This window comes from Polaromonas sp. YR568 (assembly GCF_943369675.1).
In the GTDB taxonomy this organism is placed as follows: domain Bacteria; phylum Pseudomonadota; class Gammaproteobacteria; order Burkholderiales; family Burkholderiaceae_C; genus Polaromonas.
Window position 1 is genome coordinate 1 of the sequence record NZ_CALROB020000017.1, and the last position, 53920, is coordinate 53920.

General features: G+C 64.4%; 57 protein-coding genes and 1 other RNA gene (1 of these 58 cut by a window edge). 31 read left to right on the forward strand and 27 right to left on the reverse strand.

Annotation, left to right across the window (positions count from 1 at the left end; translation table 11 throughout):
* Positions 1-359: 359 nt before the first annotated feature.
* The 4 genes from ssrA to ompA form a co-directional block, all read right to left on the reverse strand.
* Positions 360-746: a transfer-messenger RNA gene (gene ssrA / locus ACLV8F_RS11020) on the reverse strand.
* Positions 747-758: 12 nt separating this feature from the next.
* Positions 759-1424: a phosphoglycolate phosphatase gene (gph, locus tag ACLV8F_RS11025; RefSeq protein WP_411884267.1), complete on the reverse strand. Its 666-nt coding sequence runs from the start codon at positions 1422-1424 to the stop codon at positions 759-761.
* A gap of 36 nt (positions 1425-1460) precedes the next feature.
* On the reverse strand, positions 1461-2168 hold the full coding sequence (gene ubiG / locus ACLV8F_RS11030) for a bifunctional 2-polyprenyl-6-hydroxyphenol methylase/3-demethylubiquinol 3-O-methyltransferase UbiG (protein ID WP_411884268.1): 708 nt from the start codon (positions 2166-2168) through the stop codon (positions 1461-1463).
* Positions 2169-2233: 65 nt separating this feature from the next.
* Positions 2234-2869 (reverse strand): outer membrane protein OmpA, encoded by a 636-nt coding sequence (gene ompA, locus ACLV8F_RS11035; protein WP_411878855.1) that lies wholly within the window; start codon positions 2867-2869, stop codon positions 2234-2236.
* Positions 2870-3123: 254 nt separating this feature from the next.
* Between ompA and gyrA the strand changes: the two genes are divergently transcribed.
* The 13 genes from gyrA (at position 3124) to ACLV8F_RS11100 (ending at position 17886) form a co-directional block, all read left to right on the forward strand.
* Positions 3124-5772, forward strand: a complete 2649-nt coding sequence (gyrA, locus tag ACLV8F_RS11040) for a DNA gyrase subunit A (protein ID WP_411884269.1) — start codon at positions 3124-3126, stop codon at positions 5770-5772.
* On the forward strand, positions 5772-6341 hold the full coding sequence (locus tag ACLV8F_RS11045; RefSeq protein WP_411884270.1) for a DUF2059 domain-containing protein: 570 nt from the start codon (positions 5772-5774) through the stop codon (positions 6339-6341). Before gyrA ends, ACLV8F_RS11045 begins: the two co-directional genes overlap by 1 nt.
* Positions 6338-7444, forward strand: coding sequence for a 3-phosphoserine/phosphohydroxythreonine transaminase (gene serC, locus ACLV8F_RS11050; protein WP_411884271.1), 1107 nt, complete (start codon positions 6338-6340; stop codon positions 7442-7444). Before ACLV8F_RS11045 ends, serC begins: the two co-directional genes overlap by 4 nt.
* Positions 7445-7526: 82 nt before the next feature.
* A complete protein-coding gene (pheA, locus tag ACLV8F_RS11055; RefSeq protein ID WP_411884272.1) occupies positions 7527-8609 on the forward strand; it encodes a prephenate dehydratase in 1083 nt (360 codons plus the stop codon).
* A gap of 33 nt (positions 8610-8642) precedes the next feature.
* Positions 8643-9521: a prephenate dehydrogenase gene (locus ACLV8F_RS11060; protein WP_411884273.1), complete on the forward strand. Its 879-nt coding sequence runs from the start codon at positions 8643-8645 to the stop codon at positions 9519-9521.
* A gap of 10 nt (positions 9522-9531) precedes the next feature.
* Positions 9532-11514, forward strand: coding sequence for a bifunctional 3-phosphoshikimate 1-carboxyvinyltransferase/cytidylate kinase (locus ACLV8F_RS11065; RefSeq protein ID WP_411884274.1), 1983 nt, complete (start codon positions 9532-9534; stop codon positions 11512-11514).
* 151 nt (positions 11515-11665) lie between these two features.
* Entirely contained in the window at positions 11666-13351 is a 1686-nt protein-coding gene (rpsA, locus tag ACLV8F_RS11070) for a 30S ribosomal protein S1 (RefSeq protein WP_411884275.1), read from the forward strand.
* A 63-nt stretch (positions 13352-13414) separates the two neighbouring features.
* On the forward strand, positions 13415-13729 hold the full coding sequence (locus ACLV8F_RS11075) for an integration host factor subunit beta (protein WP_007869491.1): 315 nt from the start codon (positions 13415-13417) through the stop codon (positions 13727-13729).
* Positions 13730-13792: 63 nt separating this feature from the next.
* Complete coding sequence (locus ACLV8F_RS11080) at positions 13793-14074, forward strand: lipopolysaccharide assembly LapA domain-containing protein (protein WP_411884276.1); 282 nt, start codon at positions 13793-13795, stop codon at positions 14072-14074.
* A complete protein-coding gene (lapB, locus tag ACLV8F_RS11085; RefSeq protein WP_411884277.1) occupies positions 14064-15209 on the forward strand; it encodes a lipopolysaccharide assembly protein LapB in 1146 nt (381 codons plus the stop codon). The genes ACLV8F_RS11080 and lapB overlap by 11 nt, the downstream gene beginning before the upstream one ends.
* Before the next feature lie 21 nt (positions 15210-15230).
* Positions 15231-16166, forward strand: a complete 936-nt coding sequence (gene rfaE1, locus ACLV8F_RS11090; protein ID WP_411884278.1) for a D-glycero-beta-D-manno-heptose-7-phosphate kinase — start codon at positions 15231-15233, stop codon at positions 16164-16166.
* A gap of 36 nt (positions 16167-16202) precedes the next feature.
* Entirely contained in the window at positions 16203-17207 is a 1005-nt protein-coding gene (gene rfaD, locus ACLV8F_RS11095; RefSeq protein WP_411884279.1) for an ADP-glyceromanno-heptose 6-epimerase, read from the forward strand.
* A 142-nt stretch (positions 17208-17349) separates the two neighbouring features.
* Positions 17350-17886 (forward strand): ComEA family DNA-binding protein, encoded by a 537-nt coding sequence (locus ACLV8F_RS11100; protein WP_411884280.1) that lies wholly within the window; start codon positions 17350-17352, stop codon positions 17884-17886.
* Between the two features lie 49 nt (positions 17887-17935).
* On the opposite strand, the gene ACLV8F_RS11105 is transcribed toward ACLV8F_RS11100, so the two are convergent.
* The 3 genes from ACLV8F_RS11105 to ACLV8F_RS11115 form a co-directional block, all read right to left on the reverse strand.
* Positions 17936-18481: a DinB family protein gene (locus ACLV8F_RS11105; RefSeq protein WP_411884281.1), complete on the reverse strand. Its 546-nt coding sequence runs from the start codon at positions 18479-18481 to the stop codon at positions 17936-17938.
* A 108-nt stretch (positions 18482-18589) separates the two neighbouring features.
* Positions 18590-22201, reverse strand: a complete 3612-nt coding sequence (locus ACLV8F_RS11110; protein ID WP_411884282.1) for a hydantoinase B/oxoprolinase family protein — start codon at positions 22199-22201, stop codon at positions 18590-18592.
* 18 nt (positions 22202-22219) lie between these two features.
* Entirely contained in the window at positions 22220-22768 is a 549-nt protein-coding gene (locus ACLV8F_RS11115) for a winged helix DNA-binding protein (RefSeq protein WP_411884352.1), read from the reverse strand.
* Between the two features lie 195 nt (positions 22769-22963).
* Here ACLV8F_RS11115 and ACLV8F_RS11120 point away from each other — a divergent pair, with 195 nt between their 5' ends.
* From ACLV8F_RS11120 to ACLV8F_RS11130, 3 genes are read left to right on the forward strand one after another with little or no spacing between them, the layout of a single operon-like run.
* Positions 22964-23959 carry a TRAP transporter substrate-binding protein gene (locus tag ACLV8F_RS11120; protein WP_411884283.1) on the forward strand — a complete coding sequence of 332 codons (996 nt, stop codon included), beginning with the start codon at positions 22964-22966 and terminating at the stop codon, positions 23957-23959.
* 2 nt (positions 23960-23961) lie between these two features.
* Positions 23962-24471 (forward strand): TRAP transporter small permease, encoded by a 510-nt coding sequence (locus ACLV8F_RS11125; RefSeq protein ID WP_411884284.1) that lies wholly within the window; start codon positions 23962-23964, stop codon positions 24469-24471.
* 19 nt (positions 24472-24490) lie between these two features.
* Positions 24491-25786, forward strand: a complete 1296-nt coding sequence (locus ACLV8F_RS11130; RefSeq protein ID WP_411884285.1) for a TRAP transporter large permease — start codon at positions 24491-24493, stop codon at positions 25784-25786.
* A gap of 18 nt (positions 25787-25804) precedes the next feature.
* Here ACLV8F_RS11130 and ACLV8F_RS11135 read toward each other — a convergent pair whose 3' ends face one another.
* The gene (locus tag ACLV8F_RS11135) at positions 25805-26521 is read right to left on the reverse strand and encodes an aspartate/glutamate racemase family protein (RefSeq protein ID WP_411884286.1); all 717 of its coding nucleotides are present in this window, start codon (positions 26519-26521) and stop codon (positions 25805-25807) included.
* A gap of 47 nt (positions 26522-26568) precedes the next feature.
* Here ACLV8F_RS11135 and crcB point away from each other — a divergent pair, with 47 nt between their 5' ends.
* Together crcB and ACLV8F_RS11145 are read left to right on the forward strand one after the other, a co-directional pair.
* Complete coding sequence (crcB, locus tag ACLV8F_RS11140; protein ID WP_411884287.1) at positions 26569-26955, forward strand: fluoride efflux transporter CrcB; 387 nt, start codon at positions 26569-26571, stop codon at positions 26953-26955.
* A gap of 70 nt (positions 26956-27025) precedes the next feature.
* The gene (locus ACLV8F_RS11145) at positions 27026-28186 is read left to right on the forward strand and encodes a helix-turn-helix domain-containing protein (protein ID WP_411884288.1); all 1161 of its coding nucleotides are present in this window, start codon (positions 27026-27028) and stop codon (positions 28184-28186) included.
* Here the strand turns inward: ACLV8F_RS11145 and ACLV8F_RS11150 are convergent.
* The 5 genes from ACLV8F_RS11150 to ACLV8F_RS11170 form a co-directional block, all read right to left on the reverse strand.
* Positions 28183-28686, reverse strand: a complete 504-nt coding sequence (locus tag ACLV8F_RS11150) for a copper chaperone PCu(A)C (protein ID WP_411884289.1) — start codon at positions 28684-28686, stop codon at positions 28183-28185. The genes ACLV8F_RS11145 and ACLV8F_RS11150 overlap by 4 nt on opposite strands.
* Positions 28687-28744: 58 nt before the next feature.
* Entirely contained in the window at positions 28745-29320 is a 576-nt protein-coding gene (locus ACLV8F_RS11155) for a YcnI family protein (protein ID WP_411884290.1), read from the reverse strand.
* Between the two features lie 47 nt (positions 29321-29367).
* Positions 29368-31704, reverse strand: coding sequence for a TonB-dependent receptor (locus ACLV8F_RS11160; protein ID WP_411884291.1), 2337 nt, complete (start codon positions 31702-31704; stop codon positions 29368-29370).
* 82 nt (positions 31705-31786) lie between these two features.
* Positions 31787-32167: a DUF2946 family protein gene (locus ACLV8F_RS11165; protein WP_411884292.1), complete on the reverse strand. Its 381-nt coding sequence runs from the start codon at positions 32165-32167 to the stop codon at positions 31787-31789.
* Between the two features lie 34 nt (positions 32168-32201).
* Entirely contained in the window at positions 32202-32723 is a 522-nt protein-coding gene (locus ACLV8F_RS11170; RefSeq protein ID WP_411884293.1) for an N-acetyltransferase family protein, read from the reverse strand.
* Positions 32724-32979: 256 nt separating this feature from the next.
* Between ACLV8F_RS11170 and ACLV8F_RS11175 the strand changes: the two genes are divergently transcribed.
* Positions 32980-33237, forward strand: a complete 258-nt coding sequence (locus tag ACLV8F_RS11175; RefSeq protein ID WP_411884353.1) for a 2Fe-2S iron-sulfur cluster-binding protein — start codon at positions 32980-32982, stop codon at positions 33235-33237.
* On the opposite strand, the gene ACLV8F_RS11180 is transcribed toward ACLV8F_RS11175, so the two are convergent.
* A complete protein-coding gene (locus ACLV8F_RS11180; RefSeq protein ID WP_411884294.1) occupies positions 33234-33827 on the reverse strand; it encodes an N-acetyltransferase family protein in 594 nt (197 codons plus the stop codon). The genes ACLV8F_RS11175 and ACLV8F_RS11180 overlap by 4 nt on opposite strands.
* A 73-nt stretch (positions 33828-33900) precedes the next feature.
* Here ACLV8F_RS11180 and ACLV8F_RS11185 point away from each other — a divergent pair, with 73 nt between their 5' ends.
* The 4 genes from ACLV8F_RS11185 (at position 33901) to ACLV8F_RS11200 (ending at position 37274) form a co-directional block, all read left to right on the forward strand.
* The gene (locus ACLV8F_RS11185) at positions 33901-34785 is read left to right on the forward strand and encodes a LysR family transcriptional regulator (protein WP_411884295.1); all 885 of its coding nucleotides are present in this window, start codon (positions 33901-33903) and stop codon (positions 34783-34785) included.
* Between the two features lie 107 nt (positions 34786-34892).
* A complete protein-coding gene (locus ACLV8F_RS11190) occupies positions 34893-35993 on the forward strand; it encodes a M14 family zinc carboxypeptidase (protein ID WP_411884296.1) in 1101 nt (366 codons plus the stop codon).
* Positions 35990-36760 (forward strand): alpha/beta fold hydrolase, encoded by a 771-nt coding sequence (locus ACLV8F_RS11195; RefSeq protein ID WP_411884297.1) that lies wholly within the window; start codon positions 35990-35992, stop codon positions 36758-36760. Before ACLV8F_RS11190 ends, ACLV8F_RS11195 begins: the two co-directional genes overlap by 4 nt.
* 115 nt (positions 36761-36875) lie before the next feature.
* Entirely contained in the window at positions 36876-37274 is a 399-nt protein-coding gene (locus ACLV8F_RS11200; RefSeq protein ID WP_411884298.1) for a hypothetical protein, read from the forward strand.
* A 16-nt stretch (positions 37275-37290) separates the two neighbouring features.
* Here the strand turns inward: ACLV8F_RS11200 and ACLV8F_RS11205 are convergent, their stop codons facing one another.
* On the reverse strand, positions 37291-38754 hold the full coding sequence (locus ACLV8F_RS11205) for a PLP-dependent aminotransferase family protein (protein WP_411884299.1): 1464 nt from the start codon (positions 38752-38754) through the stop codon (positions 37291-37293).
* A gap of 142 nt (positions 38755-38896) precedes the next feature.
* Here ACLV8F_RS11205 and ACLV8F_RS11210 point away from each other — a divergent pair, with 142 nt between their 5' ends.
* Together ACLV8F_RS11210 and ACLV8F_RS11215 are read left to right on the forward strand one after the other, a co-directional pair.
* Positions 38897-39685 (forward strand): c-type cytochrome, encoded by a 789-nt coding sequence (locus ACLV8F_RS11210; protein WP_411884300.1) that lies wholly within the window; start codon positions 38897-38899, stop codon positions 39683-39685.
* The gene (locus tag ACLV8F_RS11215; protein WP_411884301.1) at positions 39682-40965 is read left to right on the forward strand and encodes a c-type cytochrome; all 1284 of its coding nucleotides are present in this window, start codon (positions 39682-39684) and stop codon (positions 40963-40965) included. The genes ACLV8F_RS11210 and ACLV8F_RS11215 overlap by 4 nt, the downstream gene beginning before the upstream one ends.
* Before the next feature lie 24 nt (positions 40966-40989).
* On the opposite strand, the gene ACLV8F_RS11220 is transcribed toward ACLV8F_RS11215, so the two are convergent.
* Positions 40990-42225 (reverse strand): MFS transporter, encoded by a 1236-nt coding sequence (locus ACLV8F_RS11220; protein ID WP_411884302.1) that lies wholly within the window; start codon positions 42223-42225, stop codon positions 40990-40992.
* A 122-nt stretch (positions 42226-42347) separates the two neighbouring features.
* On the opposite strand from ACLV8F_RS11220, the gene ACLV8F_RS11225 reads away from it, so the two are divergent.
* Genes ACLV8F_RS11225 through ACLV8F_RS11235 form a run of 3 tightly spaced genes read left to right on the forward strand, consistent with a single transcriptional unit; the run spans position 42348 to position 44184 of the window.
* Positions 42348-43670, forward strand: coding sequence for an NAD(P)/FAD-dependent oxidoreductase (locus tag ACLV8F_RS11225; RefSeq protein WP_411884303.1), 1323 nt, complete (start codon positions 42348-42350; stop codon positions 43668-43670).
* Positions 43671-43719: 49 nt separating this feature from the next.
* Entirely contained in the window at positions 43720-43863 is a 144-nt protein-coding gene (locus ACLV8F_RS11230; RefSeq protein ID WP_348047090.1) for a hypothetical protein, read from the forward strand.
* A 6-nt stretch (positions 43864-43869) separates the two neighbouring features.
* Positions 43870-44184 carry a VF530 family DNA-binding protein gene (locus tag ACLV8F_RS11235; RefSeq protein WP_411884354.1) on the forward strand — a complete coding sequence of 105 codons (315 nt, stop codon included), beginning with the start codon at positions 43870-43872 and terminating at the stop codon, positions 44182-44184.
* A 6-nt stretch (positions 44185-44190) separates the two neighbouring features.
* Here ACLV8F_RS11235 and atpE read toward each other — a convergent pair whose 3' ends face one another.
* Positions 44191-44427, reverse strand: a complete 237-nt coding sequence (gene atpE / locus ACLV8F_RS11240) for a F0F1 ATP synthase subunit C (RefSeq protein WP_007868318.1) — start codon at positions 44425-44427, stop codon at positions 44191-44193.
* Positions 44428-44469: 42 nt separating this feature from the next.
* On the opposite strand from atpE, the gene ACLV8F_RS11245 reads away from it, so the two are divergent.
* Together ACLV8F_RS11245 and ACLV8F_RS11250 are read left to right on the forward strand one after the other, a co-directional pair.
* Positions 44470-45168 (forward strand): RluA family pseudouridine synthase, encoded by a 699-nt coding sequence (locus ACLV8F_RS11245; protein WP_411884304.1) that lies wholly within the window; start codon positions 44470-44472, stop codon positions 45166-45168.
* 41 nt (positions 45169-45209) lie between these two features.
* The gene (locus ACLV8F_RS11250; protein ID WP_411884305.1) at positions 45210-45965 is read left to right on the forward strand and encodes an SDR family NAD(P)-dependent oxidoreductase; all 756 of its coding nucleotides are present in this window, start codon (positions 45210-45212) and stop codon (positions 45963-45965) included.
* Between the two features lie 111 nt (positions 45966-46076).
* Here ACLV8F_RS11250 and ppk2 read toward each other — a convergent pair whose 3' ends face one another.
* From ppk2 to ACLV8F_RS11295, 9 genes are all read right to left on the reverse strand, one after another.
* Positions 46077-46979 carry a polyphosphate kinase 2 gene (gene ppk2 / locus ACLV8F_RS11255; RefSeq protein ID WP_411884355.1) on the reverse strand — a complete coding sequence of 301 codons (903 nt, stop codon included), beginning with the start codon at positions 46977-46979 and terminating at the stop codon, positions 46077-46079.
* A gap of 137 nt (positions 46980-47116) precedes the next feature.
* On the reverse strand, positions 47117-47356 hold the full coding sequence (locus tag ACLV8F_RS11260) for a YdcH family protein (protein ID WP_411884306.1): 240 nt from the start codon (positions 47354-47356) through the stop codon (positions 47117-47119).
* A 47-nt stretch (positions 47357-47403) separates the two neighbouring features.
* The gene (locus ACLV8F_RS11265; RefSeq protein WP_411884307.1) at positions 47404-47841 is read right to left on the reverse strand and encodes a universal stress protein; all 438 of its coding nucleotides are present in this window, start codon (positions 47839-47841) and stop codon (positions 47404-47406) included.
* A 204-nt stretch (positions 47842-48045) separates the two neighbouring features.
* Complete coding sequence (locus ACLV8F_RS11270; RefSeq protein ID WP_411884308.1) at positions 48046-49020, reverse strand: Bug family tripartite tricarboxylate transporter substrate binding protein; 975 nt, start codon at positions 49018-49020, stop codon at positions 48046-48048.
* 34 nt (positions 49021-49054) lie between these two features.
* On the reverse strand, positions 49055-49771 hold the full coding sequence (locus tag ACLV8F_RS11275) for a class II aldolase/adducin family protein (protein ID WP_411878766.1): 717 nt from the start codon (positions 49769-49771) through the stop codon (positions 49055-49057).
* A 159-nt stretch (positions 49772-49930) separates the two neighbouring features.
* Positions 49931-50212, reverse strand: a complete 282-nt coding sequence (locus tag ACLV8F_RS11280) for a DUF427 domain-containing protein (RefSeq protein ID WP_348047097.1) — start codon at positions 50210-50212, stop codon at positions 49931-49933.
* A 285-nt stretch (positions 50213-50497) separates the two neighbouring features.
* Positions 50498-51154, reverse strand: coding sequence for a glycine zipper 2TM domain-containing protein (locus ACLV8F_RS11285; RefSeq protein ID WP_411884309.1), 657 nt, complete (start codon positions 51152-51154; stop codon positions 50498-50500).
* 166 nt (positions 51155-51320) lie between these two features.
* A complete protein-coding gene (locus ACLV8F_RS11290) occupies positions 51321-51857 on the reverse strand; it encodes a cupin domain-containing protein (protein WP_411884310.1) in 537 nt (178 codons plus the stop codon).
* A gap of 28 nt (positions 51858-51885) precedes the next feature.
* Positions 51886-52989, reverse strand: coding sequence for a DUF2855 family protein (locus tag ACLV8F_RS11295; protein WP_411884311.1), 1104 nt, complete (start codon positions 52987-52989; stop codon positions 51886-51888).
* 37 nt (positions 52990-53026) lie between these two features.
* Here ACLV8F_RS11295 and ACLV8F_RS11300 point away from each other — a divergent pair, with 37 nt between their 5' ends.
* Entirely contained in the window at positions 53027-53674 is a 648-nt protein-coding gene (locus tag ACLV8F_RS11300) for a TetR/AcrR family transcriptional regulator (protein WP_411884312.1), read from the forward strand.
* Between the two features lie 3 nt (positions 53675-53677).
* On the opposite strand, the gene ACLV8F_RS11305 is transcribed toward ACLV8F_RS11300, so the two are convergent.
* Positions 53678-53920 carry the end of a methionine synthase gene (locus tag ACLV8F_RS11305; RefSeq protein ID WP_411884313.1) on the reverse strand. It continues 801 nt past the right edge of the window, so only the last 243 of its 1044 coding nucleotides appear in the window; its start codon lies beyond the right edge, outside the window — the gene reads right to left on this strand; its stop codon occupies positions 53678-53680.

Below are 53920 nucleotides of genomic sequence, written 5' to 3' on the forward strand. Positions count from 1 at the left end.
CGAGCCGTTGCTCATACTCCCGGTACCAGCCCTTCAAGGCATTCTTCGTTGGGTAACCCAGCTGACGCAGGGTTGGCCTGACGCGTTTGCCGAGCTTGATGTAGAGCTCGACCGCTCGAATCCTGTCTTCGTACGAATACATGAACTACTTCCTGGTAGTCCAAGTTTTTGTCCGCATCCCCAGGGGATTAGATTTCGACGGAATTCAACAGCATTTTCCAGTTCTGTTCCCCGGTTTGTTCCCCGGTCTTATGTTGGCTGCCCTTAAATTTCATTGAATCGCATTGGACAGAAAAATGGCGATTTACCAATGAAAAAGGCCGCTTGCTGAATTCAGCAAGCGGCCTTGGTCGTGATGGTGGTGGAGCTGGGGGGATTTGAACCCCCGTCCGCAAGCCTTGTTCGGGCAGATCTACATGTTTAGCGGTCTGATTTGAGTCTCGCCACCTGTGTCGCGCAGTCGCACGCTACACAGGACGCCAGCACCCTATTTTCTTGCCCCGGGTTAAGGTACCCAGCCCGGAGCCAGCCGATGAAATTATCTTTACAGCCGGGAGCGTTTAACTTGCGCTAAACACCCCTTGCCCAGCCCATCGGCCTGCTGTTGTAAAGCTCACTGGCAATTAAGCAGCGAGTGCGAAACGTTCGTCGTTTGCAGTTAGTTTGTTTGAATCTGTTTTACGAGCGCACTCAGCTCGACATGCACCACACCGCGTCCGAACCCACGTCGAAACCAATGCAGCCCCAGGAGGAGTAGTTTACGCCATTCGCAGCAAATTCAAGAGTGCGCCGGGCACGGCGATGGTCGCATCGGCTTTCCAGCCTCCGGTATCTGCGGTTTTGCCGAGGTAACCGTAAGCGGCGGCCACTGTGGGCATGCCGGCGGCGCGGCCCGCGACGATGTCGCGTTCATCGTCACCCACATAGATACAGCGTTCGGGCGCCACGTTGAGCTGGCGTGCTGCCTCCAGTAAAGGGGCAGGATGAGGCTTGGAATGCGGGGTGGTGTCGCCGCTGATGATGGTCTGGGCCGTGTCGAACAGCGGCATGGCTTTGGTCAACGGCAAGGTGAAACGAGCGGATTTGTTGGTCACCACGCCCCATTTAAAGCCGGCCCGGCCGATTTGGCCGATCAATTCAGTCACTCCGTCGAACACGGTGGTGTTTTCGGTCATGCGCGACTCGTAATTGCGGAAAAATTCTTCCTTGAGGTCGGCAAAACGGGCGTCGTCCGGCGTCAGGCCGAAGGCCACGGCGATCATGCCGCGCGCGCCGGCACCGGCCATGGGGCGGTAAAGCGCCAAAGGGAGCGATTCCAGCCCCCGGTCGGTACGCATTTTGTCGGCTGCGGCGCCCAGGTCGGGGGCGCTGTCTATCAGGGTGCCGTCCAGGTCGAACAGCACGGCGGCTATATCTTTAAACATGTCAGGAATATGAATTGGGGGTGAAGCCGCCGGAATTCAGCTTTTTTGGGTGGCCAGCAGGTAATTGACGCTGGTATCGGCGCTGAGCCAGTAATGGCGTGTCAACGGGTTGTATTCCATACCGCGGGTCTGTTGCAACGACAGGCCGGAAGCGCGGCAATAGGCGGCCAATTCACTGGGTTTGACCAGTTTGGCGTATTCATGGGTGCCGCGCGGCAGCATGTTGAGCACGTATTCCGCACCCACGATGGCGAACAGAAAGGCCTTGGCATTGCGATTGATGGTGGAGAAAAACACATATCCACCTGGTTTGACCAGCGTGGCACAGGCCTGGACGATGGAAGACGGGTCGGGTACGTGCTCGAGCATTTCCATGCAAGTGACGACGTCAAAACTGCCGGGCTGCTCGGCCGCCAGCGCTTCCGCGCTGATTTCACGGTACTGCACGCCCTCGGTCTGGGCTTCCAGCGCATGGAGCTGGGCAACTTTCAGGGCTTTGGTAGCCAAATCTATACCCAAAACATCGGCGCCTTTGCGAGCCATGGAGTCCGCCAGGATGCCACCGCCGCAGCCCACGTCCAGAACGCGGCGCCCTTTGAGCGGAATCTGGCTTTCAATCCAGCCCAGGCGCAGCGGGTTGATCTGGTGCAAGGGGCGGAATTCGCTTTCGGTGTCCCACCAGCGGTGAGCCAGGTCGGAGAATTTGGCGAGCTCGGCGGGATCGAAGTTATCGCTTGTAGACATGAGGCATTATCGTTGAGGCATAAAAAAACCGCGCCTGAGCGCGGTTTTTTAGTGATTCCGAAGAATTACTTGGTGGCGCGGGTACCGACCACTTCGATTTCCACGCGACGGTTCTTGGCGCGGCCTTCGGCGGTCTTGTTGTCAGCAACTGGCTGTTTCTCGCCCTTGCCTTCAGTGTAGACGCGGTTTTTCTCGATGCCCTTGGACACGAGATATGCCTTGACAGCTTCAGAACGGCGAACCGACAGCTTCTGGTTGTAAGCATCGCTACCAACGGAGTCGGTGTGACCCACGGCGATAATGACTTCCAGGTTAATGTCCTTGATCTTGCCGACCAGGTCATCCAGCTTGGCTTTGCCTTCTGGCTTCAGCACGGACTTGTCGAAGTCAAAGAACGCGTCAGCGGCGTAGGTGACTTTCGATGCCGTCACTTGAGGCTGGGGAGCCGCAGGAGCAACAGCTGCGGGTGCAGCAGGAGTAGCGGCAGGAGCAGGAGCCATCGCAGGGGCAATTGCGCCATCGCAACCAGGCGCTGCGGTAGCAGGCGTCCAGTTAGCATCACGCCAGCACAGTTCGTTGGTGCCGTTTTTCCAGACCAGTTCGTTGTTGCCGTTTTTCCAGTTGTCGATAGTTTGTGCACCAGCGGCGGTAACAAGCGCTGCGGAAGCAAACAACATTGCCACTTTGTTGAGTTTCTTCATGGTTCTCCTCTAGAGAAAAGCCGCAGACTTGCTGCGATTAGTAATATTACACGCCGTAAGTGACCATCACTCAAAGCGTTACATCGATTGTGCCACACCTGTTCGAACCTTCAAGCACGCTATCGGCTTCGTCTGACACAGACATGAGATTCTTGAGCATTTGTTGCTGGCCCGCCACAAGTGCCCGCTATAAACTCAAGCCTTAAAATTGCAGGCTTTCCCTCAAGAATCCCGAAATCCCAACCAGGCCGCTCATGACCCAGTTCGCTAAAGAAACCCTGCCCATCAGTCTTGAAGAGGAAATGCGGCGCAGCTATCTCGACTACGCCATGAGCGTGATCGTGGGCCGGGCGCTCCCCGATGCGCGGGACGGCCTGAAACCGGTGCACCGGCGCGTGCTGTTCGCGATGCACGAGCTGAACAACGACTGGAACCGCCCTTACAAGAAGTCAGCCCGTATCGTCGGTGACGTTATCGGCAAATACCACCCGCACGGCGACCAGTCGGTGTACGACACCATCGTGCGCATGGCGCAGGATTTTTCCCTGCGCCACCTGCTGGTCGACGGCCAGGGCAACTTCGGCTCGGTCGACGGCGACAACGCCGCGGCCATGCGGTACACCGAGATCCGGCTGGCGAAAATCGCCCACGAATTGCTGGCGGACCTTGACAAGGAAACCGTCGATTTCGGCCCCAACTACGACGGCAGCGAACAGGAGCCGCTGGTCATGCCGACCCGGCTGCCCAACCTGCTGGTCAATGGATCGGGCGGCATCGCAGTGGGCATGGCGACCAACATCCCACCCCATAACCTCAATGAAGTGGTCGACGCCTGCCTGCACATGCTAAAGAACCCGGAGGCTTCCATCGACGAGCTGATGGAAATCGTCCCGGCGCCGGACTTCCCCACGGGCGGCATCATTTACGGCATCAACGGCGTCAAGGATGGATACCGCACCGGCCGCGGCAAGGTGGTGATGCGCGCCAAGTGCCACTTCGAGGACATCGACAAGGGCCAGCGCCAGTCCATCATCGTCGACGAGCTGCCCTACCAGGTCAACAAAAAGACGCTGCAGGAGCGCATGGCCGAACTGGTGCACGAGAAAAAAATCGAAGGCATCAGCCATATCCAGGACGAGAGCGACAAGTCCGGCATGCGCCTGGTCATCGAGCTCAAGCGCGGCGAAGTGCCTGAAGTGGTGCTCAACAACCTGTACAAACAAACCCAGTTGCAGGACACCTTCGGCATAAACATGGTGGCACTGGTCAACGGCCAGCCCAAGCTGTGCAACCTGAAGGACCTGGTCCAGGTCTTCCTCTCGCACCGCCGCGAAGTGGTGACGCGCCGCACGGTGTTCACGCTGCGCAAGGCGCGCGAGCGCGGCCATGTGCTTGAAGGCCTGGCAGTGGCCCTGGCCAACATCGACGACTTCATCGCCATCATCCGCAACGCTCCCACACCGCCTGTAGCCAAGGCAGAACTGATGCTGCGCCCCTGGGACAGCAGCCTGGTGCGCGAAATGCTCACCCGCACGCGCGCCGACGGCGGTATTGTCAACGCCGACGATTACCGTCCCGACGGCCTTGAGAAGGATTTCGGCATGGGGAACGACGGCCTGTACCGGTTGTCGGAAACGCAGGCCCAGGAAATCCTGCAGATGCGCCTGCAACGCCTGACCGGCCTGGAGCAGGACAAGATCGTGGCCGAGTACAAGGAAGTCATGGCCGAGATCGACGACCTGCTCGACATCCTGGCCAAGCCCGAGCGCGTCTCCATCATCATTGGCGAAGAACTCTCCGCGATCAAGCTCGAGTTCGGCCAGACCAAGCTGGGCGCGCGCCGCAGCCTGATCGAGCACAGCTCCTTCGACCTCAGCACCGAAGACCTGATCACCCCCACCGACATGGTGGTGACGCTCTCGCACACCGGCTACATCAAGAGCCAGCCGCTGTCGGAATACCGGGCGCAAAAACGCGGCGGCCGCGGCAAGCAGGCCACCGCCACCAAGGAAGACGACTGGGTCGACCAGCTCTTCATCGCCAACACGCACGACTACATCCTGTGCTTCTCCAATCGCGGCCGGCTGTACTGGCTCAAGGTCTGGGAGGTCCCCGCAGGCTCGCGTGGCTCCCGTGGCCGGCCGATCGTGAACATGTTCCCGCTGCAGGAAGGCGAAAAAATCACCGTGGTCCTGCCGTTGACCGGCGAAAAGCGCAGCTTCCCGGCCGACCAGTATGTCTTCATGGCCACCTCCATGGGTACCGTGAAGAAGACCGCCCTGGACGACTTCAACAACCCGCGCAAGGCCGGCATCATCGCCGTGGATCTGGATCCGGGCGACTACCTGATTGGCGCGTCGCTGACGGACGGCAAGCACGACGTGATGCTGTTCAGCGACGGCGGCAAGGCCGTGCGATTCGACGAAAACGACGTACGCCCCATGGGCCGCCTTGCACGCGGCGTGCGCGGCATGATGCTTGAGGACGGCCAGGGCGTGATCGCCATGCTGGTGGCCGAGGACGAACAGCAAAGCGTGCTGACGGCCACCCAGAACGGCTTCGGCAAACGCACCTCCATCACCGAATACACGCGCCACGGCCGCGGCACCAAGGGCATGATCGCCATCCAGCAAAGCGAACGCAACGGCAAGGTCGTGGCGGCGACGCTGGTCCACGTCGACGATGAGATCATGCTCATCACCGACAAGGGCGTTCTGGTGCGCACGCGCGTCAGTGAAATCCGCGAGATGGGAAGGGCTACACAGGGTGTTACGCTGATCGGCCTGGATGAAGGCTCACAATTGAGCGGCCTGCAGCGCATCGTCGAAAACGACGCCACGCTGGACGATATCGACACCGAAACCGACACCGGCACAGACGCCTCCAACACGGAAAGTAATTGATGAAAAAACTGATCACCGCCCTCGCGATCGCCGGCATGGCCTGTGCCACCGCCGTCCACGCCCAGGCGGACGCGAAGACAGAACTGGCCAAAAAAGTGGTCGCCTTGCAGCAGGGTCCCGAGCTCGACCGGCTGGTGAGCCAGCTGGCCGGCAGCACAGCCCAGGACCTGATCAACAAATGGGGTCCGCAACTGCAAGCCAATGTGCCCAAAGCCAAACAGGCAAAGGCTTCCGAAGACCTCAACGCCGAACTCAAGAAGTACGCCGATGACACCAGCCAGCTGATCGGCAAGCAGGTCGCCACAGTCAGCGCCGACTCGCTGGTGCCCGCCTACGCGGAGCGTTTTACCCAGGAAGAACTCCAGCAGCTCGCCGCGTTCTTCGAGTCTCCCGCCATCAAGAAATACCAGGCCGCGGCGCCTGAACTCGGCAATCTTTTCGTGCAGAAACTGGTGGAGGCCTCGCGCGCCGACGTGGTTGCCCGCATGAAGCAATTCGACGACACCGCAGTGAAAATCGTCGGCGCCAGCCCCGCCCCGGGAGCAGCCAAGCCACCTGCGAAGAAATGACCCGTCCCTTCAATTTTTCCGCCGGCCCGGCAAACCTGCCCGAGGAGGTTTTGCAGCAGGCGGCGGGTGAAATGCTGGACTGGCACGGCAGCGGCATGAGCGTGATGGAGATGAGCCATCGCGGCAAGGAATTCATCTCTATCTATGAAGCCGCCGAAGCCGATTTTCGCGAACTCATGGCCATTCCGCCGCAGTTCAAGATCCTGTTCATGCAAGGCGGTGGGCTGGCTGAAAACGCCATCGTTCCACTAAACCTTTCGCGCGGACGTTCCGCCGATTTTGTGGTGACCGGGAGCTGGAGCGACAAGTCGCAAAAAGAAGCCCGCAAGTACTGCGACGTGCAGGTCGCCGCCAGCAATGTGGACAACGGTCACACCCTGTTGCCCTCACCCTCGGGCTGGAAACTGCGGCCCGACGCGGCCTATGTGCATCTGTGCACCAATGAAACCATCAACGGCGTGGAATTCCACAGCCTGCCCGACCTCAAGGCGCTGGGAAGCGACGCACCCTTGGTGATCGATTTTTCGTCCCACGTGGCCTCCAGGCCGGTCGACTGGTCCCGCGTGGGCCTGGCGTTCGGCGGTGCGCAGAAAAACCTCGGCCCCGCCGGAATGACGCTGGTGGTCGTCCGTGAGGATTTGTTGGGCCATGCACTGCCGGTATGCCCCAGTGCCTTCGACTACAAGACGGTGGCGGACAACCAGTCGATGTACAACACGCCGCCCACCTACGCCATCTACATCGCGGGCCTGACCTTCCAATGGCTCAAGCGCCAGAAAGAAGGCGCAGCCACCGGCGTAGCCGCGATGGAGAGCCGCAACCTCGCCAAGGCGCAACTGCTGTATGACGCCATCGATGGCTCCCAGCTTTACGTGAACAAGGTCGGCAAGGATTGCCGCTCGCGCATGAACGTACCCTTTTTCCTGCGCGACGAATCGCGCAACGACGCTTTCCTGGCCGGCGCCAAGGCCAAGGGCCTGTTGCAGCTCAAGGGACACAAGTCGGTGGGTGGCATGCGCGCCAGCATCTACAACGCCATGCCGCTGGCCGGCGTGCAGGCGCTGGTGGCGTACATGCGAGAATTCGAACAAAAACACGCCTAGGAAGAAATGCCTGCATGCCCGCCGCGTTCACTGCCCCTGAAGGGGTGCCCAGTGCTACCGGCGCAGCCGAACGGCCTCTGATATGACTGCCAACCTTGCTGATTTACGCGTCCAGATCGATGCCCTGGACAAGGAGTTGCTTGCCCTTTTGAACCGCCGTGCCCACGTCGCAGAGCAGGTCGGAGAGGTCAAGAAGCGCGAAGGCACGCCGTTTTTCCGCCCGGACCGGGTGGCCCAGGTGATCGAGCAGATCCAGAAAGCCAATCAGGGACCGCTCAAAAACGAGCATGTCGCCGCGGTCTGGCGCGAAATCATGTCGGCCTGCCTGGCACTGGAGTCCCCGGTGCGCGTCGCCTACCTCGGCCCCGCCGGCACTTTCAGCGAACAGGCGGCATTGCAGTTTTTCGGCGCCAGCATCGAACATGTGCCCTGCGTCAGCATTGACGAGGTCTTTCGCGCGACGGCGGCCGGCAGTGCCAGCTACGGCGTCGTGCCGGTGGAAAACTCCACCGAAGGCGTGGTCTCACGTTCGCTCGACCTGTTCCTGAACTCTCCCCTGCACATCGTCGGCGAAATCAGCCTGATGGTGCGCCACAACCTGCTGCGGCTTTCGGAATCCCTGGAAGGCATCGAGGCCGTCTACGCGCACCCGCAGGCACTCGCCCAGTGCCAGGGCTGGCTGACCACGCACCTGCCCAATGCTGAACGCCGCACGGCATCCAGCAATGCCGAAGGCGCGCGCCTGGCCACCACCAACCCGGCGTGGGCCGGCATTGCCGGCGAGCGTGCCGCGACCCAATTCGGCCTCTACACGGCGGCCCATGCCATCCAGGACGACGCCTTCAACCGCACGCGTTTTGCCGTGGTGTGCCTGCCGCAGACGCTTCCCTCCCCGCCGGCTTCCGGCAAGGATTGCATCAGCCTGGTGGTGTCCGTGCCGAACCGTCCCGGCGCGGTCCACGACATCCTGATGCCGCTGAAAGCCCACGGCGTCTCCATGACCCGCTTTGAATCGCGCCCGGCGCGCTCCGGCCAGTGGGAATACTACTTTTACATTGACCTGCAAGGTCACCCGTCCCAGGATCACGTCAAAGCCGCGCTGGCCGACCTTCAGCGGCTATGCGCCTTTTACAAGGTCCTGGGAACCTATCCCATTGGCGATTAATGCAACGACTTACAACCTTCCTGGTGCCACGACATGTTTGAACAATTGGGTCTCATTGGATGCGGCCTGATGGGTGGCTCTTTCGCGCTGGCGCTCAAACGCGCCGGCCTGGTCAAGCGTGTCGTCGGTTACAGCAAATCTCCCTCCACCACGGAACGGGCGCGCCAGATGGGCGTGATCGACGTGGAAGCGCCGTCGGCGCTGCTGGCGGTTTCCGGCGCCGACATCGTGCTGCTGGCCGTGCCGGTGTCCGCCACGGAAGCCACCTTCAAAGCCATCCGCCATCTGGTAGGACCGAACACGCTGATCATGGACGTCGGCTCGACCAAGCGCGACGTGGTGGATGCAGCCCGGCGCGTGCTGCGCGACAACGTCGGCTCCTTCGTGCCCTGTCACCCGATCACGGGCAAGGAAGTCTCGGGTGTCGAGCATGCCGACGTGGACCTTTACGCCGGCAAGCAGGTCATCCTGACGCCCATTGAGCGCACCTTCACGGTCCAGCTCCAGAAGGCCGTCGACGTCTGGACGGCCCTGGGCTGCAACGTCATCAAGATGTCGCCCCAGGCCCATGACGCCGCCTATGCCGCCGTCAGCCACCTGCCCCACCTGATCGCCTTTGCCCTGATCAACGGCATCACCGGGCAGGACCACGGCAAGGACTACATGTCGCTGGCCGGCCCGGGCTTTCGCGACTTCACGCGTATCGCCGCCAGCGACCCGAAAATGTGGCGCGACATACTGATCGCCAACCGCGAGGAACTGCTGGCCCAGTCCAGAATTTTCCAGGAAACCCTGCAGTCGCTCGAGCAGCTGATTTCCACCGGCAGCGGCGACGTGCTGGAAGTGCTGATCGAGCAAGCCAGCGAGACCCGCGCCAACTGGCGCATCTCCTCGCCAAAATCGCACAAATAAACCGCGTTCCATGTTCGATACCGAGTTCCTGGACATTCCGCCCTTGAGCAGCGCGGGGGGCACAGTCCGCCTGCCCGGCTCCAAAAGCATTTCCAACCGCGTGCTGCTGCTGGCCGCCCTGAGCCACGGCGACACCACGGTCCACGACCTCCTCGCCTCCGACGACACCGCCGTGATGCTGGCCGCGCTCAGGCAACTGGGCTGTAGCGTCAGACAGGACGGCAACACCGCCGTCATCAGCGGGCTAGGCGGCCGGCCCGTGCAGACCCCGGCCAAACTCTTCATGGGCAATGCAGGCACAGCCATGCGGCCGCTGACGGCCGCGCTGGCGTTGCTGGGCGGTGAGTTCGAGCTGTCCGGCGTGCCGCGCATGCACGAACGGCCCATAGGCGACCTGGTTGACGCGCTGCGACAACTGGGCTGCGCCATCGACTACCTCGGCAACGAAGGCTTTCCGCCGCTGCGCCTGCGCCCCGGGCAACTGAAGCTGCAGGAACCGATACGGGTGCGCGGAGATGTTTCCAGCCAGTTCCTGACAGCCCTGCTGATGGCCCTGCCCCTGGTCGCCGAGCGGGATATCCACATCGACGTGGTCGGCGAACTGATATCCCGGCCTTACATCGAGATCACGCTCAAGCTGCTCCAGCGCTTCGGCATAGATGTTCGGCGCGACGGCTGGGAACGCTTCACCATCCCGGCAGGCAGCCGCTACCAGTCGCCCGGTGAAATCCACGTCGAGGGCGACGCCTCTTCGGCCAGCTATTTCATCGGGCTGGGCGCCATCGCGGCGGCCTCCCCCGGCCATGCCGGCATTGAAATCCTGGGTGTGGGCGCAGCCTCCATCCAGGGCGACATCCGCTTCATCGAAGCCGCGCAAATGATGGGTGCGCGCATCGACAGCGCGCCCAACTCGCTGCGCATCTCGCGAGGCGCCTGGCCGCTCAAGGCCATAGACCTGGATTGCAACCACATCCCTGACGCCGCCATGACATTGGCCGTGATGGCCCTGTATGCCGACGGCACGACCACCCTGCGCAACATCGCCAGCTGGCGCGTCAAGGAAACCGACCGCATCGCCGCCATGGCCTGTGAGCTGCAGAAGTTCGGCGCCGTGGTCGAAGAAGGCGCGGATTACCTCAAGATCACCCCGCCCGTCCAGTGGAAGACCGGCGCGATCCATACCTACGACGACCATCGCGTGGCCATGTGTTTTTCGCTCGCGGCGTTCAACCCGGCGCAGTTGCCGGTACGCATCCTGGACCCCAAATGCGTCGCCAAGACCTTCCCCGACTATTTCGAAGCCCTGTTCGAGGTGGCCCGGGCGGGCACTGCCGGAATTCCCGTCATCTGCATCGATGGCCCGACCGCCTCCGGCAAGGGCACGCTGGCGGCCCTGACGGCCCACCGGCTGGGTTACCACTACCTGGATTCCGGCGCGCTGTACCGCCTGAGCGCCCATGCCGCGGCCCTGGCCGGTGTCTCGCTGGACGACGGCGCGGGCGTAGCCCATGTGGCACGCACCATGCCGGTGCGCTTCCGGCATGACCGAATCTTCCTCGGCCCCGAGGACGTCTCCGACGTTATCCGTACCGAAGCCGCCGGCATGGCCGCCTCCAGGGTGTCGGCGCATCCCGAGGTTCGCGCCGCCCTGCTGGAACTCCAGCACAGCTTTCGCAAGCTGCCCGGGCTGGTCGCCGACGGCCGGGACATGGGAACCGTCATCTTCCCCGACGCACCGCTCAAGATCTTCCTCACGGCGAGCGCCTTGCACAGGGCGGAACGCCGGTATAAGCAGTTGATTTCAAAGGGAAATTCGGCTACAATCGCCGGGATTCAGCAAGATTTAGAGGCACGTGATGCGCGCGATTCGTCGCGAAAAGCCGCACCTTTGAAACCTGCTGATGACGCCCGCCTCCTGGACAACTCCTACCTCTCGATTGAAAAATCGGTGAGCCAGGTGATTGACTGGTGGCAAGGCACCCGGCCCTTCTGACCCCCGACGCGCAAACTGCGCTTGGGTCAGCAGGTTCACTAACGTAACCCGCGGCCACGCTAGACGTCCGGCCGCACAAAACCGCCGCAAGCAGCTATAAAAACAATAGCAATCCCGCTATTGGAATCCTGTTGTGTGGACTAGGAAAATCATGTCTGAATCTTTTGCCGACCTATTTAACGAATCGCTGCAACGCTCTGAAATGCGTACCGGTGAAGTCATCACCGCTGAAGTAGTGCGTATCGATCACAACCACGTCGTTGTGAACGCCGGACTCAAATCCGAGGCTTATGTCCCCCTCGAAGAATTCAAGAACGACCAGGGCGAACTCGAAGTCCAGGTCGGCGATTTTGTTTCCGTGGCCATCGACTCCGTCGAAAACGGCTATGGCGACACCCTGCTTTCCCGCGACAAAGCCAAGCGCCTGGCTTCGTGGATGAGCCTGGAAAAAGCCCTGGAATCCGGCGAGTTCGTTACCGGCCAGACCAGCGGCAAAGTCAAGGGCGGCCTCACCGTCCTCGTCAACGGCATCCGCGCCTTCCTGCCCGGCTCGCTCATCGACACCCGCCCCATCAAGGACTTGTCTCCGTACGAGAACAAGACCATGGAATTCAAGGTCATCAAGCTCGATCGCAAGCGCAACAACGTGGTGCTGAGCCGCCGCGCCGTGGTCGAAGCCAGCATGGGCGAAGAACGCGCCAAGCTGATGGAAACCCTCAAGGAAGGCACTGCCGTCAAGGGCATCGTCAAGAACATCACCGAATACGGTGCGTTCGTTGACCTGGGCGGCATCGACGGCCTGCTGCACATCACCGACATGGCATGGCGCCGCGTGCGTCACCCAAGCGAAGTGGTGACGGCTGGCCAGGAAATTGTTGCCAAGATCCTGAAGTTCGACACCGAAAAGAACCGTGTCTCGCTGGGCCTCAAGCAGATGGGCGACGACCCTTGGATGGGCGTGAACCGCCGCTACCCGCAAGGCACGCGCCTGTTCGGCAAGATCACCAACATCGCCGACTACGGCGCGTTTGTGGAACTCGAACCCGGCATCGAAGGCCTGGTCCACGTGTCCGAAATGGACTGGACCAACAAGAACGTGGCCCCGAGCAAGCTCGTGGCCCTGGGCGACGAAGTCGAAGTCATGGTCCTCGAGATCGACGAAGACAAGCGCCGCATCAGCCTGGGCATGAAGCAGTGCAAGGCCAATCCATGGCAAGAGTTCGCGCAGGAAACCAAGCGCGGCGACCGCGTCAAGGGCCCGATCAAGTCGATCACCGACTTCGGCGTCTTCGTGGGCCTGGCTGCCGGCATCGACGGCCTGGTGCACCTGTCCGACCTCTCGTGGAACGAACCCGGCGAAGCCGCCGTTCGCAACTACAAAAAGGGCCAGGAAGTGGAAGCCATCGTGCTGGCAGTCGACGTCGACCGCGAGCGCATCTCCCTGGGCATCAAGCAGCTGGATTCCGATCCGTTCACCACGTTCGTGTCGATCAACGACAAGGGCGCGATCGTGACCGGCAAGGTCAAGACCGTTGACGCCAAGGGCGCCGAGATCGACCTGGGCGAAGACATCATCGGTTACCTGCGCGCCAGCGAAATCAGCCGTGACCGCGTCGAAGACGCGCGCAACGTGCTGAAAGAAGGCGACGAAGTTTCCGCAGTCGTGGTGAACGTGGATCGCAAGACCCGCAACATCCAGCTGTCAGTCAAAGCCAAGGACAACGCCGACCAGCAGGAAGCCATGGCCAACCTGAGCCAGCAGTCCTCGCGCGAAAACGCCGGCACGACCAGCTTGGGCGCACTGCTGCGCGCCAAGCTGGACAACAACGAAAAGTAAGGCAACCGTGCAGCGGTGTGACGCGCCCCGGGCGGGTCGCATCGCTGTGCAGCTACTTTATCCATGACCCGAAGCGACCTCGTCGAAGAACTGGCGGCCCGATTCAGCCAGCTGACGCACCGCGACGCCGAATATGCCGTCAAGACGATTCTTGACGCCATGAGCGACGCGCTGGTGCGCGGCCATCGCATTGAAATCCGTGGTTTCGGCAGTTTTTCCATCAACCGGCGCCCGCCTCGCATGGGGCGCAACCCGCGTTCCGGCGAAAGCGTGGCGATCCCGGAAAAGCGGGTGCCGCACTTCAAACCCGGGAAGGCATTGCGCGAAGCCGTCGATGCCCGCACCCAGGAATTGCTGGCGGTCACGGAACCCAAGTAAGGACTTCCTGTTGATCCCTCGGTGGGCTGGCTACAATCGCCAGACCACCCGGGGGATTACCAAGTGAAATACCTCATGTGGCTGCTTAAAGCAGCCATTTTTTTTACGCTCTTCGCTTTTGCACTGAATAACCAGCAAACGGTTTCGGTGTTTTTCTTTTTTGGCACCATGTGGCAAGCGCCCCTGGTGCTGGTCGTCCTGGCGGCCTTCGCCTGCGGGCTGGCGCTCGGCATTTTTGTCATGATGCCGCGCTGGTGGAAGAAGAAACGCAGATCCGCCAGGCACGCCTCGGGCGCCCCACATACCGTGACAGACGACCCCTCCACGCTCCACCATGGAATTTGACTTCACCTGGGTTTTGCTCGGGTTCCCGATCGCCTTCACCCTCGGCTGGCTGGCCTCCCGGCTGGACTTGCGGCAACTTCGCATCGAAAACCGACAGGCGCCCAAGGCCTATTTCAAGGGCCTGAACTTCCTGCTCAACGAGCAGCAGGACCAGGCCATCGACGCCTTCATCGAGGCGGTGCAGAACGACCCCGACACCTCCGAGCTGCATTTCGCCCTGGGCAACCTGTTTCGCCGCCGCGGCGAGTACGAGCGCGCCGTGCGCGTGCACGAACACTTGATGTCGCGCGGCGACCTGACGCAGCCCGAGCGCGACCGCGCCCAGCATGCGCTGGCGCTCGACTTCCTGAAGGCCGGCCTGCTGGACCGCGCCGAAGCCGCCCTGCGCAAGCTTGAAGGCACGCCCTTTGAAGAAGAGGCGCGGCTGGCCTTGCTGTCGATTTACGAACGCTCGCGCGACTGGGCCAATGCCACCGAAATCGCGGCCCGCCTGGGCAGCTCCAGCCACGGCAGCTTCAGCGCCCGGCAGGCGCACTACCTGTGCGAGCAGGCCGGCGCATCCGCGGCCGCCGGCGACACCGCACAGGCGCTGGGCGCATTGCAGGAAGCCATTGCCATGGCACCGGCGCTGGCACGCCCGCTGATTGACCTCGCCAAGCTGCAGAACCAGCTCGGCCGACACCAGGACGCCCTGCAAACCCTGCTCAAACTCGAGAAAACCGCGCCGCAAGGCCTGCCATTGGCCGCCGGCCTGCTGGCCAATGTCGCGCAAGCCAGCGGCCAGGAAGCCACTGCATTGGATTTGCTCAAGGCCAGCTACGCCGACATACCGTCCATCGACGTGATCGAGGCCATCGTCAAGCTCGAGAAAGACCCGGCCTCGGCGCGGCAATGGTATGTAAAGCACCTGGAGCGCCAGGCCTCGCTGGTCGCGGCGGGCAAATGGATCGCCGGCGAAAAGCTGCAGGACGAGCAGCACCACGCGCTGGTTCAGCGCGCGCTCGACCAGGCCACCAAACCCCTGATGCGCTACCGCTGCGCCGCCTGCGGTTTCGAGGCCACCCAACACTTCTGGCACTGCCCCGGCTGCCAGGCCTGGGACAGCTACCCAACGCGTCGAATAGAAGAGCTGTAGAAAAAGACAAGATAGATGAGCATGCAATTGACGCCTGAAAAGATTTCCAAAGCCCGCGTCCTCGTCGTCGGTGATGCCATGCTGGACCGTTACTGGTACGGCGCGGTGGACCGCATCTCGCCCGAGGCGCCCGTGCCGGTGGTGCGCGTCACGCGCACCGAAGAGCGCATAGGCGCCGCCGCCAACGTGGCCTACAACATCGTCACGCTGGGCGCACAGTCCTCACTGTTGAGCGTCGTGGGTGACGACGAAGCCAGCCACCAGCTCGAAGCGCTGGTCGCCAAGACCGGCATCACGCCCTACTTCGGCCGCGACGCGCAGCTCAAGACCACCGTCAAGCTGCGCGTCATCGGCCGCCAGCAGCAGCTCATACGCCTGGATTTTGAGAACACGCCCGAAAACGAAGTGCTGGCCTCGCAGTCCGCCACCTTTGAAAAACTCTACCCACAGCACGACGCCGTGCTGTTCTCCGACTACGGCAAGGGCGGCCTCGCGCACATCGTCCTGATGATCTCCCAGGCCCGCGCCGCCGGCAAGATGGTGCTGGTCGATCCCAAGGGTGCGGACTACGCGCGCTACAAAAACGCCAGCGTCATCACACCCAACCGTGCCGAGCTTGAGCATGTGATCGGCACCTGGAGCAGCGAAGCCGACCTGCGCGCCAAGGCCCACAACCTGCGCGCGGCACTTAACCTGGAAGCCCTGCTGCTGACACGCAGCGAAGAGGGCATGACCCTGTTCGACGCCGAGGGCGAGCTCAACGTTCCCGCCGTCGCGCGCGAAGTGTTCGACGTGACCGGCGCCGGCGACACCGTGATCGCCACGCTGGCCGCCATGACCGCCACCGGCATGCGCCTGCGCGACGCCGTGCCGATTGCCAACCGCGCGGGCGGCATCGTGGTCGGCAAGTTCGGCACCGCCACCGTCAATTACAGCGAGCTGTTCGCCGCGCACTGAGCCATCGCGCATCACAGCGCACGTCAAGGATTCATCATGAAAATCGTAGTCACCGGCGCCGCCGGCTTCATCGGCAGCAACATCATCAAGGGCCTCAACGCCCGCGGCATCGACGACATCATCGCCGTCGACGACCTGACGCATGGCGACAAGTTCCGCAACCTGGCCTGCCTGAAGATCGCCGACTACGTCGACGCCGACGACTTTTACGAGTTGTTCGCCGAAGGCGCTTACGGCGAGGTCGAGGCGGTGTTCCATGAAGGCGCCTGCAGCGACACCATGGAAGCCGACGGCAAGTACATGATGGACAACAACTACACGCTGTCCTGCGAGTTGTTCCATGCCTGCCAGGACCAGGGCACTCGCCTGCTCTACGCCTCGTCGGCCGCCACCTACGGCGGCTCGGACACCTTCACCGAGTCGCCCGAGTTCGAGCGCCCGCTCAACGTCTACGGCTACTCCAAGCTGCTGTTCGACCAGCGCCTGCGGCGCGAGCTCGGCGCCCGGTTCGAGAACGCCACCACCCAGGTCGCGGGCTTTCGCTATTTCAACGTGTATGGGCCGCACGAGCAGCACAAGGGCCGCATGGCCAGCGTCGCCTTCCACCAGTTCAACCAGTTCCAGGCCGAGGGCAAGGTCAAGCTCTTCGGCGAATACGGCGGTTACGGCGCCGGCGGCCAGATGCGCGACTTCATCTTCATCGACGACGTGGTGGCCGTGAACCTCTGGTTTTTCGACAATCCCGGCAAGTCCGGCATCTTCAACCTCGGCACCGGCAAGGCGCAGCCTTTCAACGATGTGGCCATCGCCGTCGTGAACACCCTGCGCAAGGGGCAGAATGCCGCGCCCTTGAGCCTTGAAGAAGCCGTGCGCGGCGGCATGATCGACTACATTGCCTTCCCGCCCGCGCTCGTCGGCAAATACCAGAGCTACACCCAGGCCGACCCACGCGCGCTGCGCGCGGCCGGTTGCGACCATGCTTTCGCCGACGTGCAAACGGGTGTCACTGCTTACATGCAGTGGCTGGCGGCAAATAACTGAGACCCAGGCCCCTAGGGTTTCCCCATCTCAAAGCGCTCCGGGGACAGTCAACCCCGGGTGAGTCCAGGCCGTTGTCAAAGCAGCATCCCTGTTTACCGGGATGCATCACGCGCCGTCTCATCCAACCTTGAGGAGCTTTCCCATGTTCAAAAAAGTCCTGGCGTTTTTCGCCGCCATGTCGCTCGCCGCGGCCTTCGCCGCCGTCGATGTCAACAAAGCCAGCGAGGCCGAACTCGACAGCGTTAAACACATCGGCCCCGCCACCTCCAAGCTGATCATTTCCGAACGCAAGAAGAGCGAATTCAAAAACTGGGAAGACTTCATTACCCGCGTCAAAGGCGTTGGCCCAAAACGCGCGGCCGAATTTTCCGCCGCGGGCCTGACCGTCGGCGGCGCCGCCTACACCGGCGCGGGTGCCGCGGATGCCAAGGCAAAAGCCAAGGTGGAGGCCAAGGCCGACGCCAAAGCAGACAAGAAAACCGACAAGCCCGTGACGGAAAAAGCCAAGGACGCCGCAGTGGCCACCAAGGACGCCGTCAAGGGCGCGGCCGTCGCCACCAAAGACGCCGTGAAAGAAACGGCCAAGGATGCCAAGGCAGCCGTGACGTCCAAGAAGGAAACCAAAACCGAAGTCAAGGTGGAGGCCGCCAAGCCCGCCGCAAGCGCCGCCAAAAAGTAAACGGCCCGCTCCACAAAAAAACCGCCTTGCGCGGGTTTTTTCATGCCCGCTACAGCAGTGCGATCAGGTCGGTCACGCCCACCGTGCCGCCCGCCTGCGTGATCAGCGTAGTCGCCTGGCCCCTGTGGTGCGTCTGGTGGTTGAAGAAGTGTGTGATCGCCTTCCAGGCCGCATGCTCGCGCTGCACGCCTTTTGAATTGGCGTAGCGCATGGTGAATTGCGGATAGGCGTCCGGCATGTCGGCGGCCCACTGCTCAATGGCGGCGTCAAGTTGCGCGCGTTTGGCCTTCAGGTCCGCCCAATCTTCGAACAACACCATGTCCAGCGTGTAGGCCTCGGGCATGTCCAGCACGTCCGGGCCCAGCGACGCGAAGACGATGGCGTTGTCAACGCCACACTGCGCAAAGCGCCTGAGCCAGACCTGGTCGGCCACCACCAGGTGGCCCAGCGTGCGGTGAATCGAGCCGAAAAAAGCACCGCGCTCCTGCTTGCGCGCTTCATCCGTCAAAGCCTCGCAGGCCGCGTACAGGCGCTCGTTGATCCAGCGGTTGTAGCGGGCCAGAAAGCGGTAGTTGTCGCAAAACGCATCGGCCATAAAAGAGGCTCCAAAAAAATGGCGGTTGAGATCCGTTGATCACCTTGCAGCCGCATTTTGCCTCTGCCTTCAGCGCTTGCTACACGCAGTAAGCCTGCATGGGGGTGGTTACAGCTTGCCGAATCCGCCGCCGCCCGGCGTGTGAATTTCAAACACGTCGCCCGGCTGCATATCGGCCTGCCCGATATGGCCCAAGGCCTCGATCTGTCCATCAACCCGCACCACGACGTTCTGCCCGACCTGCCCCGGCTCGCCGCCGGCCATGCCGAAGGCGCCGTGCTTGCGGCCGTTGGACAAAATGCTGGCCGTCATGGCTTCGAGGAAGCGCACGCGGCGCACGCCTCCGTTGCCGCCGTGCCAGCGGCCCGCGCCGCCAGAATTCTCGCGGATCTCATAACTCTCCAGCCGCACCGGGAAGCGGAACTCCAGCACCTCGGGGTCGGTCAGCCGTGAATTGGTCATGTGGGTCTGGACCACGCTGGTGCCGTCAAAGCCCGACACCAGCTGGCCGGCTTCGTCGAGCTTGCCGCCCGCGCCCGAGCCGCCCGAAATCGTTTCGTAGTACTGGTGGCGCGCATTGCCGAAGGTGAAATTGTTCATGGTGCACTGGCTGGCGGCCATCACGCCCAGCGCGCCGTACAGCGCGTTGGTGATGCAGGTGGAGGTCTCGACGTTGCCCGCGACCACTGAAGCCGGTGGGTTCGGATTGAGCATGGAGCCCGCCGGGATGATGACCTTGAGCGGCTTCAGGCAGCCCGCGTTCAGCGGGATGTCGTCGTCCACCAGCGTGCGGAAGACGTACAGCACCGCCGCCATGCACACCGCCGTCGGCGCGTTGAAGTTGTTGCTCTGCTGCGCCGAGGTGCCGCTGAAGTCGATCTCGGCGCTGCGGCCCTTGGCATTGACGCGAATCGCCACCTTGATCTGCGCGCCGTTGTCCAGCGGCAGTGTGAATTCGCCGTCCTTGAGGCGCGTGATCACACGGCGCACCGATTCCTCGGCGTTGTCCTGCACGTGGCGCATATAGGCCAGCACCACTTCGAGGCTGAAGCTGTCGACCATCTTGCGCAGCTCCTGCACGCCTTTTTCATTGGCGGCGATCTGCGCCTTCAGGTCGGCCATGTTTTGCTGCGGGTTGCGGCTGGGGTATTTGCCGCTTTTCAGCAACGCGATCATTTCCGCTTCGCGCAGCACGCCGCGCTCGACGAGCTTGACGTTGTTGATCTGCACGCCCTCTTCCTCGATCAGCGTCGAGAACGGCGGCATGGAGCCCGGCGTGATGCCTCCTATGTCCGCATGGTGGCCGCGCGATCCCACATAAAACGTCGGCTGCGTGGCGGTGCCCAGGTAGACCGGCGTGATGACCGTGATGTCGGGCAAATGTGTGCCGCCGTGGTAGGGGTCGTTCAGCACATAGACGTCGCCCGGCTGCATGCTGCCGGCGTTCTCGCGGATCACCGTCTTGATGCTCTCGCCCATGGAGCCCAGGTGCACCGGCATGTGCGGCGCGTTGGCGATCAGGTTGCCTTCGGTGTCGAAGAGCGCGCAACTGAAGTCCAGCCGCTCCTTGATGTTGACCGAGTAGGCGGTGTTCTGCAGCTGCAGGCCCATCTGCTCGGCGATGTTCATGAAGAGGTTGTTGAAGACCTCCAGCAGCACCGGGTCCACCGTGGTGCCGGCCGCGAAGGTCACGGCGCGCTCGGCCCGGCGGTCCAGCACCAGGTGGTCCAGCGCCGTCAGCGCCGCTTCCCAGCCGGGTTCGACCACCGTGGTGGCATTTTTCTCGGCAATGATGGCCGGGCCCGAGATGATGTCGCCGGGCCGCAAATCCTCTCGCACCACCAGGGCCGCATCGTGCCACTGGCCGCCCGAATACATGCGCACGGTTTCCCGGCGCGGCACTTCGCGCGGCTCGTGCGTGGCATGGCGCGGCTCGGCGGGCGCATCGCCCGCGACCACGGCCTCGACCGACACCGCCTCCACCACCAGGCCTTTGCCCTGCATCAAAAAGGCGAAGCGCTGGCGGTAGGCGGCCTCAAAGCCGGCCTCGATCTGGTCCAGCGTGCCGAAGGGAACAATCAGCGCGGAGTCGCTGCCCTCATAGCGCACGTGCACGCGCCTGTGGGTGGTGATGCTTCCGGTGCTGACCTGCTGGCGCTGCAGCTCAGCCCCTGCATGCGCGGCGAGGTCCTCGAGCTTGCCGGCAATCTCGGGCAAGGCGGCGGCGGAGAGCTTCAACTCCACCGCCTGCTCGCGGATCACGTTCTGGTCGGCCAGGCCCATGCCGTAGGCGCTCAGCACACCCGCCAGCGGGTGCACAAACACTTTGGTCATGCCCAGCGCGTCGGCCACCAGGCAGGCATGCTGCCCGCCCGCGCCGCCGAAACACTGCAGCGTGTAGCGCGTCACGTCGTAGCCGCGCGCGACCGAAATCTTCTTGATGGCGTTGGCCATCTGCTGCACCGCGATGTTGATGAAACCTTCGGCCACCACCTCGGCGCTGCGGCCGGTCCGGCCGGCCAGTTCCTTGAACTGGGTTTCGACCGCCTCGTAGCTCAGCGGCTCGTCGGCATTGGGGCCGAACACCTTGGGAAAGTAACGCGGCTGGACCTTGCCGACCATCACGTTGGCATCCGTCACCGCCAGGCGCCCACCGCGCCGGTAGCTGGCCGGGCCGGGGTTGGCGCCCGCGCTCTGCGGGCCCACGCGAAAACGGTCACCGTCGAACTTCAGCTGCGAACCACCGCCCGCCGCCACGGTGTGGATGCTCATCATGGGCGCGCGCATGCGCACGCCGGCCACCTGCGTCTCGAACTCGCGCTCGAACTCACCGGCGTAATGCGACACGTCGGTCGAGGTGCCACCCATGTCGAAACCTATGACCTTGGCGTGGCCGGCAATCGCCGCCGTGCGGGCCATGCCCACAATGCCGCCGGCCGGGCCGCTCAGGATGGCGTCCTTGCCCTGGAACACATGCGCGTCCGTCAGGCCGCCCGAGGACTGCATGAAGAACAGGCGCACGCCCGGCATCTCGGCGGCGACCTGCTCCACATAGCGGCGCAGGATGGGCGAGAGATAGGCGTCGACCACCGTGGTGTCGCCGCGGCTCACGAACTTCATCATCGGGCTGGTTTCATGCGAGGTGCTGATTTGCGTGAAACCCACCTCGGCCGCGATGCGCTTGGCGGCCTTTTCGTGCTCGGTAAAACGGTAGCCGTGCATGAACACGATGGCCAGGCTGCGCAGGCCCTTTTCGTAGTGGGCCAGCAGTTCTTTTTTCAGCAGGGCTTCGTCCAGCGCCTGCAGCACCTCGCCCTGCGCGCCCACGCGCTCCTGGGCTTCGACCACGGCGCTGTAGAGCAGCTCAGGCAGCACGATGTGGCGGTCGAACAGCCGGGGGCGGTTCTGGTAGGCGATGCGCAGGGCATCGCGAAAGCCGCGCGTGGTCACCAGCAGCGTGGGCTCGCCCTTGCGCTCGAGCAGCGCGTTGGTGGCGACCGTGGTGCCCATCTTCACGCAGTCGACCACGTCGGCGCGTATCGGCTCGCCGGGCTTGAGGCCCAGCAGGTGGCGTATGCCGGCCACGGCCGCGTCGCGGTATTGCTCGGGGTTTTCCGACAGCAGCTTGTGCGTGAGCAGCGAGCCGTCGGGCTTTTTCGCCACGATGTCGGTGAATGTGCCGCCGCGGTCTATCCAGAACTGCCATCGTTTTTCGGTCATTGCCTTGCCATTCCTTAATTAGAGTGAAGCCGCGGCGCGCGCGGCCTGGTCATACATTCCCGAGAGCACGCGCAGCAAGCGTGCCAGTTCGCCGATGTCGCGGTTCAGGCCCTCATCGGCATTCATCGCATTGATCAGGCAGGACTCGCGGATCTCGCGGTAGCGCTGCACATAAGCCCGGCCGGATTCGGTCGAGGCGTAGGTGACTTCCTTGCCGTTCTTGCTGGAGCCGACGACACCCAGGTTCTGCAGCTTCTTGAGGGAATAGTTGATCAGGTGCGTGTCTTCCACATTCATGATGAAGCAGATGTCGGCCAGCCGCTTGTCCCTGGCGCGGTGCGTGACGTGGTGCAGCACCAGCACGTCCAGCGGCGTCAGGTCTTTCAGGCCCGCCGCACTCATGCAGTGCGCGATCCAGCGGTGAAAGGCGTTGCCGGCCACGATCAGGCCGAACTCGAATTCGCTCATCTCCGAACTCTGCGGCGACACCAGATGGGCCGACGACACAATGGGCGAGCGGTCCGCCGGAGGGGAGCGTTCGGCTTTTTCAGCTTTTTCGGCCTTCACAGGCTTATCCAGCGGTTTTGCGGACACGGTTCGCCTCCAGTTGGCATTGTTGTTGCATGCAGCAGATTGTAGGCAGATGAATAACGTTTTATCAACAAAATGTTGACATTTAGGGAAAACACCAATCATCATTGCCCACCCGCGGCTTACAGTCCATCCACTTTCCGCTTTCTGAAAACAACCCCTGGAGTTCCCATGAAGCTTCGTCCTTTCGCCCTCACCGCACTTGCCGCGTCGGCCTTGCTGGCTGCCGGCGCCTCGTTCGCCCAAACCAAGTGGGACCTCCCCGCCGCCTACCCGGCCAGCAATTTCCACACTGAAACGCTCACGCAGTTCGCGGCCGACGTCGACAAGGCCAGCGGCGGCAAGCTCAAGATCACGGTGCATGCCAACGCCTCGCTGTTCAAGGCCAACGAAATCAAGCGCGCGGTGCAAGGCGGCCAGGCCCAGATCGGCGAAGTGCTGCTGGTCAACTTTGAAAACGAAAACCCGATTTACGGCGCGGACGGCCTGCCCTTTGTGGCCTCCAGCTATGCATCGGCCCACAAGCTGGCCGAAGCGCAAAAGCCGGCGCTTGAAAAGCTGTTGGGCACGCAAGGCATGAAGCTGCTCTATACCGTGGCTTGGCCCCCACAGGGCATTTACGTCAACAAGGAAATCACCGCCGTCGCCGACATGAAGGGCCTGAAGTGGCGCGCCTACAGCCCGGCCACCAGCAAAATCGCCGAACTGGTCGGCGCGCAACCCGTGACGGTGCAGGCGGCGGAACTGAGCCAGGCCATGGCGACGGGCGTCGTCAATAGCTACATGAGCTCGGGATCGACCGGTTACGACACCAAGACCTACGAGAGCATCAAGTACTGGTACGACGTGCAGGCCTGGTTGCCCAAGAATGCCGTCATCGTCAACAAAAAAGCCTTTGACGCGCTGGACGCGCCCACCCAGGCCGCAGTCCTGAAGGCCGCCGCCGACGCTGAAATCCGCGGCTGGAAAGTCAGCGAGGAAAAAAACGAGTTCTACAAAAAAGCGCTGGCTGAAAAAGGCATGAAGATCATGACGCCCTCTCCCAAGCTGGTGGCGGACCTGCGCCAGGTGGGCGGCATCATGAAGGCCGACTGGATCAAGCGCGCCGGCCCCGAGGGTGAAGCCCTGCTGTCGGCCTTCGACAAATCCAACGCGGCGAAGAAGTAAACATGCGCCGCATGCTCGATGCGCTGTACGACGGCGCGGCATGGCTGGGGGCGCTGTTCATGGTCGGCACGCTGGTGTCGGTGCTGGCCGGCGTGCTGGACCGCCAGTTCGCCTGGTCCCTGCGCGGCACCGACATGTATGCCGGCTACTGCATGGCGGCCAGCGGCTTCCTGGCGCTGGCCCACACCCTCAAGAAGGGCGAACACATTCGCGTCACGCTGATCCTCAATGGACTGAAAGGCACTGCCCGGCGCGCGCTGGAAATCTGGGCCCTGGCCGCAGCCGCCGCGCTTTCCATGCTGTTCGCCTGGTACAGCGTCATGCTGTCGGTCAACTCCTATGCCTACCACGACATCTCCACCGGCAACGACGCCACGCCTCTGTGGATTCCGCAGATCACCATGGGTGTGGGCGCGGTCATCCTGATGATCGCGTTCATCGACGAGCTGGTGCTGGAAATCAGGGGCGAGCGCGCCCAGGCCGGCAGCGATGAAGCATTGCATCACGAATAAATAACAACAAAGAATTTTCATGTCCGATCTCGCCATTACCTCGCTGCTGATCCTTTCGCTTTTCCTGATCCTGGGCTCCGGCGTCTGGATCGGCCTCACGCTGTCGGGCGTGGCCTGGATAGGCATGCAGCTGTTCTCTTCACGCGCCGCCGGCGACGCCATGGCGGTGACCATCTGGGGGTCTTCGTCGAGCTGGACGCTCACGGCCCTGCCCCTTTTTGTCTGGATGGGGGAAATCCTGTTCCGCACCAAGCTCAGCGAAAGCATGTTCAAGGGCCTCGCGCCCTGGGTCAGCCGCTTGCCTGGCGGCCTGCTGCACACCAACGTCATCGGCTGCACCATTTTTGCCGCGGTATCGGGCTCTTCGGCCGCGACCTGTGCCACCATCGGCAAGATGACGCTGCCGGAACTGGCAAAACGCGGTTACCCGGAAGACATCACCATAGGCTCCCTCGCGGGCGCCGGCACACTGGGCCTTCTGATCCCGCCGTCGATCATCATGATCGTCTACGGCGTCAGCGCCGACGTGTCGATTGCCCGGCTGTTCATAGCCGGTGTTTTTCCCGGCCTGCTGCTGGCCTCCCTGTTCTCGGGCTACCTGATCGTCTGGGCGCTGCTGAACAAGGGCAAGATCCCGCCGCCCGATGCCGCGATGACTTTTGGCGAAAAAATCCACGAGTCGCGCCACCTCATCCCGGTCGTACTGCTGATCGGTGCCGTGCTGGGCTCCATCTACACCGGCGTGGCCACCGCGACCGAAGCCGCGGCCATAGGCGTCGTCGGTTCACTCGTGCTGGCCGTCGTGCAGCGGTCCATGAGCTGGAGCACTTTCAAGGAATCCCTGCTGGGCGCGACGCGGCTGTACTGCATGATCGCGCTCATTCTGGCCGGCGCCGCCTTCCTGACGCTGAGCATGGGCTACATCGGGCTGCCCCGCCACCTGGCTGAATTCGTCTCCAGCCTGGGGCTGAGCCCCTTCATGCTCATCGTCGTGCTGAGCATCTTCTACATCGTGCTGGGCTGCTTTCTCGACGGCATCTCGATGGTGGTGCTGACCATGGGCGTCATCCTGCCCACGGTGCAGGCCGCCGGGCTGGACCTGATCTGGTTCGGCATCTTCGTCGTCATCGTGGTGGAGATGGCGCAGATCACGCCGCCCGTGGGCTTCAACCTGTTTGTGCTCCAGGGCATGACCAAAAAAGAAATCACCTACATCGCGCGGGTGACCCTGCCGTTTTTCTTCCTGATGTGCGGCATGGTGTTGCTGCTCTGGTTTTTCCCGCAGATTGCCACCTGGCTGCCGGGCAAGATGTAGGGGCCGGCCACGGCCCACTCATCTCCACGGGCCAAGCAAGCTTTCGTCGTCCGTCAGCGCCCAGGTCTTCAGGCCTGTGGCCGCTTCCACGGCCTGCCGGTAGGGCGGCATGTTGGTGCACTCCAGCACTACGGCCTGCAACAAAGGCTCACGCTGCTTGAGCGCCATCGCCGCCTCCACCACATCCCGGCCGGCCCGTTCGAGGTCCATGGCGTCGCGATTGCCCAGGATGGCCGTCGCGAATTCTCCGGCGGGCGCCACACCCTGGACCACCACGTCCGCAAGGCGATTTACCGGAACGCCCGCCGCCAGCAAATGTTCAGCGCCCAGCGCGGCCGCGCTGATGGTCAGCACCCCAACCGTGGGCTGGCGCGCCAGCAGCCCCGGCAACTGCAGCAGGCTGGAGGTGACCACCGGCACACGCGCCGCAGCTTGCAACTCATCCTGCAGCAGCACCAGGAAGCCGCAGCTCGTGGTGATGGCCCGCGCACCTTCGGCCTCCAGCACCTGCACCGCATGCACAAAGGCGGGCGCCACACCCGCGGCGCGCAGGCCGGCAGCGGTCTGCACAATCGTGCCGGGCCAGGCGCCCTGCACCACGCGCCGGCGCACCGGCACGCCAAAAGCATCCGGGTGGCCCACGTCGCCTGGCGGGCGGGGAAAGCGCGTGTCGAGCATCACGACGCCCAGGAAGCCCGGGGCCTCGCCGTAGGCGGGTGCAGCGGTTAAAGTCATGGCTGCATTGTCCCGCCAAACTCAACGCCCCTCCTTCCACACACGCCATGTTCACCGTCATTGCCATCTCCATAGGCGCCTCGCTGGGCGCGCTGGCCCGCTGGGGCCTGAGCCTGTGGCTCACGCCAGGCGGCGTTATCCCCTGGGGAACGCTGGCGGCCAACCTGATAGGCGGCTATTTGATCGGCGTCTGCATCGCGGGCTTCCAGGCCATGCCCCACCTGGACCCGGTCTGGCGCCTGGCGCTTGTGACCGGCTTCCTGGGCGGGCTGACCACGTTTTCCTCGTTCTCGGCCGAGGTGGTGATCTTCCTGATGGACGCGCGCTACGGCCTGGCGGCAGCCACGGCCACGGCGCACGTGCTGGGTTCATTGCTGATGACGGTGGCCGGCCTGAAGTCCGCCATGTTCCTGATCGCCGCCAACGCGCGCTGACCCGGGTTCACGGCGCATCCGGGCAAAAACCCCAGCTACCGCAAGCCGCCGGAATTGGCCACAATGGGCCATGGCTTCCATGACTCCCTTTCATTCAGCACCGTCAGGCGGCGGCCAGGACCGGCTGGCGCGCATAGGACACGCCCGCCAGGCAGTGCTGTACGGCGAAACCCAGCCCACGGATGCCGCCCCCCTGGAAAGCTGGATAGAACGCTCCTGGCTGCGTTGCCTGGCCAACGGCCAGCGCCCTGAGCAATCACCCTCTTTCGACATGGTGCCGGCCGCGGCGATGCGGCGCCACCAGGACGCCAACCACCAGCTGCTTCAGGCCGCCAAACCCGCGCTGGAACGGCTGGGGCGCGCGATTGCCGACACCCGCTACTTCGCCATCCTGACCAACCAGGCCGGCGTCGTGGTCGACGTGAACGGGGCCATAGACCGCAGCGACAGCCGCGCCGACGTGATCACGCGCATAGGCACCGACCTCTCGGAATCGCGCATAGGCACCAGCGCCATAGGCGCGGCGCTGACCGAACTGCAGCCGGTCTGGCTGCACCGGGGCGAACACTTTTTTAACGCGACCTCGGTCTACAGCTGCGCCGGCGCGCCGCTGTTCGGCCCCGACGGGCACTGCGCCGGCATGCTGGACCTGACCGGCATCGAAGCCGCCGAACGGCCCGAGCTCAAGCACCTGGTCACCCAGTCCGCGCGCAGCATCGAAAACGCGCTCACGCTGGGCCGGCCCCATGCCCTTTTGATCCGGCTCAACTGGCCGGGCCGGGTGCTGGGCGACGACACCGACGGCCTGGTCTGCGTGGACGCCGACGGCTGCATCACCGGAGCCAACCCGGCGGCGCGCCAAATGCTCCCGCGCCTGGGCACCACCGCCGGCGATGCGCCGCATTGCAGCGAGCTGTTCGCCATGCCCTTTGAAATGCTGTTTGACGCGGCGCAGCGCCGCAGCCCCGCGAACGGCGGCGTGCTGGAAACCCCGCTGTGGTCCGGCCTGCGCCTGCATGCGATGCCGGTGATGCCAGGCCGGGATGCCGCGCCCGCGTCCTTGCCGCTGCCGCCCTCGGGCGACTCCGGCCGGCCGCTCAAGGAGCTGGAAACCGCGCTGATCCGCAAGGCCGTCAGCGACGCGCGCGGCAACGTGTTGCAGGCCGCCAGGGCCCTGGGCGTGAGCCGGGCCACGGTGTACCGGCGGCTGGGGCCGGGCAAGCGCGGCTAAGGCTTGGTCGCGCCCTGGTGCTGGTGTTCAGCCGTGCCGCCGGCCGCACCCGGCGCCGCGGTTGCCACCGGCAGTTTCAGCTCCAGCTTGCTTTCCACACCTTTGGCATCCTTGAACAGCAGGGTCACGGGAACGGTGCTGTCCTTGGCCAGCGGCGCTTTCAGGTCCATCAGCATGACGTGGTAACCGCCCGGCTTGAGTTCTACCTTTTTGCCGGCGGGCAAATCAAGTGCCGGCACGGCGCGCATTTTCATGACGTCGCCTTCCATCTTCATTTCATGCACCTCGGCCACGCCCGCTACCGGTGACGACACGCCGACCAGCCGGGTGGCGTCCTTGGCGGTGAGGCTCATGAAGGCCCCCGTGCCCTTTTGCCCCTGCACGGTGGCGCGCGCCCAGGCGCCGTCGACCTGGACGGCGGCGGCCTGCGCCAGGGCGGCCATGCTGCCCAGCAGCAACGAGAAGGCCAGTGCGGCCTTTGAAAATTTTGCGGATGTCATGTCGAAGTGCTCCTTGAAGCGATGAATGGGATTTAACAGCGGTAAGCAGCCGGCGCGCTCAGTGATTGTGCTCACCGCCACCGTCCGTCGGCATCAGTTCCAGCGCGGCGGCGGGGTTTTTCAGCTCAGAGAGTTTCTGGCCCGGCTTGGGCACTTCCGCCCAGTCGACCTTGCCGCCTTCGCAAACCTGCAGGACCGGCCAGTACAACATGCCGGCTTTCGCGGGCAGTTTGGCTTGCAGCACAAACTCGTCATACCAGTCGTCCTGCAAATAGTCGGCCGGGGTTTTGGCCGTCCAGCTGATGCGCGCCACCTCTTCGGTGATGGTTTTTCCGTGGTCCTGACGCGGCTGGGCCAGTTTTTCGCGCGTGACTTCCAGCGTCCAGCCGGCTTTGGGCATGGGCTTGGCGCCCTGCACGCCGGCCGGAATCGTCACCACGATCTGCTTGACGGGCGAGCTGCCGCAACCGTGCCCGACCTTGAAGGTGCCCTTGTAATAACTGCCGGCATTGGCCACCTGGTATTCCAGCGTGACGTGGGCTGCGGCAGGCAGCGAGGCCGCAAGGAACAGGGCGCCTGCCAGGCAGGGGCGCGCGCAGGCGGCGATGGTTTTAAAAGCGTTGGGGTGTTTCATGGTTCGTCCTTGGTGGCGATAAAAATTAAAAGCGGAAAGCGGCGGCGTCAAAGGCTGAAATTGAGTTCAGCCATGAAGGTGCGCTGCGGATAGGGGTGGAAGTTCCAGTACTGGTAGTTGTTCAGGTTGTCGATGCCGACCGCCGCGCTCCACTGCTTGTTGACCTGGTAACGCACGCGCACGTCGGTGGTGAAGTACTTGCTGGTGCCCTGGTAGGCAAAACCGTTCACGTCGCTGTTGTCCAGGCTGGAGAACTGCGTGCCGCTGTAGCGCGCGCCCACGGTGGCCGTCCAGGCCGCGTCGAAGCGGTAGCTGGCCAGGGCCGTCGCGCGCCATACCGGCACGCGCGGCTGGTATTTGCCCAGTGTGTCGCCGGCCACCGCCACAAAGCCTTTGTTGTCCTTGATGCGTGAATCAGCGTAGGTCACGCTGCCGCTCAGGTCCAGCCCTTTTTTGAGCACGTCGTTGCCGCTGAAAGCCACTTCCACGCCCTGTGTCTTGATGCGCCCGACGTTTTGCACGCGGCTGATGTTGGCGTTGGCCACCGGGTCGAAGGTGGTCTGTGAATACAGCGAGTCGCGCACGTTCTCGGTGAAGAAGGTCAGGCGCAGCAAGGCATTGCCCAGGTCTTTTTCCGCCGTCAGCTCCGTCGTCCAGGATTTCTCGGGCCGCAAATTCGGGTCGTTGATGTACTGCGAATTGACGGTGGCCGTTGCGCCGTAGAGTTCACCCACCGTCGGGAAACGCACGGCGCGCCCGGCGGAAGCTTTCAGCGTGGTGTCGGCCGACCACTGGTAAGACAGCGCCGCCTTGGGCGAGATCGCGTTGTCACTGCGCGCCGCATAACCGGTGTTGGCCGGGTTGCCCGCGCCAAAGCTGGTGAAGCCGCTGGAAGCCGTCCAGTTTTCCAGGCGCGCGCCCAGCACGGTCTTCCACCGGGGCGCAAAGGCCCAGGCATCCTGCGCGTAGACGCTGCGCAGCCGCGTCTTGCCGCCCACGTCGCTGGCGGCGCTGCCCGGCCCGCTATTGAGCCAGTTGGCAGTATTGGATTTGAGGATACGCAGCGTGTAGCTGTCCTGCTGGAAGCCGAAGTCCACGATGTGTGCGCCCTTGATGCCGTCGGGCCGCCAGATACCCTTGAAGGCCAGCGTGTTCCAGCCGGTGCCGTCCTGGTCTTGCAGCGTGCCGGCGCCGCCATTCAGCGCGCCCGGTTGCACGCTGGTGGCGGCGCGCACCTGGTCCTTCTGGTAGTCGTACAAGCTGGCCGCGACTTCCCAGTCCCAGGTGCCCTGTGTGTTCGACTTGACGGACAGGCCGTGCATGACATGCACCAGCGCTTCGTTGCTGACGCCAAAATCGCTCGCCGCCAGCGTGTAGCCGCGCCCGTCGATGCTGACATTGCCGCTGTACACCGGCGCGCCCGCCGCATTGCGCAAATAACTCTGCGAACGGTTTTCAGCATCGTTCTTCCAGTAGCCCAGCGTGTAGCTGGCGCGCACGGTGGAGGAAAAATCGTAGGCCACTTTGAGCTTGAGATGCTCCTGCCGCGTCTCATACTGCGTGGCGCCGCCCAGCAGCAGCCAGGGGACATTGCGTGTGTTCAGGCCGGGCACCGCGCCGCTCACCACCGTGGCGCCCGGCGCGGGCGCAGCGGTGCTCAGCGTGCGTGTGGCAAAGGTCAGCGGCTGGCCGGCGCTTTCGGTGCGGTTGGCGTTGATGAACCACGACCAGTCGCCGTTGCGGCTGCCCAGCGAGGCGCTGGCCTGGCTGCCGCTGAAACTGCTGCTGGTGCCGTAGAGCTTGAAGTCCTGCGTGAAGCCGCTGAGCTTGGCGTGCGCCTCGAACTTCGCCGGCATGCGCGTGACGTAGTCCACCACCGCGCCCACCGAATTGCCCGGGTAAGCCGCCGAAAACGGGCCGTAAAGCACGTCGACCCGCTCGATCTCCTCGGGCGTGACCAGGCCCCAGCGCGGCGCGTAGTTGGTGCCGTTGGCAATCCCGTTGCCCAGGTAGTTGGACAGCAGGATGCCGTCGGCATAGACCGCCGAGCGCGCGCTGTTGCCGGTGCCAGAGGCCCGGCTGGACAGGATGGCGTGGTTGTAGTCGCCGATGTAGCGCTTGCGCACCAGCAGGCTGGGGAAATACTTGAGCGCGTCTTCGCTGTCGGTGGCGTTGATGGTTTGTTCGATTTGCTCGCGCGTGATGCCTTCAAGCGTCGTCGGGATTTGCGTGGGCAGGGAAGTCGGCTGGCCGCTGTTGACGGTGACGACGCCCAGCGACCTGGCCGGTGCGTCGGCAGGCGCCTGCGCGAATGCCGCCAAGGGGAATGCCAGCGCGGTGGCGCCGCGCCAGGCGAGCGCGCACGGTGTGCGGGAAAGGTTCATGAAAAACTCACACTCTGAAAATGAACGGACGCGCAAGCCGTCAGGCCCGCGCGCGGGAATGCCTCAGGCGAGGCGGTTCAGGTCAGAGTGCGGGAGGGCCGCGGCTAAAGGGCAGCCCGGGAACGGCGGCGCCGGCGGCTGCCGGGACATCCGCCACGGCAACAGCGGTGCCGGCAAAGCAAGGTGAAGCGGCCGCCGGCAAAGGCGGCAGCACCAGTCCCAGCGAGCCGCAGAGGTCGCAGCGCAGGCCGGTGGGTCCCGCATCGCCGTCGGCAGCATTACCGTCGGTATGGGAAGAAGCGACGTTGACGCTGCAGATGCCGCCCAGCTTGCCGGTTTGCACGTCCTGCGCCAGCATGGACACCGGCGCCCACAGCGCCGACAGCACAGCCAGGAAAGCCAGCCAGGCGGCAAGGCGTTCCCATACGGGCAGGGTCAGGCGGGAGGCGGGGTGGTGGGGCACGGGGCAATTATGGCAGGCCGGGTCTCGCTCCGGCTCAATCCACCGCCCGCTTAAGCCGAATCTCTTCAAGCTTCACACTCCCAAACGACACCGTCTTGAGCGAAGGCATCTCGCGCTTGAAACCCGCGGCCTGTTCATAAAACCGCAGTGCGCGTTCATTGCGCAACAACACCCACAGCGTGACCTGGGTGCAACCTTCTTCCTTCAGGCCTTCGCGTGCGCCGTCCCAGAGGGCCAGGCCCGCGCCTTTGCCCCAGTGTTCGGGCGACACGTAGAGCGCCCAGATTTCACCGACGGTGGATTTGGTACCGGCGTCGCGGGAACGGTCGAAGCCGACAAAACCCACAATCTGGTCGCCTTCGGTGGCCACCAGCAGTTGCGGCTCGCTGAATTCGATGGCCTCGCGCCAGTAGGCCTGGCGTTTTTCCACGGTGATCTTGCTGAGGTATTCCTCGGGCATGAGGTCTTTGTAGGCGGCCTGCCAGGTGGCGACATGGATTTCGGCAATGGCTTTGGCATCGCGGGACGTGGCGTGGCGGACGGAATAACTGGACATGAAAAATTCGCTTGTGAATCGGTACGGGAAATGTTCGGGGGGAGCAGAATTGTCGCGCAAATCGCGGCCTGCGCCTTTCATGGGCGGCCTCGGGGCGCTTCTGCGGTAAATTCAACCCACATCCCTTTCGTCTTCCCGCAGATTTCCCCACCCCCAGGTCTCTCATCCCATGCCCGCCAGCGGCCCACCAGCACCGGCTTCCCAGCCGCTTCCAGCAAAAGAAACCGAACAAGAAAACCGGGTGTTCAACGCGCGCATGGCGCCGGACGGCCCCGTTTTTGACGCGCCGGCCGTGCTGCCGCTGCTGGAGGCAGCCGAGCTGGCCGGGCTGAACCTGGCCAGTTCCTGCCGCAACGGAACCTGCCGCACCTGCATCCGACGGCTGGCCGGCGGACAGGTAGCCTACCGCATCGAATGGCCGGGCCTGAGTGCCGAAGAAAAGCAGGCGGGCTACATCCTGCCCTGCGTGGCCTATCCGCTGTCGGATCTGGTGATCGCGCCGGCGGATTATTAAGCCGCCAGGGCCGCCGGCAAGCCTCCGGGCGACGCCGCGCCCTCGCCCAATTCGCGCTGCATCAGCACCGTGTCCACCCACTCGCCGAACTTGTAGCCGACACAGCCCAGCGTGCCGACACGCGTAAAGCCCTGCGCCTCATGCACCCGCAGCGAGCCGGTGTTGGCGCTGTTGCCGACCACGGCCACCATTTGCCGGAAGCCGCGCGCCTCGCACTGCCGGATCAACTCGCGCAGCAAGGCACTGCCGACGCCGCCCTGGCGCATGCCGGGCGCGACGTAAATCGAGTCTTCCACGGTGTGGCGATAGGCCGGCCGGGACCGGTATGCGCCGCCATAGGCGTAACCCGCCACCTCCCCGCCCAGGCGCGCCACCAGGTAGGGATAGCCGCCGCGCAGGATGTCGGCGCGGCGCGCCAGCATCTGCTGCACGCTGGGCGGTTCGAGTTCAAAGGTCGCCAGGTTGGTGGCGACGTAATGGGCGTAGATGGCCTGGATCGCCGGGATGTCGCTCTCCGCGCAGGGGTGGATGGACAGGGCGCCCGCCGTGTGGAGCGCATGGGAAGAATGGGTCTCTGAAAAAAGCTGCATGCCACCATGGTCACGCAAGGCCATGCATAAGTAAATATGTCAAATCTTATGATTTTCATTAGAATTTCTTTGCATGCTCAACCTGGACCATTTGCGCACCTACGCGCTCATCATCGAAACCGGCAGCTTCTCGGGCGCGGCTGAAAGGCTGGGCCTGTCGCAGCCGGCAGTGAGCCTGCAGATCCGGCAACTGGAGCAGCGCCTGGGCCTGCGCCTGGTGGAGCGCGTGGCGCGACGCGCCACGCCAACGCCGGCCGGGCTGGATTTGCTGGCGGGAATACAGCAGGTCAACACTGCGGTCGACGGCGTGATGGCCGCCATGGCTTCGCACTCGTCCAACGTCGAAGGCCGGGTGACGCTGGGCACCGGCGCCACGGCCTGCCTCTACTTGCTGCCGCAAATCCTGCGCTCGCTGCGCATCCGCTTTCCCAAACTCAGTGTGGTGGTCAGCACCGGCAACACGGCCGATTTCGTCAAGGCGGTGGAGGGCAACACGCTGGACCTGGCGCTGGTGACCCTGCCCGTCAAGCGCCGCGCACTGGTCACGACACCGCTGCTCAACGATGAATTTGTCGCGATCGCCTCCAAACGTGAAGCGCCGCTGCCCGCCAGAATCACGCCGGCTTTTCTGGCCAAACGCGAACTCGTGCTCTTCGAGCCCGCGGCCAACACGCGTGTGATCATCGACCAGTGGTTTCGCGACGCGGGCCACGCCCCCAAGCCCGTGATGGAACTGGGCAGCGTGGAAGCCATCAAGGAAATGGTCGCCGCGGGCCTGGGCTGCAGCATCCTGCCGGCCATGGCCGTCACCGGCCCGGGCCAGCACCCCGAACTGGTGGTGCACCCGCTTTACCCGAGATTGCAGAGAACGCTGGCGCTGGTCATGCGCGGTGACAAGCCGGTCAACAAGGCCATGCGCCAGGTGATCTCGGCGATTGAGCAGCGAACTAAAAACTGAACGCCTTGCCCAGCCTTAAGCCGTTTTCGCTACCGAACCCACATTCGATACAAAAAAGCTGCGCGCCATGTAGCGTGCCGTCAAACAACTGTGCCAGCATTGCCGGGATGGAAATCCCGCTACCGACAGTTACCGCAAAAAGTCCGCGCAGCCTGCACAGCCCCTACAGCCTGACACCGGCGCGCGACGCGGCCGCGAGTTTCCCGGAAATGGAAGAATTCAAGGCGATCTTGCTGGCAGGCGGCGGCCATTTCGACGTGGACGTCGTGGCCGAGGCGCACACGGCCGGGCCCTCGTTTCCGCTCTACACCGCCAGCATAGGTTCGCGCGACCCCTCTGCGCCGGCCGTCGGCTTCTTCGGCGGCATCCACGGGCTGGAGCGCATCGGCACGCAGCTGATCCTGCACTACCTGCGCGCGCTGCTGTTTCGCCTGGAGTGGGACGAGCTGCTGCACCGCCAGCTCGAAAAAATCCGGCTGGTGTTCATGCCCATCGTGAACCCCGGCGGCATGTGGGCGCACAAGCGCGCCAACCCGCAGGGCGTAGACCTGATGCGCAATGCGCCGCAGCGCGCCGAGGGCCACGTGCCCTTCCTCGCGGGCGGGCAGACCTTGAGCCCCTCGCTGCCCTGGTATTGCGGCCGGCCCGGCACGCCCATGCAGGCCGAGAGCGCCGCGCTGCTGCGCGTGGTGCACGAGCAGCTCGCCAGCCGCCCCTTCAGCCTGGCGCTGGACTGCCACTCGGGTTACGGCTTTGACGACAGCCTGTGGTTTCCGTATGCCAAGACGCGCCGGCTGATGCCGCACCTCCCCGAGATGTTCGCGCTGCGAACCATGCTGGCGCAGTCGCACCCGCACCACGCCTACAGCTTCGAGCCGCAGAGCAACCAGTACCTGCTGCACGGCGACCTCTGGGACCACGCTTACGACCACGCGCCTTCGCGCAACGTCTTCCTGCCGATGACGCTGGAGCTCGGGTCCTGGCTGTGGATACGCAAGAACCCGCGCCAGCTGTTTTCGCGGCACGGCATCTTCAACCCCATGAAGGCGCACCGCACCAAGCGCGTGCTGCGCCGCCATGCGGATTTGCTGGACTTCCTCACGCGCGCCGCCTTTGCCGCGCCGAACTGGCTGCCCCTGGGTGAGCGGCGCGCCGAGCTCACGCGGCTGGCCACGGCGCACTGGCGGCCCAGGCGGGTGCCCGCATGAGCTGGGTGCTGCTCAGGGGCCTGACGCGCGAGGCGCGGCATTGGGGCGACTTCGCGGAGCGGCTGGCCCGCAGCCTGCCGGGCCCGGCCGGCGCGGCCACCGAGGTGCTGGCGCTGGACCTGCCGGGCAACGGCACCTTCTGCCGCGAAGACTCGCCGGCCACCGTGCGCGACATGGCGGACTTTGTTCGCGCGCAACTGCAGGCCCGCGGCGTGGCTCCGCCTTACAAACTGGTGGCGATGTCGCTGGGCGGCATGGTGGCCGCCGACTGGGCGCTGCGGCATCCGCAAGAGGTGGAGCGGCTGGTGCTGATCAATACCAGCATGCGCCCGACAGGCAGCGCCATCGATCGCCTGCGCCCGGCCAACTGGCTGCCGCTGGCGCTGGTGGCCGCGCGCTGGGGCCGTGCCGGCCATGCCGAACAGGCCGAGCGCATCATCCACCGCATCACCTGCAACCGCTCAGCCTCGCTGGAGCAGGACCTCGCCGCATGGACGCAGATCCGCCAGGACGCGCCCGTGAGCGCCGCCAATGCCTGGCGCCAGCTCAAGGCTGCGGCGGCGTTCACGGCGGACGGGCCGCCGGCCTGCCCGGTCCTGGTGCTGTCCTCGGCCGCCGACCAGCTGGTGCACCCGCGCTGCTCGGCCCGCCTGGCCCAGGCCTGGAAAGCCACTTACCACGAGCACCCCTGGGCCGGCCACGACCTGCCACATGACGACGCGGGCTGGGCCTGCCGCCGCATAGGCCGCTGGATGGGAGACAGTTGAATTTCCCGCTTGCGGCGGGTTTCCCTTGGCGGCAAACCGGTTTTTGGCCGTGCCAGCCGACGAGGCAAGCCGCCTCAGGCAAAATCAGGCCTTGTCTATACAAGACATGACAGCCATGAAGACTCCCCTCCCCCCCGAATCCCCGCCCATGGATGGCACACAGGCCCCGGCCGCGCCGGCTCGCAACAAGCGCCTGTGGGTGCTGGCGCTGGGCACGGCCGCCCTCTGGAACCTGGACCCGGCCTTCGGTGAAATGGCGGAAATGATCGGCATGATCGCCTGCGCCGGCAACAAGACCCTGGCCAAGGACGCCATCAGCCAGATGCGCCACAAGGCCGACAACCTGCGCGCGCAGATCCCGCCCCTGCCCGCCAGCGCACTGACCAAGGTGGTGCGGCGCGCTGAAGCCGCCTGCGGCGCGGTGCTGGACAAGGGCGTGCGCGTCAAGGAAGTGCAGGCCAGCTGGGACCACTTTGTCGCCTGCGTGCGAGCTTTGCCTGACAAGCACAAGTAGGCCAGGCCACCATCGCTTAACGCGGAGCGTCGGCGTACGGGCTTTGCTGCCGGACCAGCATGCCCAAGGTTTGCATTGCCGCTTCAAAACGATCGCTCCACGGATGCCCATAGTTCAGCCGCACGCAATGCCGGAAATTGCGGCGCGCTGAAAACACCGGCCCCGGCGCCACGCCGATGCCGTGCTCCAGCGCCGCCTGGTGCAGGGCCAGCGCGTCAAAACCTTCGGCAAATTCCACCCACACAAAATAGCCGCCCGCGGGGCGCGAGACGCGCACGTCCGCCGGGAAATGGCGGGCGATGGCGGCCAGCAGGCTGGACAGCTGCGACTCCAGCGAATGCCGCAACTTGCGCAGGTGCTTGTCGTAACCGCCGTACTGCAAATAATCGGCAATCGCCAGCTGCGCTGGCAGGCTGGCCGACAGCGTGGTCATCAGCCTGAGCCGCTCTATCTGCTGGCCGAAGCGCCCCGGCGACACCCAGCCCACGCGGTAACCGGGCGCCAGCGTCTTGCTGAAAGAGCTGCAATGCATCACCAGACCCTTGCGGTCAAACGCCTTGGCCGGCAAAAAGCCGCGGTGGCCGAAGTAGAGTTCGGCGTACACGTCGTCTTCGATCAGCGGAATGTCGCGGGCGGCCAGCAGCGCGACCAGCGCCTTCTTTTTTTCCAGCGGCAGGCTGGCACCCGTGGGGTTCTGGAAAGAGGTCATGAACCAGCAGGCCTTGACCGGGTGGCGCTGCAGCGCGTCGGCCAGCGCGGCCAGGTCCAGCCCGTCCTGCGGGTGCACCGGGATTTCCAGCGCCTTCATCTTGAGCCGCTCCAGCGCCTGCAGGCTGGCGTAAAAGCCGGGCGACTCGACCGCCACCAGGTCACCGGGTTGCGCCACCGCCGTCAGGCACAGGTTGAGCGCTTCCAGCGCGCCATGGGTGACGATGAGCTCCTCGGCCGGCTGCGCCATGCCCATGGCCAGGTAGCGCAACGCGATCTGCCCGCGCAGGCCTTCATCGCCGCGCGGCAGGCTGGCCACGGTATCGGGGCCCTGGATGAAGCGCGAACTGCGGGCCAGCGACTTGCCCAGTCGCTGCAGCGGAAACAGCCCCGGCGCCGCGAAGGCCGAACCCAGGGGAACTATGGCCGGGTCCTGCGCCGCGCCCAGCACCGCGAACACCAGCTCGCTGACGTCCGGGCGGGGCGCCACCCGGGCCGCCTTGCCCATCTTGCCGGCTTTACCGTCAACGGCGCCGCGTGCGGGCGCCGCCAGTTGCTGCATGGCCGAAGCCGTCACGTAATAACCGGATCGCGGCTGGGCGCGCACCAGGCCTTTTTCCTCGAGCCGGTAATAGGCTTTGAAAGCGGTGGAGGCGCTCAGGCCGTGCTGCGCCGTGATCGTGCGTATCGACGGCAGGCGGGTGCCCGGGGCCAGGAGGCCGGTGCGGATATCGGCGGCCAGCAGTTCGACCAGTTGTTCGTAGCGTTTCATGGGTGTGCGTGGGACCACTCGGCATTAACCGGTGCGATGCACCAATCTGATACCGTTATTTTCTACTTTTTTTCATCTGATACGCTTTTTTCGTCGGCAACTGATGCTTACACCGGCGGCCCATGTGGGGCATGATGAGCCCATGGAACAGACCTGTTTTGAACGCCCGTTGCCGAGGCTGCCGCGCCTGCTGGCCCGGCTCGCATGGCTGGCCGCTTTGGCCTGGGCCGGCGCCGCAAGCGCCGCCACGCCGCCTTTTGAAGACACCATCGCCCAGCGCGCCATGGCCTGCACCGCCTGCCACGGGCAGCAGGGCCGCGCCGCGCCTGACGGCTATTACCCGCGGCTGGCGGGCAAGCCGGCCGGCTACCTCTACAACCAGTTGCTCAATTTCCGCGACGGGCGCCGCCACTACGGCTTGATGACGCAGCTGATCGCGCCGCTCAGCGATGCCTATCTGATGGAAATCGCCACCTATTTCTCGCAGCTGGAAGTGCCCTACCCGGCCCCGCTGCCCGCCGCCGCCGCGCCCGAAGTGCTGCGCCACGGCCGCCAGCTTGTGCTTGAAGGCGACGCCGCGCGCCAGTTGCCGGCCTGCGTGCAATGCCACGGCCAGGCCATGACCGGCGTGGCGCCCGGTATCCCGGGCCTGCTGGGCCTGCCGCGCGACTATCTCAATGCGCAGCTGGGCGCCTGGAAGGCCGGCACGCGCCGCGCGCACGCGCCCGACTGCATGAAAGAGGTGGTGGCCCGCCTCACCCTGGAAGACATCAACGCCGTGGCCAGCTGGGCAGCCGCCCAGCCGCTGCCCGCCAGCACCAAACCGGCCACCAGCCTGCCGCCGCTGGCAGCCGGCGCGACAGCCATCACCTGCGGCAGCGCGCCTGCGCCGGCGGTGCCCTCCCCAGCCCCCGTGAAGGCGCAGAAATGAGAACAAGTTTTAAAGTGGCCATCGCCCTGGCGGTGCTTGCCGTGGGCGGCAGCGCACTGGTCTGGGCGCTCAACGTGCGCGACGAGGTCGACGTAAAAGCGCCGGTGGCCAACGCCGCGCCCAGCGACAGCCTGATCGCGCGCGGCGCTTACCTGGCGCGCGCCGGCAACTGCCAGACCTGCCACACCGCGCAAGGCGGGCAGGCCTATGCGGGCGGGCGCGGCATCGCCACGCCCTTCGGCACCGTGTTCACTTCCAACCTCACGCCCGACGACAAGACCGGCATAGGCACCTGGTCGTCGGCGCACTTCTGGCGCGCCATGCACAACGGCCGCTCCAAAAACGGCCGGCTGCTGTATCCCGCTTTCCCTTACACCAGCTACACCCAGGTGACGCGCGAGGACTCGGACGCGCTGTTCGCCTACCTGGGCAGCCTGCCCCCCGTGGTGGCGCCCAACCTGCCGCACGCGCTGCGCTTTCCCTACCAGTCGCAAGCCGCGCTGGCCGTGTGGCGCGCGTTGTACTTCAGCCCCGGCGTCTACGAACCCGACAATGCCCGCGGCGCCGAATGGAACCGCGGCGCCTACCTGGCCAAGGGCCTGGGCCACTGCGCGGCTTGCCACACGGCGCGCAATGCGCTGGGCGCCAGCGACCAGGGCCTGGACCTGGCCGGCGGCCTGATCCCCATGCAGAACTGGTATGCGCCATCGCTGACCTCGCCCTACGAAGCCGGCGTGAGCGACTGGGACCGGCAGCACATCGTGAGCCTGCTGAAAAACGGCGTCTCGCCGCGCGCCTCGGTCACCGGCCCGATGGCCGAAGTGGTGCAGCAAAGCACGCAGTATTTGAACGACCAGGACCTGGGCGCGATGGCGCAATTCCTCAAGGAACTGCCGGGCACGCGCGCCGAGCCGCCCGCGCCGGTGGCCATCATCACGCAAGGCGATTCGGTGACGCGCGGCGCCAAGCTCTATGAACAGCACTGCGCGCAATGCCACGGCGGCAAGGGCGAAGGCATCCCCAACGCCTACCCGGCGCTCGCAGGCAACCGCGCCGTTACCATGGGCCAGGCCGTCAACCTGGTGCAGATCGTCCTCAACGGGGGCTACGCGCCCGCCACCGCCGGCAACCCGCGGCCCTTCGGCATGCCGCCTTTTGTGCTGGTGCTCAACGACGCCGACATGGGACTGGTGCTCACGCACATCAGGCAGTCGTGGGGCAACCGTGCCAGTGAGATCACGCCGCTGGAAGTGAACCGGATACGGGCGAGTTCGAAATAGTAGTGGTGGCCAAACGCGTGGGGATTATTTAGTCACCATGCGGTCCCGGCGCGACAGCGGCGGGAAGAGCTTGAACCACGCCGCAGCCACCAGCAGCGTGCCCACACCGCCAGCCACCACCGAACCCACCGGTCCCAGCAGCGCGGCCGTGGCGCCCGACTCAAATTCGCCAAGCTGGTTGGAAGCACCAATGAAGACCGAGTTCACCGCGCTGACGCGGCCGCGCATCTCGTTGGGCGTTTCGATCTGCACCAGGGTCTGGCGCACCACCACGCTGACCATGTCGGCGCCGCCCGAGATGGCCAGCACGATGAGCGACAGCACAAAGCTGGTCGACAGGCCAAATACCACCATGCAGACGCCATAGAGCGCCACCGCCGCCAGCATGGTCGGCCCGACGCGGCGCTCCAGCGGCCAGCGCGTGAGCACCGCCGACATCAGCAAGGCGCCGGCCGCCGGCGCGCCGCGCAGCAGGCCCAGGCCCCAGGGCCCGACGTGCAGGATGTCTTTGGCGAACATGGGTAGCAGCGCCGTGGCACCGCCCAGCAGCACGGCAAAAAGATCCAGCGACACGGCGCCCAGCAGGGCCTTGCGTTGCCAGACGAATTCCACGCCGGCCAGCAGCGTGCGCAGGGTCACCGGCTCGCGCGGCGGCGGCGCGTGGTCGTAGCGCAGCACGGCAATGAGCACGCAGCCGGTGGCAAAAAGGAAAGCGCAGGTGGCGTACACCGCGGTGGCGCCGGCCACAAAAATCACGCCGCCCAGCGCCGGCCCGCCTATCACGGCGGCCTGCATGCCGGCCGAACTGAAGGCCATGGCGCGCGGCAGCATGGCGGGCGGCACCAGCACCGGGGTGAGCGCCTGCTGCGCCGGCATCTGGAAAGCGCGGGCCACGCCCAGCATGACCGACACCGCCAGCAGCAGCTCGCGCGAGGCCCAGCTGTGCGGCGCACCCCATCCCTGCGTGGCCGCCACCAGGATCATCGCCACCGTGGCTTGCGTGACCAGGCAGGCGGCGATGATGCGGCCGCGGTGCACGCGGTCGGCGACGTGGCCCGCCACCAGCGTGAGCAGCAGCGCGGGCGCAAACTGGTAAAGCCCGACGAGGCCCAGGTCCCAGGCGCTGCCGGTCAGGTCGTACATCTGCCAGCCCACCGCCACCATCAGCATCTGATTGCCGGTGGTGCCGAAAATCCTTGCGAACCACATGCGCATGTAGGCGCGCTGATGGGTCAGTTCTTTAAACGTGTGTGTCGGCATGCGGGCGTGAAGCTTAACAGCGCCCTGTCAACGCTGCACTTCAGGGGGTATGGGCGCCGGCGGCGCCCCGCCCGGCAGTTAACATGGCGGCATAACTACAGCAACACACCTAGGAGGTCGTTATGCACCGCATCATCATCGTTGGAGGAGGCGCCGGAGGACTGGCGCTGGCTACGCAGCTGGGCAAGCGCCTGGGCAAAAAAGGCCTGGCCGAAGTCACCCTGGTGGACGCCGCCCGCACCCATGTCTGGAAGCCGCTGCTGCACCAGCTGGCCGCCGGCAGTTTTGACACCCATGCCGAGGAAATCGAATACCTGGCGCAGGCACGCTGGAACCACTTCAAGTTCCGCCTGGGCAGCCTCACCGGCGTGGACCGGCAGAACAAAACGGTGCAGCTGGCCGCCAGCCACGACGAGGCCGGCCGCGAGATCACGCCGGCCCAGCAACTGGGCTACGACACACTGGTGATCGCCGTGGGCAGCCAGACCAACGATTTCGGCACGCCCGGCGCGGCCGAGCACACCATCAAGCTGGACAGCCCGCAGGCGGCCAAGCGCTTTAACGACCGGCTGATCAACGCCTGCATACGCGCGCAGACCGTGCCGCGCATGGCCGGCAGCGGGCGCCTGACGGTGGCCATCGTGGGCGGCGGCGCCACCGGCGTCGAGCTCGCCGCCGAGCTGCACGCCGCGGCGCGCGTGCTGGCCAACTACGGCTTCGACCACATCCACCCCGAGAAAGACCTGCAGATCGTGCTGGTGGAAGCCTCGCCGCGCCTGCTGGCCCAGTTGCCCGAGCGCCTCAGCGAATCGGCCATGCGCGAGCTGCGCAAGCTGGCCATCGAGGTGCACACCAATGAAAAAGTGGTCGAGGTCACCGCCGACGGCCTGAAGATGGCCAGCGGCAAGGTGGTCTCGTCCAGCATCACGGTGTGGGCCGCCGGCGTAAAAGCAGCGGACTTCCTGCGCAGCCTGGGCGGCACGCCCGAAGGCGGTGAGGCGCTGGAGACCAGCAAGCTCAACCAGCTGCTCGTCAACGGCAACCTGCAGACCACGCGCGACGCAAACATTTATGCCTTCGGCGACTGCGCCGCCTGCCAGCAGCCCGACGGCACCTGGGTGCCGCCGCGCGCACAGGCCGCCTACCAGCAGGCCATGTACCTGGCGCGTTCGCTGCCCGACCTCATCGCCGGCAAGCCGGTCGCGCCTTTTGTCTTCAAGGACCAGGGCTCGCTGGTCTCGCTGTCCGAGTATTCCTCGGTCGGCAGCCTGATGGGCAGCCTGACCAAGGGCAGCTTTTTCATCGAGGGCCAGCTGGCCAAGATGATGTACTGGGGCCTGCACAAGCAGCACCAGCTGGCGCTGGGCGGCTTCAAGAAAACCGCGCTGATCACCCTGTCTGAAATGCTGGACCGCACCTATCGCCCGCGCATCAAGTTGCACTGATTACACTGATAATGAGGCATCCCCCTTTATCAACCCACAGGAGAAAACCATGGCAAAAGGACAGCAGAACAACAACAAGATGGTCAAGAAACCGAAGAAAGACACCTCGCCGCCCAAGACGGTGTCGCCCGACGCGGTGCGCCCGACCGTCGTGACCCAGGTGCCGCTGCGCGGCAAGCTGAAGAACAAATAAGCCTTGATGGCCGAAACGGGCGACCCGTCTGCGAACACCCCGGCTGCCGCTTCAGCGCAGCCGGGTAATCCGCTGCATGGCGTTACTTTGGAAGCCATCGTCACCGCGCTGGCCGAACACTACGGCTGGGAAGAACTGGGGCAGCGCATCAACATACGCTGCTTCACCAGCGAGCCCAGCGTGGCGTCCAGCCTCAAGTTTTTGCGCAAGACCCCCTGGGCACGCGAGAAGGTCGAAAGCCTTTATCTTTTCATGCTGCGCGAAGTCAGACGCAGCAGCCCGCCGGTTCACAATTTCCCGCCGCCCAAGCCGCGCCCTTAGCGCGCCCTATAACGGGTTCGCAAACAAGAGCATCATGGCGATGCCCACCCCGATCAGGAAGTTGGCGTCGATCAGCCCGGCCAGCAAAAACATCTTGACCTGCAGCGGCTCCATCATTTCGGGCTGGCGCACGGCCCCTTCCAGGAAGCGCCCGCCCATAGCGCCTATGCCCAGGCAGGCGCCTATGGCGCCCAGGCCTATGATCAATCCACATGCAATGGCAATGGCACCTGCGTCGGTCATGGTTTTTTCTCCTTGGTTTAAAACTTTGTTGATGACTGAATCATGAAGGCCGCCTCGCCGCAGAACAATGACCTGCCAGGTAATGGCACCGCCATCCACGGCGTGGAGTTGCTGCATGCCGACGACAGCCTGCTGGTGCTGGACAAGCCCGCCGGCCTGCTCGCAGTGCCCGGGCGCGGCGAGGACAAACAGGATTGCCTGAGCGCGCGCGTGCAGGCGGTTTACACCGATGCGCTGGTGGTGCACAGGCTGGACCAGGCCACTTCCGGCCTGATGCTGATGGCGCGCGGCGCGGCCATGCAGCGCGCGCTGAGCCAATGTTTTGAAAGCCGCGAGGTCGGCAAACGTTATGTGGCCGTGGTCGAAGGCCGACTGCCCGCACCGGCCGGCGCAGAGGCCTGGAGCCTGATCGACCTGCCCATCATCGTGGACTGGCCGCGAAGGCCGGTGCGCATCATTGATGCCAGGCGCGGCAAACCCAGCCAGACACGCTGGCGCGTGCTGGCTTTTGATGCGGCCGCCAACACCACGCGTGTGGAACTCGAACCCGTCACCGGCCGCTCGCACCAGTTGCGCGTGCACCTGCAGGCGCTGGGCCATCCCATCCAGGGTGACGCGCTGTATGCGCCCGCGGAAGTGCAAGCGAAGGCGCCGCGCCTGTTGCTGCACGCCACTGCGCTGCAATTCAGGCACCCGGCCAGCGGCTTGCCGCTGTCCTTTGACAGCGCGCCTGGTTTTTAGGGCCGCAAGCGCCGTGGCCGCTGCGGCGCTACCATGGGGTCATGAAACACCTCACACTCCTCACTGGCGCATCGCGTGGCATGGGCTTGTCCATGGCGCGCCAACTGCTCAGCGCCGGCCACACGGTGCTTTGCATCTCCCGCACTTCGGTGCCTGAACTGGACGCGCACGCCCGCCATGTGGGCGCCACCGTGCTGCAATGGGAGCACGACCTGGCGGACAGCGGCTCGCTGAACGGCAAGCTGGAAAGCTGGCTCAAGGATTCGCAGGCTGAAGCCCCCTGGGCCAGCGCCACGCTGATCAACAACGCTGGCGTGATCCCGCAGATCGCGCCGCTGAGCGAGATCGACGCCGGCGACCTGGCCCGCGCGCTGCGCGTCGGGCTGGAAGCGCCGATGCAGGTCACCGCCGCTTTCCTGCGCGCCACCGGCGACTGGAAAGCGCCGCGCAAGGTGCTCAATATTTCGTCAGGGCTGGGCCGCAAGGCCATGGCCTCGCAGGCCGCCTACTGCGCCGCCAAGGCCGGCATGGACCACTTCACGCGCAGCCTCGCGCTGGAAGAGGCCCTGAAGCCGCAAGGCGCCAAGGTTTGTTCACTCGCGCCGGGCGTGATCGACACCGGCATGCAGGAACAATTGCGCGCGGCGGCGTCGGAAGCGTTTCCGGACCGGGCTTCATTTGTGGGACTTAAAACCGGCGGTTCACTGACCTCGCCGGACGACGCGGCGGCGCGCATCATTGCCTTCTTGGCTCGCCCCGACTTCGGCGCGAATCCCGTCGCCGACGTAAGGGACTGAAGAGACCAGGGCGCCCAACCAGCAGGGGCTGCGGGTCCGGCTTCGCCGGCCCCAGGCGCCGCCCCCTGCAAGGGGGGAACAGGCTACACGAAGTGAGCCTGGACGGGGGTGTTAGTAAACTTCCGGTACGACGATGTCCTGAGGGACCGGGTTGCGCACATAGTCTTCGTGGCGCACCCGATCCGGCAGCACGATGGCCGGGTGTTCGGTTTCCTGGTAGGGCATCTGCTGCAGCAGGTGGTGTATGCAGTTCAGGCGCGCCTTTTTCTTGTCGACCGCCTGCACCACCCACCACGGGGCTTCGGGAATGTGCGTGCGCTCCAGCATGATTTCCTTGGCCTTGGTGTATTCCTCCCAGCGCCTGCGCGACTCGAGGTCCATGGGGCTGAGCTTCCACTGCTTGAGCGGGTCGTGGATGCGGCCCAGGAAACGCAGGTGCTGCTCTTCGTCGGAGATGGAAAACCAGTACTTGATGAGCTGTATGCCCGAGCGGCCCAGCATCTTTTCAAATTCGGGCACGGTACGGAAAAATTCCTCGTATTGCTCGTCGGTGCAGAAGCCCATGACGCGCTCGACGCCGGCGCGGTTGTACCAGCTGCGGTCGAACAGCACGATCTCGCCGGCCGCCGGCAGGTGCGAGATGTAGCGCTGGAAGTACCACTGCGTGCGTTCACGGTCATTGGGGGCCGGCAGCGCGGCCACGCGGCACACGCGCGGGTTCAGGCGCTGGGTGATGCGCTTGATGACACCGCCCTTGCCGGCGGCATCGCGCCCTTCAAACAAAATGACGACCTTGTGGCCGGTGGCGACCACCCAGTCCTGCAGCTTGACCAGTTCGGCCTGCAGGCGGAACAGCTCGCGGAAATACTGGCGGCGGTATTCCTTGTCCTTGAGCGCGTCCTGCGGGTTGCGGCCGTCGTCTTCGCCGATCAGCTCGGCCACGCTGCGGTCTTCGAGTTCCATCTCCAGCTCTTCGTCGTAGCTGTCGATCAGGTCATTGCGGATACGCCGCATCAATTCTTCGTCGCTTGAATCCAAGGGTTTCTCCCGCAAAAACCGAAAGCCGGTCACCCCCCAGCGTACCGGAGCCGCATGGCAGTTTGATGAAAAACCCGCGAGCCCCGCGCAGATACCCGGCGAAACGGGAGTGCTCAGGATTTTTTGAGGATCTGGTAAATCTCGTCCTTGACCTTGAGCCGCCTTTTTTTCAGGTCTTCCAGCGCCTCATCGGTGATGGCGCCCACGCCCTGCTCGTAACGGGCGATGGCATGGTTGTCGGCGTCGTACTGGGCAAAGAGGCTGGAAAATTTCGGGTCTGACGCCTTGAGGCTGCGCATTTTCTGCAGGTATTCCGGAAACTCATGCGCCAGGTCGTGATTCAGCAAGTCCATGGGAAAGCTCCTTGTACCGCCGGCGAACGCCGCGGAGAAACCACAGCTTAGTCCCGAACCACCAGCACCGGCAAGTGGGCATGCGACAGCACCTGCGCCGTGACGCTGCCCAGAACCAGCTTTTCCAGCCCGCGCCGGCCGTGCGATCCCATGACGATGAGGTCGGCGTTGATGGATTCGGCGGTGTCCAGGATGCCGCGGTAGATCGCGTGGCCTTCGACGACCGAGCCGGTCGCGGTAATGCCGGCGCCGGCGAAAGCCTGTTTGGCGGTCTTGAGGGCCTCGTTGGCCTCGGCCGTGGCCGCGCTCAGGTATTCGGCCTGGCCGTAGGCGAAGTCGGTGCCCACCCCGGTGAAGGCATAAGGGTCTATGACGTAGATGACCGTCACGTCGGTCTTGAAGGCCTGGGCGACGGCCAGCGCATTGGCGATGGCCTTTTGCGAGGTGGCCGAGCCATCCACGGGGACCAGAATGTGCTTGTACATGACGGAATCTCCTTGTGGACAGATTCTCAGGCACCCGCCCCTCCCGGGTCAATGCCGGCGAACGCCGGCGTGGGCCTGCCATGGCCTGCTCCGTAAGGAGCGGGCCTTGCATCATTTATAAATCATGGGGCTTCGGGGCGCCGTCAGACAAGGCGCCGAAAGCGGCCGGCCCGCGCGGCAAGGCGCGGGCGGCTTTGAGACGGCTTATTCGGCCTTGATGTTGGCCGACTTGGCCAGTTGCGAATAACGCACGAGGTCGGTCTTGATGAGCTTGCTCAGCGCCGCGCCGTTGCCGGACAGCGGCTCGACACCGGCGCCCGAAAGGTTTTCTTTCACGGCGGGTTCGGCCAGCACTTTTTGCACGTCGGCGTAAATCTTGGCAACCACTTCAGGCTTCATCTTAGCCGGGCCCATGAGCGCGTACCAGATGGAGAAATCCAGCGGCTTGAGGCCCTGCTCTTCGAACGTGGGCACCTGCGGCATCAGCTGGTAGCGCGTGGCGGTCGACACACCGATGGCATTGAGCTTGCCGGTCTTCAGGTGCGGCGCGGCGAGGTTGGCGCTCAGGATGGCCAGTTGCACCTGGCCGCCGACCACGTCGGTGAGCGCCGGGGCGCAGCCCTTGTAGCCCACGTTGGTGGCGGCGACGCCGGACTTCTGCTTGACCAGTTCCATCACGAAATGCTGGGGCGTGCCGACGCCGCAGGAGCCGTAGTTCAGCGCGTTCGGATTGGCCTTGGAATAAGCGACCAGTTCCTTGAGCGTCTTGATGTTGGTGCTCTGGTGCGACACCAGCGCGATCGGCGTGAGGCCCAGCAGCATGATGGGCGTCAGGTCTTTTTCCGGGTCGTAGTTGAGCTTGCCGTTGACGGCCGGGTTGACCACCATGGTGCTGTTCTGCAGCAGCAGCGTGTAGCCGTCAGCCGGCGCATGCACCACGGCCTCGGTGCCGATGTTGCCCGAGGCGCCCGCGCGGTTGTCCACCGCGACGCCCTGGCCCCACATGGCCTGCAGGCGCGCACCGATCTGGCGCGCCAGGATGTCGGAACCGCCGCCCGTGCCGTAAGGCACGATGAGGCGCACGGCGCGCGAGGGGTAGTCCTGCGCCAACGCCTGGGTAGCGCCCATGCAGCTCAGGGACATCACGGCGGCGAGTGCCAGCAGTCTGGGGAATTTCATGGTTTGCCTTTTCGTGTTGACGGGTGGTGAGGAATTATTCAACAGTCCCGATGGCCCGGCTCCACAACTCCCAGGGCCGCATGACCTGGCCTTCGTTGGTGTTCATGGCCTTGTCGGCTTCTTCGGGGGTCAGGAATTCGATGGGGCCCAGCGCGTTGGCGGTGAGCTGCAATTTGGCGTTTTCTTCGGCATAGACGGCACGGTAGACCGCGCGCTCCAGCGAGGGCGCCACCACGGTCGAGCCGTGGCCGCGCATCAGCACGCAGGTGTGCTGGCCCAGCGCCTTGGCCAGGTCCTTGCCCAGGCCCATGTCGCGGATCAGCAGGTCGGTGTTGCCGTTGCCTTCGCGGATTTCATACAGCGACGAACCGCTGCCCAGGAAACCGCTCATGTGAAAGATCGGGCGCAGGCGCTGGCCGGTCACGCCGAAAGGAATCACGCTGGGCGAGTGGCTGTGCACCACCGCCATGACGTCGGGACGCGCGCGGTAGATCTCGCCGTGGATGAAACGCTCGAGGTAGGAGCGCAGCGTGGACGGCTCCACCAGGTCGCCGTTCAGGTCGTAGGTGAGGATGTCGGCTTTTTTGACCAGGCCGGGCGCGCGGTTGCACGACAGCAGGAAATGGTCGGGCGACTTGTCATGACGAACGCTCACATGGCCGAAGCCGTCCACCACACCCTGGGCGTAGAGGATGCGGTTGGCAATCACGAGTTTTTCGACGAGTGCGGAATCGGGTGCGGGAAGCGTCATGTGTAGTCTCCTTATTGGCAATAACCGGAAGGGTTATTTTTTAATAAGTATACATATTACATGGGTGATTTTCCAGGCAAATGACGGAAAACAAAGGGTAAACCCGATCTGTTCCTGCATTCGCCGGCCTTGCCGCCGTGCTGGCTTTCGGCCCCGGCATCAGGGCTCGATCTTCACGCCCTTCCAGAAGGCGATATGGCCCTTGATGTTGTCGGCTTCAGGTTTGGGGTCGGGGTAGTACCAGGCGGCGTCGGTGTTCATCTCGCCGTTGACCAGCAGCGAGTAATAGCTGGCCTGCCCTTTCCAGGAGCACATGGTGTGGTGGTTGCTGAAGGTGACGTAGTCGCGGTTGAGCGCGCTTTCCGGGAAGTAGTGGTTGCCTTCCACCACCACGGTGTCGTCGCTTTGCGCAATCACTGCGCCGTTCCAGATGGCTTTCATGGGAATGTCTTTCTGCGGATGCGGGTTCGGAGTCGGATCAGGGTGGCCAGGGGCCCATGCTACGCGCAAGGGCGGGAGCCCTGTCTGTCCGGGGGTTATTTTCACCGCCGGCGCGTCAACGGCGGCAGGCAACCAAAAAAATACCGATGACAGGCATCGGTATTTTTGGAAACCTAGCGGTGGTCCCCTCTTCACCAGCAGGGGCCGCGGGACTGGCTTTGCCAGACCGCAGGCGCAACGCCCCTCGGGGCAGCGAACCACACGCAGTGGGGAGCGTGGGGGCTTTTAAGCAAGGCGCAGGTTCTTGCCTTCAACAATCACCTTGGCGCCCACGGCCACGGCGCTGGACACTTCCATGTTGCGCACCGAGCCGTCGTCCATGCGCACGCGCACTTCATAGACGGTGACCTTCTTCATGTTCTTTTCAATCTGGTTGCCGGCAAAGGCGCCGCCGGCCGCGCCCAGAACGGTCATGGCCGTCTTGCCGTTGCCGCCGCCCACCTGGTTGCCCAGCAGGCCGCCGACCACGCCGCCGGCAACAGTGCCCAAGCCTATGGTGGTGTTGCCGACGGCAACGCCGTTGACCTGGCCCTGGCGCTGCACCGGCGTCACGGCTTCGACCGTGCCGCAGGCGGCGCAGACGTTGGCGCGCGGCGTCACTTGCGCCACCACCACAGGGGCGGGGCGCGGCTTGGCAGCTACGGGTTTGGTGGTGGTGTCCGCCGCCAGCTTGGAAACCTGCGCGGGTTCGTTGAGGTTGGCTGAGCCGCCGGGCTGCGCGTCGGAGCGGTTGACGACCAGCGCGGCGGCCAGCGCCATGACGGTGACGCCGAGCACCGCAACAATGGCGACGAGCGCCTTGCTGTGCTGCATGCGTTGGGAAAATCCCGGTTGCCCCGGCTGGGAAACTGGGGCGTTGGTAACCTGGTTGTTGGTATCCATGATGGACTCCTTCTGTGTGAGTCTCAGTTGTAACCACGGCGCTTGATACATGCTGTAGGACGAGGTGACATTCGTAAGGAAAACTTTCCGCGTCCCCTTGAAAGCGTGCGTTTATGCGCACATCTGCCGGCCTTTATTCAGCCCTCACAAAGCCTTCACCGGGGGTTTACACGCCTCCGTGGGGGTGGGTCGGGTCCACCCAGAGCACGGTGTCGGGTTTCTCGACAGGTTCTATGTCGAGGTTGACGGCCACGGCCTCGCCGTCGCTGCGGCACAACACGCACTCGAGCACCTCGGTCGGGCTGGCGTTGATTTCCTGGTGCGGCACATAGGGCGGCACATAGATGAAATCGCCCGGCCCCGCTTCTGCGGTGAACTCGAGATGGTCGCCCCAGCGCATGCGGGCCCTGCCGCGTATCACGTAGATCACGCTTTCCAGGTGGCCGTGGTGATGCGCGCCGGTCTTGGCGTCGGCATGGATGGTGACGGTGCCGGCCCACAGTTTTTGCGCGCCCACGCGGGCGAAGTTGATCGCGGCCCGCCTGTCCATGCCGGGCGTCTGCGCGGTGTTGCTGTCGAGCTGGTTGCCCGCAATCACGCGCACGCCGTCGTGCTTCCAGGGCGGGTCGGCCTGTCCCGGACCATGGGAATGATCGTGGTCATGGTCGTGAGGGTGGTGGGGAAGCGTGGGGTCGTGGCTCATGCCGCCAGCGTACACCAGCGCCCTGTATTCAGTCCAGCACCACCACATGCCCTTGCAGGGGATCCATGCGCCCGCCATGCATGTCGTCGATCAGGGCTTGCGCCGCCTCAAAACCGCGGTGCTCACGCAGTTTCATCCAGGGCCGGCCGGCATCGCTGACGCGGCGTATGAAAGCCAGCTGCGCGTCGTTAAAGCGCTGGTTGACCACCGCATGGCCCCAGTCGGCGTTGCGCTTTTTAATCTGTACCGGCGCGAAGTAAAACTTCGGCTCGGGGCCCGGCATGTCCAGCGGACGCAGGAACTGCGTGTTCTGCGCCGAACCCGCATAGCAGTCGTAGACCAGCGAGTCACCGAAATGTGTGTGCACCGCGATACGCAGGCTTTCATCGCCCGAAAAATCCACATACAGCGTGGGCTTGCCGCTATCCAGCTTCGGCAATTCCTCGTAACTCGCCACCTCGCCGTAGCAGCCCAGCGCCTCGACGAAGCCCTTGTTGCGCGCCGATGTCAGCGCGATGCGTTTGACCTGCGGAAAAGCCTCCAGGCAAAAAGCCGTGCCATAGGCGGTCTTGCTCGATGCGCTGGAGAACACCAGTTGCCGCGCGCCGAAAAACGCGTTGTCCTGCAAAAAATCCGCCAGCATGAAAGAGGTGATGAACAGCGGCCGCACCAGCATCTGGTAGTTCTCGTCTTCGGGGCGGTAGGCGGCGTCGGCGCTGCAGCGCATGTACTGGTTGTAGGCCGAGGTCAGGGCCTTGCGGTGCGCGGCGCCGTCGTAAAAGCCGCGCTCCGTCACGCGCTCGGGCTGCACGCGCAAATGGCTGGCGATGGGAAAGTAGCCGTAAAAGCGTTCACCCACTTCCACGCCCGGCACGCTGGAGCTTTCCACGTCGGCGAAGCCCCACACCGGCATATGGCCCCAGTCCGCCTCGCCGGTTGGGAAGAAATCCCAGTACTGCATGGCCTCGCCAAAGGCGGCGTAGGTGATGTTGTTGGTGGTGACGGCCACGCGCCGGATTTTGAGGACGGCTTCGCCCGGCGTGTCGCCTGGGCGCTCTTGCCGGTCCACCCGCGTGTGATTCAATGCATTTTTGCGCGTGAGCAGCCGCGTCAGCAGGGCCTGGTTGTTCATGGTGTCTCTTTCCTCCTTGATCGGCGAGTGATGACCAATGTATAGCCGCCAACCGCCTCACGGGTTCGGAAAACCGCCGGCCGCCAAACCCCTGAAACGCCCCACGCAGGCCAGGGCGGTGTTCACCGTGCAGGCGATTTACGACGCCTTTGTTCGGATTTGGCGTCGCGACGGCTGGGACGGCGCGAGCACGCGCGCGGTGGCGCTGGAAACCGGCGTGGCTATCGGCACCTTGTATGACTATTTCCCCAACAAGGCCGCGCTGCTGTCGGGTTATGTGCGGCACTGCATGGAGCGGTTGCTGCAGGCGATTGAAGAACAGGCGGTCACACCGCCCGGGCTCAGCGCGGAACAAAGGCTGCGCACGCTGGTCCGCCTGGCCTGCGGCGCCGACACGCCCGAGCTGCCCTGGTTCGACGCCGGCATGCTGGCGCTGGAAACCGGCATTGCCGAAGGCAAGCACCACAGGCGCGTTCACGAGGAATTGCTGGCCGCCTGGATGCGCGTGTTTGACGCCTGCACCGATCTGCCGCAACAGCCTTCCGCCGAAGCCATCCAGGCCATGCACCTGGCGGTCTGGGGCGGGCGCCGCTACGGCTTGCTGATTGGCCTTAGCGAGGCCGAAAGCGTTGAATGGGCGCGCCAGATGGAGAAGCTGTGCCTGGCGCTCATCAAACCTGAATAAGGTTTATTTGTAGCGCTCGCGCGCCAGCGCGGCACCTTGCGCCAAAGCCTGCAATTTCTTGAGCGCCACTTCGCGGTCCATGGGCGCCAGGCCGCAATTGGTGCACGGCAGCAGGCGGTTCTTGGGCACGTACTGCAGCGCCTTGCCTATGGTGTCGGCCACTTGCTCGGGTGTTTCAATCTCGTCGCTGGCCACGTCGATCACGCCGACCATCACGTCCTTGCCCTCGAGCAGCGCCATCAGGTG

Excerpts from the sequence above, each read along its gene's own strand:
- gph (WP_411884267.1), bottom strand. The coding sequence starts at position 1,424 with ATGTTTAAAGATATAGCCGCCGTGCTGTTCGACCTGGACGGCACCCTG.
- ubiG (WP_411884268.1), bottom strand. The coding sequence starts at position 2,168 with ATGTCTACAAGCGATAACTTCGATCCCGCCGAGCTCGCCAAATTCTCC.
- ompA (WP_411878855.1), bottom strand. The coding sequence starts at position 2,869 with ATGAAGAAACTCAACAAAGTGGCAATGTTGTTTGCTTCCGCAGCGCTT.
- gyrA (WP_411884269.1), top strand. The coding sequence starts at position 3,124 with ATGACCCAGTTCGCTAAAGAAACCCTGCCCATCAGTCTTGAAGAGGAA.
- ACLV8F_RS11045 (WP_411884270.1), top strand. The coding sequence starts at position 5,772 with ATGAAAAAACTGATCACCGCCCTCGCGATCGCCGGCATGGCCTGTGCC.
- serC (WP_411884271.1), top strand. The coding sequence starts at position 6,338 with ATGACCCGTCCCTTCAATTTTTCCGCCGGCCCGGCAAACCTGCCCGAG.
- pheA (WP_411884272.1), top strand. The coding sequence starts at position 7,527 with ATGACTGCCAACCTTGCTGATTTACGCGTCCAGATCGATGCCCTGGAC.
- ACLV8F_RS11060 (WP_411884273.1), top strand. The coding sequence starts at position 8,643 with ATGTTTGAACAATTGGGTCTCATTGGATGCGGCCTGATGGGTGGCTCT.
- ACLV8F_RS11065 (WP_411884274.1), top strand. The coding sequence starts at position 9,532 with ATGTTCGATACCGAGTTCCTGGACATTCCGCCCTTGAGCAGCGCGGGG.
- rpsA (WP_411884275.1), top strand. The coding sequence starts at position 11,666 with ATGTCTGAATCTTTTGCCGACCTATTTAACGAATCGCTGCAACGCTCT.
- ACLV8F_RS11075 (WP_007869491.1), top strand. The coding sequence starts at position 13,415 with ATGACCCGAAGCGACCTCGTCGAAGAACTGGCGGCCCGATTCAGCCAG.
- lapB (WP_411884277.1), top strand. The coding sequence starts at position 14,064 with ATGGAATTTGACTTCACCTGGGTTTTGCTCGGGTTCCCGATCGCCTTC.
- rfaE1 (WP_411884278.1), top strand. The coding sequence starts at position 15,231 with ATGCAATTGACGCCTGAAAAGATTTCCAAAGCCCGCGTCCTCGTCGTC.
- rfaD (WP_411884279.1), top strand. The coding sequence starts at position 16,203 with ATGAAAATCGTAGTCACCGGCGCCGCCGGCTTCATCGGCAGCAACATC.
- ACLV8F_RS11100 (WP_411884280.1), top strand. The coding sequence starts at position 17,350 with ATGTTCAAAAAAGTCCTGGCGTTTTTCGCCGCCATGTCGCTCGCCGCG.
- ACLV8F_RS11105 (WP_411884281.1), bottom strand. The coding sequence starts at position 18,481 with ATGGCCGATGCGTTTTGCGACAACTACCGCTTTCTGGCCCGCTACAAC.
- ACLV8F_RS11110 (WP_411884282.1), bottom strand. The coding sequence starts at position 22,201 with ATGACCGAAAAACGATGGCAGTTCTGGATAGACCGCGGCGGCACATTC.
- ACLV8F_RS11120 (WP_411884283.1), top strand. The coding sequence starts at position 22,964 with ATGAAGCTTCGTCCTTTCGCCCTCACCGCACTTGCCGCGTCGGCCTTG.
- ACLV8F_RS11125 (WP_411884284.1), top strand. The coding sequence starts at position 23,962 with ATGCGCCGCATGCTCGATGCGCTGTACGACGGCGCGGCATGGCTGGGG.
- ACLV8F_RS11130 (WP_411884285.1), top strand. The coding sequence starts at position 24,491 with ATGTCCGATCTCGCCATTACCTCGCTGCTGATCCTTTCGCTTTTCCTG.
- ACLV8F_RS11135 (WP_411884286.1), bottom strand. The coding sequence starts at position 26,521 with ATGACTTTAACCGCTGCACCCGCCTACGGCGAGGCCCCGGGCTTCCTG.
- crcB (WP_411884287.1), top strand. The coding sequence starts at position 26,569 with ATGTTCACCGTCATTGCCATCTCCATAGGCGCCTCGCTGGGCGCGCTG.
- ACLV8F_RS11145 (WP_411884288.1), top strand. The coding sequence starts at position 27,026 with ATGGCTTCCATGACTCCCTTTCATTCAGCACCGTCAGGCGGCGGCCAG.
- ACLV8F_RS11150 (WP_411884289.1), bottom strand. The coding sequence starts at position 28,686 with ATGACATCCGCAAAATTTTCAAAGGCCGCACTGGCCTTCTCGTTGCTG.
- ACLV8F_RS11155 (WP_411884290.1), bottom strand. The coding sequence starts at position 29,320 with ATGAAACACCCCAACGCTTTTAAAACCATCGCCGCCTGCGCGCGCCCC.
- ACLV8F_RS11160 (WP_411884291.1), bottom strand. The coding sequence starts at position 31,704 with ATGAACCTTTCCCGCACACCGTGCGCGCTCGCCTGGCGCGGCGCCACC.
- ACLV8F_RS11170 (WP_411884293.1), bottom strand. The coding sequence starts at position 32,723 with ATGTCCAGTTATTCCGTCCGCCACGCCACGTCCCGCGATGCCAAAGCC.
- ACLV8F_RS11175 (WP_411884353.1), top strand. The coding sequence starts at position 32,980 with ATGGCGCCGGACGGCCCCGTTTTTGACGCGCCGGCCGTGCTGCCGCTG.
- ACLV8F_RS11180 (WP_411884294.1), bottom strand. The coding sequence starts at position 33,827 with ATGCAGCTTTTTTCAGAGACCCATTCTTCCCATGCGCTCCACACGGCG.
- ACLV8F_RS11185 (WP_411884295.1), top strand. The coding sequence starts at position 33,901 with ATGCTCAACCTGGACCATTTGCGCACCTACGCGCTCATCATCGAAACC.
- ACLV8F_RS11190 (WP_411884296.1), top strand. The coding sequence starts at position 34,893 with ATGGAAATCCCGCTACCGACAGTTACCGCAAAAAGTCCGCGCAGCCTG.
- ACLV8F_RS11195 (WP_411884297.1), top strand. The coding sequence starts at position 35,990 with ATGAGCTGGGTGCTGCTCAGGGGCCTGACGCGCGAGGCGCGGCATTGG.
- ACLV8F_RS11200 (WP_411884298.1), top strand. The coding sequence starts at position 36,876 with ATGAAGACTCCCCTCCCCCCCGAATCCCCGCCCATGGATGGCACACAG.
- ACLV8F_RS11205 (WP_411884299.1), bottom strand. The coding sequence starts at position 38,754 with ATGAAACGCTACGAACAACTGGTCGAACTGCTGGCCGCCGATATCCGC.
- ACLV8F_RS11210 (WP_411884300.1), top strand. The coding sequence starts at position 38,897 with ATGGAACAGACCTGTTTTGAACGCCCGTTGCCGAGGCTGCCGCGCCTG.
- ACLV8F_RS11215 (WP_411884301.1), top strand. The coding sequence starts at position 39,682 with ATGAGAACAAGTTTTAAAGTGGCCATCGCCCTGGCGGTGCTTGCCGTG.
- ACLV8F_RS11220 (WP_411884302.1), bottom strand. The coding sequence starts at position 42,225 with ATGCCGACACACACGTTTAAAGAACTGACCCATCAGCGCGCCTACATG.
- ACLV8F_RS11225 (WP_411884303.1), top strand. The coding sequence starts at position 42,348 with ATGCACCGCATCATCATCGTTGGAGGAGGCGCCGGAGGACTGGCGCTG.
- ACLV8F_RS11230 (WP_348047090.1), top strand. The coding sequence starts at position 43,720 with ATGGCAAAAGGACAGCAGAACAACAACAAGATGGTCAAGAAACCGAAG.
- ACLV8F_RS11235 (WP_411884354.1), top strand. The coding sequence starts at position 43,870 with ATGGCCGAAACGGGCGACCCGTCTGCGAACACCCCGGCTGCCGCTTCA.
- atpE (WP_007868318.1), bottom strand. The coding sequence starts at position 44,427 with ATGACCGACGCAGGTGCCATTGCCATTGCATGTGGATTGATCATAGGC.
- ACLV8F_RS11245 (WP_411884304.1), top strand. The coding sequence starts at position 44,470 with ATGAAGGCCGCCTCGCCGCAGAACAATGACCTGCCAGGTAATGGCACC.
- ACLV8F_RS11250 (WP_411884305.1), top strand. The coding sequence starts at position 45,210 with ATGAAACACCTCACACTCCTCACTGGCGCATCGCGTGGCATGGGCTTG.
- ppk2 (WP_411884355.1), bottom strand. The coding sequence starts at position 46,979 with ATGCGGCGTATCCGCAATGACCTGATCGACAGCTACGACGAAGAGCTG.
- ACLV8F_RS11260 (WP_411884306.1), bottom strand. The coding sequence starts at position 47,356 with ATGGACTTGCTGAATCACGACCTGGCGCATGAGTTTCCGGAATACCTG.
- ACLV8F_RS11265 (WP_411884307.1), bottom strand. The coding sequence starts at position 47,841 with ATGTACAAGCACATTCTGGTCCCCGTGGATGGCTCGGCCACCTCGCAA.
- ACLV8F_RS11270 (WP_411884308.1), bottom strand. The coding sequence starts at position 49,020 with ATGAAATTCCCCAGACTGCTGGCACTCGCCGCCGTGATGTCCCTGAGC.
- ACLV8F_RS11275 (WP_411878766.1), bottom strand. The coding sequence starts at position 49,771 with ATGACGCTTCCCGCACCCGATTCCGCACTCGTCGAAAAACTCGTGATT.
- ACLV8F_RS11280 (WP_348047097.1), bottom strand. The coding sequence starts at position 50,212 with ATGAAAGCCATCTGGAACGGCGCAGTGATTGCGCAAAGCGACGACACC.
- ACLV8F_RS11285 (WP_411884309.1), bottom strand. The coding sequence starts at position 51,154 with ATGGATACCAACAACCAGGTTACCAACGCCCCAGTTTCCCAGCCGGGG.
- ACLV8F_RS11290 (WP_411884310.1), bottom strand. The coding sequence starts at position 51,857 with ATGAGCCACGACCCCACGCTTCCCCACCACCCTCACGACCATGACCAC.
- ACLV8F_RS11295 (WP_411884311.1), bottom strand. The coding sequence starts at position 52,989 with ATGAACAACCAGGCCCTGCTGACGCGGCTGCTCACGCGCAAAAATGCA.
- ACLV8F_RS11300 (WP_411884312.1), top strand. The coding sequence starts at position 53,027 with ATGTATAGCCGCCAACCGCCTCACGGGTTCGGAAAACCGCCGGCCGCC.